Raw genomic sequence first — 55,306 nt, 5'->3', positions numbered from 1 at the left:
CCAGGCCGCCTCGATCCGCCCCCTACCCTCGTTCCATCTCGTCCGGTTGGCGCGCTGTCTGTGGCGCGCTCGCATATAGTCGCGATCATCGATGCCCATTGGACAGCCGCCTCCTGCCGAATGTCCGGGCCGCCGACGTCCGGATCAAAACCAACCGCCCTTGCGGCCTTCGCCCGCGTCACGAAGGTTTCGGCCGTCGATGGCGGAGCGGCGGATCTCCAGCTCGACCTCATCACCCTTGCGCCGGGTGCGGAAGTCCGCATTGCTGAGGCCGTTGCGCCGGGCATAGTCCTCGGCGGCCTTCTCGCTGCCGAACTTGCCGCCTTCGTCAAAATCCCATGCCATCGTCACTCTCCTTGCTTTCAGCCGGCACCGCGCCGACCGTTCGTCATCAAAGATCAAGGCCCAGGCTGCGCTCGGGCAGCGGCGGCAGCAGGTCTGCCTTTTCGGGCTTGAGATCCGGGGGCGCCTTGAGGCCGTCGCCCTTGATCGGTGCTGCGGGCTCAAGCGGCCCGTCCGGAATGGGGGGAAGATCGGCGAGGATGTCCGGCTGATCCGCGAGGTTGATCCCGTCGATCGGGCCGGGATCGAACTTCACCGGCTTGGCGCCGCCCTTCTTGCCGTCGATATCGAGGCGGCCGACCGTCTCTAGGGCCGAGGTCTTGTTGCCGGCATTGTGGTCGAGCTGGCGTTCGAGCTTTTCCTTATCGTCCACGATCATGGTGAGTTCGTCGCGCACCCGCGTCACGCCCACATTGAACAGGCGCTGGTTCGACAGGTTGCGCTCATGGCTGTCCATGACCGTGATCGCCTTGTCGGTGGTGATGCCCTGCGCCATGTGCATGTTGAGCGCGTAGGCGAGGTCCAAACGCGAGAGCATCGGATCGCCCGGCGCCAATGTCAGGGTCTGATTGCCCGCCGTCTCGACGGTGATGCCCGAGGCATCGGCCGAGATGATCCGGGCGAGCGCCGCGTTGTGCAGGTCGCGCGGCTTGTCGTTCGCGGTCCAGCGGATGCGATCCCCCTCGCGGACATGCAGATCCTTCTTCTCGGTGAGTTCGAGCCGGTCCCGCTTTTCGGTGGGCGAGAGGCGCTGCGGGTCGAAGCGAATCTTGCGGCGCCCATCGACCAGTTCGACCTTGCCCGAGGGCAGCACCCTGGAGACGTCATAGCGTCCCTGCGCGAGCCCGACGTCCTGCGCGCCGCCGCGGCCGACATCGAGGGTGAGGCCGGGCCGATAGCTGGCGGCGTAGCGAAGCTCCTCGCGGGTCAGGTTCACGCGGTCATAGACGATGAGATGGATGCCCTCGCCCCGCACGGTGCCCTCGGCGGCAAGGCCGTCCTGGATGCGCTGGTTGATGATGGCGCGGGACTCCCGGCCAGACGCAAACACCTGGGTCGCGGCACGGTCGTCCGCCCCCAGCGCGAGCCACCTGTCGGCGGCCTCTTCGGGCGGGTTCGCGCTTTCGTGGACGTTATCGCCCAGCACCTTCATCGCCTCGCCCGCCTTACCGACATTGGCGAGCGCGGCGACGGTGCGCAGCGTGTCGGTCCGCTGACGGATATTCTCGTCCATTCGGGCCATCGTGCCGCCGGCGGCCTGGATCATCGCGAAGGACTTGCCGGCGTCGATCGAGGAGAGCTGCTGGCGATCGCCAACCAGCACGAGCTTGTCGATGCCGAGCGCCTCGACGATGCTGTGAAGCTTCAGCATGTCGGCGCTGGAGACCATCGAGGTCTCGTCCACGACCAGCATCGCGCCGCCGAGCCGCTCGCGCGCCTCCTCGTAGCGCGGCGTATCGCGCTCGGTCAGGTAGCGCTCGTTGGCGAGCACGAACGAGGCGATCGTCTGGCTCTTGATCCCGGCCCCTTCGGCGAGGTCGGCGACCATCTTGTTCTGGAAGGCCAGGCCCAGCACATCCTTGCCTTCGCCTTCCGCGATCCGGGCAACCGCCTGCAGCATGGTCGACTTCCCGGCGCCGGCGACGCCCTGGACAGTCACGGTCCGATCTTCGGAGGAGAGGATCAGGGTCGCGGCTGCGAGCTGCCCCGCATTGAGCGGGCGATCGGCGACCTCCTGCAGGCGGGCGGGCCCATCCTGCGCGGGGAGTATCGGCACCGCCTTGCCCACGCCCGCATCGACCGCCTTGAGAACGGCTTCCTCGGTGCGCAGCGCCTCCTGGGTGGTCACCATCCGGACGCCCTTGTCGCCGGCGCGGGCGACACCGGGGATTAGCTGGCGGTTGTCGTAGAGCTGCTCGATCCGGTGCTCGACCGTCTCGATGGTGACGCCCTTCAGGCCGAGGTCCAGCGCGGTCTTGGAGAGCTTGTTGACGTCGAACGCCGCCTCGCGTTCGGCGAGGATGCGGACGGCCGAGGCTACCGCCAATTGCGTCCGGGCGACGGCCGGCGATTTGGTGGCGCGGGCAAGGCCGCTGTCGATCAGCGGATCGGGCGAGCGAAGGAAGCCGCCGATGAGATCGCGCGCGCCGGCGATCGCGTCGGTGACCGCCCGGAAGCCCCGCTCCAGCTTGTTGTCGGCGGCGCCCTGCCCTGCCCGGGCCAGCGCCGAGGCGAGCAGTCCTTTGCCGTCGAACCCGAGCTCCGCCGCCTTGTCGATCCATCCTTTGAGGAGCCCGTCGCGGTCCTCGACATTGAGCTTGGGATCGCGGGTGGTGGTGGTCACGCCGTCGCGCCCCTTGGCCGAGACGATGCCGAGCTCGGCCGCCTTCTCGAGGATCGCCTCGCGCCGTTGGCTGAAGGCATCGATGATCGCCTTGGGCACGCCCATGATCTCGAACGTGCCGTGCTTGCCCTTGAGCTCGACCTGGTAGCCGAGCTTCTCCAGCCCGGCGCGCAGGTAGGCGTGGTAGATCGCCCCGACGACCGCGTTATTCGACCAGATCTTGTCGGCGTGCAGCGCCTGCCATTTGCCGTCGGGCATCTGGGTCAGATTGGCGATGACGGAGTGGACATGGGCCTGCGGATCGAGCGCGCGACTGGTGTCGTGCTGGAACAGCGCATAGACGAGCTTGCCGGTCGGCACCGGCACCTTGCGACCCTCGACGTCCTTGCGCCCTTCGGCGAGATTCTTCTCGACCCAGGCCATGGTTTTCTGGACCGCGACCATGTTGGCGGCGAGCACCCGCTTGTCGCCGGCGACATAGGCCATGACCGACACGGACTTGGGCGCGGAGAAGGTGAGGTCGACACCGTTGCGCCGGTTTTCGACCTGGGCGACGCCCTCTCCGCTCGGCAGGACGCCGCTCAGAATCTGCTCGAAGCTTTCGCGGCTGACTTCGCCTTCAAGCGCGAGGGCTTCGGCCCCTGCCCCGCCCCAGGCACTGACCTCGGAGGAGCCATCGGCCGTGTAGTAATTGTCCTTGAAGTCGTCCTTCGCGAAATAGTTCGCGGCGCCTGATGCGGAACGGACGGCGGCGACCGAGAGCATGGATCAGATCCCCATGTCGAGATCGTCCTGGTCACGGCCCGCGGCGAAGCCCTGACGCAGTTCGATGAGGGTCTGATCCTCGACTTGCGGCGCCTGCGGTGACGGTCCGCGCCGGTCGTCGGCGGGCCGCTGGCCGGTCTCCTGCTGGGCGTCCCTGCCGCGCGCGCCGTCCTCCTTGCCGCCGCCCGCTCCCTTCGCCTGCGGGGGCACCGGCCGGTCATCGCTACGCGGGGCGGTACGATGGGTTTCGGCGGCCTGGTCCTCGCTCGGCGACTGCAGGATCCGCGCCGCCATTTCCTTCGCAAGATTGGTTGGCTCGACCACCTCATCCACGATCTGGACGGCGCCGTCCCTGCCGCCGGCCTCACCGCCCTCCTCGTCGAAAATCTCCTCCCCGCGCTTGGACCGGACGGGCTGCATCACGGGACGCTTCAGGAAGCCCGGCGCCACGATGGGGTAGTTCTTCCATTCGAGAAGGATGCGCGCGGCCGGGAAACCGTCGGGGAATTTCACGAACCCGTGCATCGAGGGCAGGTTGGTGATGTCGTCGGGGATCACGAGGGGCTCGACCTGCTTGCGCGGAGTCAGGGTCGAGGCGTCGCGATTGTTGTTGTAGCCGTAGCTATAGGCCTCATCCATCTGCCGCACTTCGCGGTTGCCGATGTACTGCGAGCACTCCTCGGCGGTCTTGAACTCGCTGGTCGCGAGGATGAGCTTGGAGCGGGCGAGCGAGGCGAGATTTCGCGCGCCTTCCTCGCCATAGACCTCGACCAGCTTCTGGAAGCTGTGGAGCCCCAGGATCATTGCGCCGCCGAAGTTCCGCGCGGTCTGCAGGCCCTTCTCGATCGCAGGCAGGCGGTGCAGCGCGCCGACCTCATCGAACATGAACCAGGTCCGCAAGCTGCGCGTGCGCGGCAGCGTCATGAGGCTGGTGATGGCGATGTTCATCCAGAGCGTCAGCAGCGGCCGGTTCATCTCCAGATCGTCGTAGTCGGAGGTGACGAACAGGATCGATCCGGGCGCGCGCTCGGTGGTCATCCAGTGCCGGATCGAGAACGGCTCTCCTTCGTCGGGCAGGAAACGCAGGACCTGCGCATTGGTGTTGAAGACGGCGCGGATCGATTCCGCCATGCGGGCCGCTTCCGGGGCGGTCAGCGGGTCGGCGATGGTGTTCGCGAGGAAGCGATGCACCCGCTTCAAATCGGCGGTCATCAGGTTCTCGGCGAGCGCCAGGTTGGTGGTCTGGCCGCGCTCCTGAAGCCGGACGCACATCTCGATGAACAGGGTGCGGGCCGCGAGCGCCCAGAAGGGCTCGGACGAGCCGCCATCGGAGGGAATGAGCGCCGCGGCGGCCGACGTGAAATGGCTGTAGGTCGAGCAGTCGTTGAAGATCGACCAGGCCGGGCAGCGCTGGTCCATCGGGTCCAGGATCGTGTCGCGCATGGGATCGTAGAAGGCTTCGACATAGGCGCCGGTGAGATCGAAGATCACGGCGCTGTCCTGGCGCTGGCGCATCTGGCTGACCAGACTCCTGAGCTCGGTGGTCTTGCCCGCGCCGGTGGTGCCGATCAGCATGGAATGGGACTGCTCGAGGCGGTGCGGATAGGGGATGCCGGCGAGCGTATAGGGATGGTGGATGCCGCCCGCCTTCCGTGTCGCGAACGGCAATTTGAGCACGGCGGCGGACGAGCGGCCGGGGAAGAACTCGCGCGCGTCCTCCGCGAATTTTTCCGCATTGTGCTGCGCGATTTCGGAGACCAGCACGGCGCGATCGACCAGCATGGCGCCGCGCTCATGGCGTTCCTGAAGGATCGAACGCCCACGCCTGCGCGAGATGTCGACGAACCAGATGGTGAGTGGCGCGACCACGAAAACCGAGACGAGGATCGAGCCGATCAGCGCCCGGATGGTGGTCTCCCAGGCCTGCTGCACGGCCGGGATATAGGGCACCACGGGCATGACCGTTTTGTAGATCTCGCCATTGGGCAGGGTGACGTTGACGCGCTTGTTGGGATTGAGGTCGACCCAGTTCCAGAGCGCCGAATAGATCTTCATGCAGACGAGCTGGAATCCGTGCTCGTCGAGGCGGATCGAGAGGATGACGAACCAGGCCGCGAGGAAGGCGAAGAACCAGACCATGATGGGCAGCCGCGCGCCCGAAAACCACATCAGCATCTCGTGGGTGAGAAGCTGTGAGCCGCGGGTGAAATTGCCCGAGTTTCGCTGCACGCGGCCGCGCGCAGAGTGGTGGGTCAGCGGGATGTTTTTCCCGTTCGAGCGGATGTCCTCACGCGCCATGATATTGCACCAGGCGCTTGTCGGTTTCGGCAACGAGGCGGTCGCGAAGCTCAGGATATTGCTCGCGCAGAATGACGTCGAGCACGAGCTGCTGGAACTCGCTGATCCGGGCCAGGCGGCGCTGGCTCGCGGTCAGCACGTCGGAGGATGAAAGGAAGACATTGAGGGCCGACCGGATGACGTCGGCGACGCTCAATTTCTGTTCGGCGGCGATCACGCTGAGGCGGTCCCATTGGGCGCGCTCCAGGCGGACGTTGTAATGCCGGTAACTGGTAGCCAAGACCAACCTCCTAGCAGGGAGGCTGGTGGGGACTGAAGAATGGCTCTATTTATAGCCGAGCGGCCCGGTTCCGGCAAGTTGATCGTCATGGACCAGCAGGCCGTAGTCTCACAGACTACGCGCGAATGGCTGATTTCCGCCGTTTTTGCCCGCCCACCAGCTCGTACTACAACGTAGTCTCCTTTCCTTCCGCGCTAACCCGTTGTGAAACAACGGAACTCATGCACCTTCAGGTGCGTAGGGTGTGCTAATCCCAAGAGCCCGATCCCCTGTCCCTGGGCCTGTTACGATGTCGTCGGAGAGGAGCCGGTTGCCGGGACCGGCGAGGTACGCGCCGCCGTGAGGCGGAACGCGCGAGGCCGGTGTCACCGATCCGATCAGGGCGCGAAAAGCCCCGATGCGCAGCATCAACGTCGGCCAAAGGGCCGCGTTGGAAAGGCGAGGATCGTGACCCGAAGGGCGGAGACAAGGCGCATGCCTTGGCTCCGTGAGGTTGGGCTCTCGTTGCCTGAAGGGCATCGGGAGCCCTAGCGAATAGAGCCGTCGTCGGGCGCAGGCCCGATGCGCCCAGCCCCATGAATCTTCTTCTTCCTGCCCTCACCAACCAGCGCTATGTTCAGCCAGTTCATAGCCCGATTAGCCTTCACAAGAGGCACCTATGGCAAAGACACTGGAACAGGAGAGACAGGCTCTCGAAGAGGATCAGCGCCGGCTGGAAGAGCGGCGCAGGAAGCTCGAAGAGAAAGAGCGCGAGCAGGCGATCGCGACGATCGAGAAATCCGGACTGCTGAAGCTTGAACCTAAGCGGCTCGCCGATCTGACGGCCCGCATCAAGACACTGGGTTTCGAGGAAGTCGAAAAGCGGCTCAAGGCCTGAATCATCCCCCGCCGCGGCAACGCCGCGGCACGGTCATGGGGGGCTCGATGCCCCCCGTGACCGTTCCTCTCCCAGCAAAAAAAGGGGAGAGGCCGCAGCCCCTCCCCTATCGTTCAGAATTCGTCGATGATGCCGCCCGGCGCGGTGTAGACGATCCGGTCGATCATCGCCTGTCCGAGCGCGCCGTAGTCGCCCTCGTCAATGGCGAGGAACCCCAGCTCATCGTCCTCGACCACATGCTGGTCGAAGTAGCTGTGCATCGCGCGGCGCTCGGCATTGGCGACGGCGGCGAAGTAGGCGGCGTGCTGATCGGCGGCGGCGATGTTCGTGATCGTCTGCATGTTCGTCTCCTGTCGTCTTGAATGACAGGGGAATGGCGTCGGGCGGGCGGGACCGTGTCAGGCCTCGCCGGCTTGCCGGCGACCGCAAAGCGGCGGTGGGGGTCACGATTTTCTTCGGCGGCCACCGTCGTTCGAGATTGATGCGCAGCGCCCGATCCGCCGAAGAAAATGGTGGGGCCCCGCCGGGCTTGAGACGGTCTCGTCCGCCCGACAGAATGGGAAGACTGTGAGAGATTTTTCCTCTCGGGGAAGCGCCTCCGGCAAGGCGTAGCGGCGCGCGGACCGACGGGTCCGTGCGGCACGCGAGCGAGCCGGTGTCGTCACGATGAAACGCCGCCCCATCATGGCTTTTGCGAATTATGAGAACGGCGTGCACGGACCCTTCACCGATCTCGGCCAGCGGGCGGAGCGGATGGACAATCCACTGATCCGGGAGGGTGCTGGACAGGGCCGAAACGACTTCGCCTTGGTGTCACAGGAGGTCTGTGTTAGGCGCCGGATTGCGCTGCGAAGGCTGCGGCGCCGGGACTGGTAATCCCGTCGAGAAAGGCAGCTCGGTGTGATCTCACGCCGGGGTGCCTGCGCACATGTCCAGGTGCCTTGGCACTAAAAGCGTAGGCGCATGTCTCGACGTGTTACCAGCCCCGGCTCCCGCGCACGGCGCGGGAGCTCTCCGGGGAGGAGCGACGGCCCGGAAGCTCGCGAGGATGGACCGCGCTCGAGGTAGCGATATGGACCTCTCGGAGACGGACCCGACGGTGACACGGGCGCTTGCGCTGGCATTGATGCGGCAGGCCAAAGAGTATCTGGCGGCGACAAACGATGTCGATGCCGCCGACCAATTGCAGCGCGCGATCGATACCCTGCTGACACCGCGAACGCCGGTCGCGGCATAGGCTCGCAGCGGCATTGCGGGGCGCGCCGCGCGCGGCGACGCGCCCCTTCGCGACGTCTGGTCCGGGCGGAGGCTATGCCCATTCCAGACGGGAACTGTCGTCAAGATCTCCGGTCGCGATCAGGCGGTCGAGCCGGGACAGGTATGGGGCTGCACCCTGCGCTTCGACGCTGCGCCGGATCGCGGGATCAGCGAGGCGGGCACGGACATTGTCGACCGGGATTTCGCCGACGCTCTCCGGTCGCAGTCCAAGCCCTTCGAGCAGCGGGAACGCATTCTGATAGGCCAGATCGAGTTCGAGGCCGAGATCGGAGGTCAGCCCGACCGACAGGGTGATCGGGCCAGTGTCGCCCTCGCGATAGACGCTGACCCGGCGGCCGCGAAACTGGGCCTCATCCAGCACCGTGATGACATCGGTCTGATAGTCGAAGATGCGTGCGATGCTGGCGAGCGCCAGCGGGCAGACACGCGCCTCGAACCGATAGGAGAGATAGTCGTCCTCCGCGAAATCTGGATCCAGCAGGGTCATGTCGAGACGCTCGCCTTGGCCGCGCAGAAATTCCCGGAAGGCGGCGAGCTGGCGGGCGTTGATGACGGCGGTCTGGCGTTCCTGATGGTCGGCCGATGTGGTGATGCGAAACACAATGGACATCTCGTCCTCCCTTGCTGAACGCAGCACCCGTCCCTTCTCCCCTCTGGCCGCCTGGCGGGGCGAAGTCAGTGCGAATGGTGGCCATTGCGCGAGCGCGCCAGCGCTCAGTCCCCCGCGGCGCGAAGGGGCTCGATGCCCCTGAGCGCCGCATGTCCACGCAGAAAAAGATGGAGAGGCCCCGGCCGAAGCCGGAGCCCCTCCAAGCGAGCACTCACGCGCTGCGCTGGGTGCGCTGGTGCGCGAGGCGGACGATGTGCAGCGGCACCCCCGCCTGCCGCAGCTTCTGGGCGAGGTTCTGCTGGATGCCCGAGCCTTCGCAGATGACGGCTTCCACCGGCTTGAGACCGAGAATGCGGTCATTGCGGACGAAGGCGGCGCGGTTGCCCTGACTGCGATCGAGGCGGAACTGGATGACCTTGACGCCGCGCGATGCCGCCCATGCGTGCGCCACGGCATCGCAGCCCTTCGCTTGCGCGGTGGTCGCGAGGATCATCTCCGGGATGCGTGCCTTGATGCTGTCGAGACCGTTCCAGAGCAGGTCCACGTCCTCCCACACCTGACCACCGGAGAACGCCACGACCGGGCCTTCGGGGGCGAACTGCTCGCGGCGCTCCCGGGCTTTCGAGGCAAGATAGTCGCGGGCCTCGATCATCGATGCGGTAAGCGCGCTGGAAACCCGGCTTCCCCGCACCGGCGAGAAGGGCTTGCCGGTTTCGACCCGATAGACCTCGGCGGCATGGTCGCGCATGCATTCCATCGCCTCGCGGCAACCCTGGAGGGTCTGGCAGAGGAGCTGGGTGTCTTCGAGTTCGGTCGCGTAGATCTCGGACGGATCATAGCTGCGTGCGAGATCGCCGAGCTTCTTGGCGGCGTCATCCTCGCGGCCCTCGATACGCTTCGCCACGACATGGAAGCTGTTGGCGAAACCCCACGCCAGATCGGCCGCAAACGGCTCCATGCGGGTGTCGCGCAGCACGTCGAACATGGTCTGCATCATCATCTCGGTGGCGGCCCGCACCTGCTCGGGATCGGGCATGTCAAGTGCTTCGGGCGCTTCGACGATGCTGAGCTTGGCCATCTCGCTATGTTCGATGAACGCGCCCTCGTAGGTCTGGGTCAGTCCGTCATTTTCACGCGACGCGGCGACGAAGCTGGCAAGGTCGGCGAAATTGTTGAAAGAAGTCATAAAAGCCTCCGAACAAGTCGATCTCTCATCCGGGATTGGATGAAAGATGAAATCTCATCGGATGGGCCGACGGGGCTTTGTCAGGGACGCGGGGACAAGTCCCCGCGCCGCCTCGGCGGGGCGTGGGGGAACCGATTTTCTTGGGGCCAGAGCGCAGCGACGGTCCCGGGAAAATTGGGGGGACCGCGCATCCTTGAGAAAGCCCCCCAAGGCACATCACACTACGGCGATGAAGCTTGTCTGATACCGAGATGTTAGAGAGAGAATTGGATTTGCCCCGGCCGCGCGGCGGCCGGGTTAACAGCAAATCGCTCCATACTGTCCCAGGAGAAACCCCCTCCCCATCACCCCCGCAAGGTGATCGTAACCCGGCAGGGCGGAGACGCGGCAAGGCCGTGGCTCCGGGAGCCGCAGGCGAGTAGAGCGCCGGTCCCGGCCTGAGCCTGTCGAAGGGCCGGGATGCGCCAAATGATCGAGCACCGACGCCGCAGGCAATGTTGAAGGAATGAAGAGTGAAGGCCCAGATTCAGGCGAACTATGAGGAGCGTCTATCGCGATATGCTGCACTGTTGCATGGCAATGAGCCACCGGGGCTGGTGGCGAAACTCGCCGTCTATCAGCAGCTCCTGCGGCAACGTGATATTCATGGCGACCGCCTGTGGCAGATCGAGCCGATCCTCTATCCGCTGGCGGAGCAGGACGTGATCGCGCTGGTGAACAGCGTGATCAAGGTCGTCACCGATCAGGAGTGGAAGCTCCGGGATGGGGCGAGCTTCCATGTCGGCGAGTTCTACGCGATCGGCGTCGAGAACATGGTCCACAACCTCGAGACGGGGCGACGCGCGAACTTCCCGGGCCAGTTGAGCTGAAGGGCGGCGCCCGCAGGCGCCGCTCTACCGGGTCAGAAGAAGTCGATCTTGTCGGCGATGATCTCGCAGCCGTACCGGGTGACTCCGTCGCGATCCTCCCAACTCGAATAGTGCAGCCGGCCGGTGATGGCGACGACATCGCCCTTCTTGCGCGAGGCGCCGGCCTTGCCGAGGCCGTTGAAGCAGGTGACCTTGTGGAACTCTGTCTCTTTGGCGGTGTAGCCGGTGGCGTCGTCGACATAGGTCTTGCCGTCCCTGAGCTTCACGCGATCGGTCGCGACAATGAGGGTGGTGACGGCGCCGCGGGTCTCGGGGTCCTTGGCGACGCGGCCGGCGAGATTGACGTTGTTCATTGTAGTGCTCCTCGTTGGGTCCAGCGGCCTTCCCGCCGGTGACACCGAAGAGCGGCGTGCGGAGAGGGTCCGCACCGTAGCGTCAGCGGAGGGGAACCCCTGGAGGGAGTTGGCGCGGGCAGCCGCGAAGCGGCAACACGGGCGACCGGATGGGGTTGCGGGACGTCTTCGTCTCGCCGCAGGTGTCAGGAACAGGCGAAGGAAGGCTGCTGGCCGCGGCGGGGCTCTACCCGATGGACGATCGCGCGGCGCGCTGCTCTTGACCCCGGCGCCGGCGGCGGAGCGCCCTCAGGAGTTCGTGCTCAGCAATCGGTGACGGGCAAGCCCGTTCGGCGAGGCCCGCTAGACGCAGCGATCGGGATTGAGGGCAGAGCCTCGTATTGCTCGGCCTCGGCGGCCTCAGGCGCGAAATGGCAGACGGAGTTTCGCGCGGCGGGACCTTTCGCGCGCGGTATCATGCTCATCAGCCCATCGGTCGGCGGCGATCTCTTCGTCCGTAGGTCGCGCGCCCGCGAGATCGGCCCGCTGCTTGTCGCTCAAGGTCTCGGCCGTGCTCACCGCCCGATTGCCGTGCCGCTGGTTCGTTCCCATGTGTTCTCACTCCGAAGTCGCGATGATCCGCGCCGCGTGGCAAATGCGGGCGCGGCCGATACTGGTCAGGAGGTACGCTTGACCTGCGTGACCTTGCCGGCGTCGTAGGCGGCGAGCCAGCGGGTGCGGATGGTTTCGTAGAAGGCGGTTGGAAGCTGACCGTATGCAACCTCGCCCAATGGATCGCCGGGCACCGTCCGAAGATCGGGCCCGGGCCATTGAAAATAGTTGAGCTCCGTGAGGACGACCCACGAGCGATCATCATCGAGCCCGAGACGAACCTTCGTCGCGTGCGGAATTTCAACGGCAAGGCTCGTGTCGGACGGCGGCGTATGGGTCACTGGCAGGATGGTGACCATCTTGGCGCCTGCCTTATTTGTCGTCGCGAGCAGCACGGCGCAGGGACGGTCTTTGCTGCCTTCTTCGTGACCTGCCTTTGCTTCATGGCTCCAGAGATACGAGTAGCGAATTACGAGGCCGGGAACTGGATCGGGAATTTGCACTCGTCAGGACTCGACCTCGTGATCGAAGGCAGCGGCTTCTGCCGGCGCTCGCGCCGCTCGAACCCCCTCCACGATTTCCTCCGGCACGTCAGTCAACGTGAAGACCTCGCGATCGCGCCGCTTGAGCCGCTGATATTCGGCGGCCGACATCAACACGAGGCTATCGTGGCCATGATGCGTGATGGTAAGGGGCGCAACCAGCGCCTGGCGGCTGATGCGGCCGAAGGCCTTTGACGCCTCAACGGAACTGACAGTCTGGGGCATGGTGATTCTCCTGTCCGGAAAGTACGGAGTTTCCGGATAAATTTCAAGTCCTCTCTGTCGCGCGCGCGAGGACGATAGCTGAGGACACGGTCACAGGGAAACGAAGGCAGGGCCCGCTTGCCGTGAGGCAAACGAGCCCTGCGGGGTTGCCGCGCGCCGGAGGGACGCGCGCGGCAGGGAGAGAGGATCGTCAGTCGGCCATCTCGGGCGTGCGGCGACGGCGGCCATTGCCCTGCGCGGGCTCGCCGCCGAACGCGCCCTCGGCCGAGGATTCACCCAGGCCATCCGTACCGGCGAGGCCGTTCGGCTTGGCCGGCTCGTCCGCACCGGGCAGCGGCGGCAGGCTGTCGTCGGCCGGGGCGGTGTCGGTCGGCGCATCGCGGCGGCGGTTGGGACGCGACCAGACGATGTTGTACGAGCCGTCGTCCTGACGGAACGCCGAGATGTAGAGCGGCTTGTCGAGGCTGGGATCCTCGATCTTGCCGTTGAGGAACATTTCGCCGGTCGCATTGGACGCCAGCTCGAACAGTGAGCCGACCTGGACCCACTGGCGTGCCGCCGAGAGCGCGAGGATCTCGAACTTGGGCGCACGCGGATTGGCGGAATGGACGGTGCGAAGGGCGATGACGATCGCGACCGTGAGCGTCGAGATTTTGCCGGTGTAGGTGCCGCTGGCGTTCTGGGTGATGGTGCCGATGTTCATGGGAAGTCTCCTGAGAAAGTGCGCTCGAACCCCTTGTCCGAACACCTTCTCTCACCCGCTCCTCTCCTCGGCCGTTCGGCCGAGTAAGGCGCGCCAGCGCCGCTCCGACGCGCCACTTCGGCGCCGTCGGGTACTTCAGGGCCTCGCAATCACGCGATGCGTGTCAAGTCTGGGGAGCGCTTGCCGATGGCCGCCACAGGGCAATGACATCCTGCATCTCTTCGGCGAAACCGAGACCGTCGATATAGACGGCGCCGCGGTCGTTCTGGCCGAGAAAGCCGATCACGCTCGTGATGTCGTTTGCCACGTCGATGTCGAGGCCGAACATGTCGGCGATCTCGAAATGACCAAGCTCCGGGCCATTCCACCAGGCCATCAGAAAGTTCGCGACGCGGCGCGCCTGCCCGGTGTCGCCCATGGCGAGCGGGATAAGCCGTGTCAGCGCCGCACGGGCGGAATCATAATCTGTCGGTACGGACGTCATCGGTTTTCTCCGCGCGCAGAGGGTATCGAGGCGACACCCGGGCGCAAGCGTTTCTGCCTCGAACGGCCCGATCCTAATGAATCGAGCCGAACAGCCGCCGCTTGACCTCGGCCTGGTGCCGGCCATCCTTCTCGCCGATCGTCGCGGTCATGTCGGCGAGGAGCTGTTCGGCAAGCCTCGGCGGGATTTCCGCATAGGGCGTGATAACGGCGATCGCGGCCTCGGGCGTGGGAAGCTCGCCCGGTTCCGTGCCCCGCCAGATCAGCGCTTCCCCTTCATCGGGCTCATCATCGGTGCGAAAGCACACCTGAGCATAATAGGTCTGGAGCGGTCGGTCCCAGCCTACCGCCGCGCAGATGACGTCGGGATGGCCGGCCTTGGGCGGGAGAATGTGCCTGCTCATGCGTGTGTCCTCCGCATTCTGTGCGCGACGTGCCGCGCGGCGCCTTCGGCGCTGTTGATGGCCTGACCTGCTGCCGATGCCGCGCGGCGCGCGCCCGCCCTGCGCAGCAGGTTACGGGCTTCGCGCAGGCGTTCAACGGCAATCGCAATGGCTTGTCCGTCCTCGGACGTCGCGGGTGTGATGCGGCGCAAGATTACCTCCATTTTGGTTGGAAATTGGCGAGGCGACTGATCGGCTCAATCGTCGCAGGGGAGCATGATCGTCAGGACACGGACGGTCACCGCGGCGTCGGCAGGATCTTCCGAGCCCCATTCGAGCGAGGGATCGTAATAATCGATGCGAAAGCAGACGATGTGACCCTCGAGCTCGAACTGCCCGTAGTTGCGTTCCGGGCCGTCATCAGGCTTGAATTCGTAGCGCCGGACGGCCGCGAGTACCGCGGCCTGGGCGACGGCTTCGCTGACGATGCGGTCGCCGCCTGCCAATGTGGCGAGACAGGTCGCCGTCATCACGATCCGCGCGTTTCGATCGAGGCCGAGCCGCACGCGGTCATTGAGCTCGGCGATCCGGGATATGGTGCTGGTCATGCTGCCTCCATCAAGCCGGCGTTGAAACTCGCGATCCATTCTTCCATCGTCGGCCGCTCGGCGATCGGCACGATGCTGGCGGCGTCCTGGAAACGGATGAGATCGGTCGGCGCATCGCGACGGATCGCGTCGATCTCGGCCTCGGGGAGCAGCCGCTCGGCGCGGATGAAATCGGTGATCCTGCCGGGCCGGGTCCTGGTCGATCGGCGCCACAATCCCTCGACGGTGCGCAGGCGCGGTTCGGCGCGGGCCTCAATCAGGACAATCAAGCGAAGGCACCACGCCGGCAGGGCGCGTACTTCATCGGGCCGGATGGCGCCGCAGAAGAAGCAGCTCGACTTGGGCGGCACCGGGAGACCGGCGGCCTCGATCCGGGCGATGCAGCGATCGCGCGTCCAGTTCCATTCGCGCAGCGGATAGCGGCACTGGAACAGCGGATCGTCCAGCCCGGCAGCATGGGCATGACGCCGGGAATCGGAGGGCGACGTGTCGTAGCCGATCAGCCGCTCGACCTTCTGCCCATTCGCCCATGCGGCGCGAGCCGGTGCCCATTGCTTCAGGAAAGCGTCTTGCGGCGCCACCTTCCATTTGAGGCTGCAACTATGCCGTCCCAGGCTGATGCTCGGCAAAGTCGCATTGGTCAGGACATTGGCGAGGATCGAATAATAGGGCGGCCAGTGCTTGAAGCGCCTGGGCACGTAGCGGACGATCTCATAGGGAATCCCGCGCGCGTGCATCCACGCGGCGATCATCCGCTGATATTCGTAGGTCTCGGGCTTCTCCGCGCCCGGATCGGCGCTCAGCACCAGGTCTGGCGCCTCGCCGCGCGCCTCGAGTTCGATCAGCAGCGCCGTGGAATCGACACCGATCCCATAGGCCAGGACCACGGGCGGCGGGGCGGCGACCAGAATGGTATCGACCGCTCGTCTGTTGCTTGGGATGTGCATGGAGTTCTCGGCCTCGATCGCGGCCCATCGCCGCAACCCTCAAGATCCCCCTCCCCTCATTCTCGGCCGGCTGTGCGGTTCTCGGCCTCGATGCGAAGATCGAACTGAAAGGTGGGGTGCGCCAACGGCAGGGCCTTTGGATAGGGAAGTCGCGGCAGTGCGCGGCCGTGCCGGCGGGCTTCGCGGGTGAGCTCGAAGCAATAGGCGTAGAGACCCGGCTGCTGATGGCGCACGAGATGGCGTTCGCGTTGCACCCGCCAAAGCCATGTCGCAGGCATCTCCCCGAACTCCGGCCTGGGCAGGCCAAGCGAAACGAACTGATCGATGGCGCCGGCATGGCCTCGCTCGCCAAGGCGGATCTTCGAGAGCGTGCGCCCCGCGATCGTTGTGTCGCCGGCGCGCAGGACGGTTCGCGGCCTCGTAATGGCGCGGTGCGCCGCCGAGAGCGCGCAATAGACGCGGCCTATATGTCCGGCGCTTGGGTCGCTGTACGAAACCACGGCCTCGATTCCGGGCTTCTCGCGGCGCAGATGGCGAAAGGCCCGCGCGACGAAGAAGCTCTCCCCGTTCTGGGGCACGGCGTCTGTCAGGATCAGGCGGGCGAGCACGCAGCCGCGTAGCGGATCGGCAAAGCCGGTGTGCCGCGTGATTACGGCTCCGGTGGCCGGAACGGCGAAGACGGCGACGCCTTCCAGGACTGCCCCGGCGCCATAGAGCCCGACCGCGAGCTGCGCCGCAGGATAGGTCGGCAGATAATGATGGCGGGCAATGAAAGCGCGCGCGGCATCGTGTCCGATGATCTCGACGGAATAGGATTTGGGATCGATGACCGTGAGATCGCGGGCCCAGAGCGCCCGGCGCTCGCGCCAGCGCTGGCTGCGGCTCGTTTCCATGTTTTGGATCCTCGAATGTTAGCGGGCGGCAAATCTCGTCGCCCCGCCGAACAGGCGGAGCGCGCGTGCCATCTCGTCGCGCAACCGGGCCTTGCTGCCGACGATGAGCGTCGGCGCGAGGGGTTTCCCGCCGGGGTCGATGAAGCCGTGCGCGAGGGTGCCGTCCTGTTCGATCGAGACGAGATGCCCCTTGCCGGGCGCCGGCCCCTGATAGCGCGCCGTCAGCTCGCCTAGCTTCGCAGTCAGGCCCTTGGTCGCCTTGGACCAACGGATGTGGCCAGCGCCGACATTGCTCCCGGCCTCGCGGCCTCGATCCATCCAGAGTTTCGCGTGCGCCTTGACCTGCAGCGGCGTGTTGCGCGTGCGTTCGCGATTCCGACAGGTTGGCAATGCGGCCGAATGGGTATCGAGAACCCGCAGATATTCGCCGTGCAGCGCGACAAGGATATCCTCGATGTCGATGCCGGCGAGGAGCGCGCGAAGCCGGTCCTCCTGCTCGGGACTGGCAATGAGCTCGTCGGCCCGCTCCGCCGTCAGTTCCTCGGCCTCGGGCTGCGCGGTCACACCGGATATGAAGCCCTTGGTGGCGGTGAGAATGATGGCGTGACCGCCGCAGCGGCCGCCTGTCTTACGATAGCGCTCCAAAATATCGCCTCGGCCGAGCGCCGCCGCCGGATGATCGCCCAGGATGATAACCCGCCGCGACCATGGTGTCGGTCGGGGCCGGTCGCTGGGTTTCGGCCAGTCCGAGGGTAGCGATCGCACCGCACCCCGCGACTGCATCGAGATGGGCGCTCGTTCGGCAGCGCGATTGGCCCGGCGCGCCGCGTCGAAGAGATCGTCAACGTCGCCGCCGCCGTCGGCGAACCCGCAGTCATAGGCCGGGCGTTCTGCGGCCTTGGACGGCGAACAATGGTTCCAACCTACATGGGCCGCGTACCAGCCATCGGCATAGCGGATCGCGAGATTCCAGTCATAACCATAACGATCGCGTCCACGCAGGATCGCCGCATCGCGCTCATCACCGCGTCCTGAGACGGCGCGCTCCTCGGTGAAGCTGAAATTGCGCGCCTGGCGCTCGGCCTCGCTATGCGCGGCAATCGCGTCGTTGACGGGCTTCATCGCCTGGACGCGCGCGCGGGTGCGCGCCATGCGATCTTCAGGTGAAGCCGTCGGCGCCAGGTCCGGAAAGTCGCGCCAGGCTTTCGCGATCGCTTCGGCATGTTCCGGTGCGCGGCCCCGGGCCAGCCAGGTGGCAGTCGAACAGGGGTCGAACTGCGGGATTTTTTCGACATGGATCATGTGGTCGGCCTCGGTCGAGATCAGGCGAAGAGGCGCATCGGCTGTTCGACCGGCGGCGTGAGACGAAGGTCGCGCCGCAGACGGTCGGCGAAACGGTCGGGCGCCATGAGATCATTGACCGATGCCCAGTGATTGCGCGCGCCGCAGTGATCATCGCGGCCACGAACCCGGCGATAGAGGACTTCCCGGCCCGGGCCCGAACAGCCAAGCGAGAGCTGCACCCATGCTTCCTCGCCATGGAGCGTGATTTCGCCGGAAACCGCAGGGCCGCCCTTGCTGGAGCGGATGTCATAGGTTCCGTCGCATAGGCCCAGCGCGTCGGCGAGGCGCCGCATTGCGGTGCGGCCCTCCGAATGGAAGAGCCGCTTGGCGGCCTCGTCATGGCTCACGCCCCGATAGGCGAGGTTGCGCAGGACCGGCGTTCGGCGGATTTCGGCGATCTGGTCCATGCAGGTGCGCCGAAGCTCGAGATTGGACGGACGATCTTCGCACACTGCGCTGAGGTGGCGAACGAGCAGGATCACGGCGGGATCGGTTTCGGCGTCTTTGCCGGCGTTGCGGCAATCCTTGATCGCGGCTCCGATCGCGTGGAGGGTGGTGCCGACGGTGATCAGCGCGCTGGGGTCGAGCGCCTGCTGGTGGCGCATGGCGACGTCGTAAGTCATGGGATGGCCCTCCGGTCTTGAGCGAAAATCCGCTCAAACGGCCCTCTCCCCCTCCCCTTTCTCCCGTGGCCGGCCTCGGGCTCGACCGAAGATTCAAGCAGCGATCGGTAGCGGGATCGGCACGGCCTGCCCGGTGGCGATATTGATGAACGCGCCCGCGTGGCCGATCGATCCGCGGCCAACGAGATCGAAGAGAAGGGCCAGCGCGTGGCTCGCCACCACCCGGTTCACGAAAAGCGACTGGCGCTCGAGGGCTTCGGCCATCGAGCACGACGGCGCGTCGTCGTCAGGCAGGCTCTCGTTCGCGACCTCGGGGAAATATTCGAGGACTGTCGGGAGGATCTGGTGCCCGGCCTCGGGCTCAGCGTTCGGGCAACCGATGATATATTGCCCGTCGCCAGCGCGGTTGCCGAGATCCAGCCAATAGGCCGGCGCATTCCTGGCCGAGGCGATGGCCGCACCGACGCTCCGGCGCGCCGATGCGGTATCGACACAAGTGATGACGATGTCGGTGCCGTCGAGCTTCGCGGCCTCGGGTGCCCGGCCATGCACCGCCGTCCAGGCCAGACCGTGGGCGAGATTGATCCGCTCGGTTAACGTCCGGGCCTTCGAGTTGCCGATGTCGCACCTGAAGAAGGGCTGCCGGCCAAGATTGGCCTCGCTGACGATATCGTCGTCGACGACGGTTACATCGAGCGAACGCGACGAAATCGCCCGCAGCGCCGTATCCAGCGAGGCGAGCCCCATCAGCATCTGCGCGCCGTTGCCGCCGCATCCCACAAGCACGATTTTGATCGCGCGGTTGCCGAGCGCCGCAGGCAGATAGTGGCGAAGGGGCGTCTCAGAGGTCATGATCGTCTCCTGAAAAAAGGGCTTCGCGGCAGCGGGAGGAACATCCCTGCGGCGCACAGTCGCGAGGCAAATGCGGGGCCGTCCGTATGACCCAGACGTCCGACAACCAGGGCGATCTTGGTCGCGTGCGCGTCGTCCGCGTCGTCGGTTGCGCTGAAGAAGGCCGCGCCGTGCCCATGGCTGTGAATGTCGCAGATGAGGTGATGGTGCGGCGGCAGCGCAGGCGGACGATAAGTGAGGTGTGACGGCGTCGCGCGGTCGATCTGGGGGAAGTCGACCCAGAATCGCCGATTAGCCTCATCCCAGAGGATGAAGGCGGCGGCCTCGTTGGGCAGCGCGGCGCGAAAGTGCTCGAGGACTTGCCGCAGCAGCTCCGCCGGTATCAAGCCGCAACGCAGGTCCGCGCGGCGAACTCCAATGCTCCCGTAGGGCAGGTAGGCCGGGATCGGCGGTGTCACGGGCAGATCCAGAGCCAGCCAGGCCCGGCGCAAGATCAGGCAGACACCATCGCGGCCGATTGCGAGGCAGCTGCCTGCTCGGGCTTCGCGAACGGCCTCGATCGCGGGTGATCGCCCATCCGGCGGCACGGGATAGCAAGGCGCCTCCGCCAGTACCGCGGCGGCGGTCGGGTCTTCGGCGAGGGCAGTCATCGGCCGGACCTTCCGTAGATGAGGTCGCCGAGCGTCACTGGGTCGGCCTTGGCGGCGCCTCGCGGGGCGGTCTGGCGACGATCTCCGAGGAACGGCCTCAAGCGTTTGACCGGGAAGCGGGTCGCGCGGGTCGCTGCGAGGGTGTCCCAGAGACGCACGAGACCGCCCTTCCCCGTGATCGTCAGCTCCTGACCCGGATTCGGATGGGTCGACCAGGAGTCGAAAAGCGCGCGCTCGAACTCGGGAATGGCGGACACATCCAGCGATGTCGGCTTCGGAATGTTACCCCAGCAGAGGGAACCGTTGAGGAAGACGTTGAGGATCGGCGAATGAAGCAAGGCGGTTTCGGCCGCGGGCCGCTCGTTCCGCTCAAGCGCAAAGACTCCAAGCCGGCGCCGTGTGGCGACAAGGACGTGTGCCGGATAGGCAACCGGGACGATCGCGCGGCCGCCAAGCGCACGCAGTCCAGCCAGTTTCGCCGAGAGGTCGAAATAGGCCGTCCTCACCTGTGCGGGCACCCACCAGACCAGCAGGTCGGGATGGGCGACAAGCACCGTTTCGGGGAGAATTTGCGGCGGGGCGACGCGGCCGAGCGCCTGCGACCAATGCCGCAGATGCGCCCGGGTCAAAGGCGTTCCAGCGGCGATGGTCGGCGCGCCGATAGCGTCGTGCTCGATCTGATGGATGCTGGCGAATGCCTCGGCATCTTCGCCAGGGGTAAGATGCGAGCCGAGGCCGCGAGCCCCGTCGCTTCTGTAGAGCAGGATGGCGTTGGTCAGCATCATGCCGCCTGCGGTTCGCTCGAACTGCACGCAATGGTCAGTCATGTCGGCCTCGTTATTCGGGAGGATAGAGTTCGATGAGATGTTTGGCGGCCCGCAGCAGCCGCGCGCCGGCGGCGAGTGACGCATGCCAGACATCGATCGCGGTGGAGTGCGTCATTGGGCAAAGGCCCGTCACGTCCATGAAACCATATTCCATGCCGTGACGCCCGACGTCGTCGACCTCGACCGCGAACTGTTCGACGGGAACGAGTGTCAGCGGCGGAAGCGGCGAACATTCCTCGATACCGGGGACATATTCGTAGAGAACATCCATCTCGAGGCGCCAGGCGTGATGTTCGTCAGGCAAATTGGTGAGCGCCGCGTGGGCATCCCGCAATTCGCGCAGAGCCCGACGAAGGGCAGTCGGTAACTTCGACGTGGGCGCTGCCCTCGCGGCGAGCATCCATTCTGGCCGCCTGGCGTTCATTTCGGACGGCATGGTCTGGGCCGCGATCTCGCTGTCGTCAGCCCCATGGAGCGCAACGAGGGCCTCGCGCGCAGCGGCGTCCTCGGTCTCGCCGTCCCAATAGTACATCGAGATGTTGTCGAAGAGGTCATCGTAGCAGAAGATCGGGAGAGCACTTCCGAGCGTGCGCTCGAGCACCCGATACGCAGCCGCGCGCCACGGGATCGGCCGCTTGCTGTCCTCGATCCATCCGAGATCGAGCTGCCCGACACTGTCGCAGACGATCGCGACCGCCGGCGCCCCGCAGGATTCGCCGTTGAGCACGACGACGCGCAGGTCCGCGATCGTGCAGCTCCGCAAGCTTTCGAGGACCTCGGTCTGGAAGACCCGTTCGATATGTCGGCGCGCCTCAGGGCGCGTGCGGTGCACTGTCTCCTGCTCTTTCGAGGCGACCCAACTGCCGACGAGCTTATGGTGGGCCGCCAAAGGTCGATCGAACATCACCGGAATATCAGGGGAGATATGGACGGTCCGTCCTGCCAGATCAGCCGAGCGGAGGAAGGGAGAGTCCTGTGGGTGGCGGGATAGGATCGGCAGGACCATCCTCGCGCGTGCCCGCGTCGAGGATGATCTTCGCATGGAGGGCCTGGGCTTGTTTGCTGCAGGCAGGCCGGGAGAGTTCGGAAGTGTTGCCATGGTCGTTCTCGATCCAATGGAGCAGCGTGCAGCGCGGTGCGGCGGGGATGGCCGCCATTTGAACGCGCGCCATGTCAGCCCTTGGTGCCGACAGCTCGGCGATATTCGGTGACGTGGACACCGCCAGTAACCCCGGCATCGACCAGGTCGGCATTGAGGATCGCCGGGTAGAGGGTGGCGTGGTAGGCGCGCAGCCCCTGCGGGTCATTGGCAAGGTGCGGCGGCTGCGGGAGGTCGATACCGTCATAGCGGTAGACGCGGGCAAGATGGTCGATCTGCATCGGAATGTCCTTGTTGGAATTGCAAAGGGTGTCGGTTGCTTCCGATCACCAGAGGCTGGCGGGCTCCTCCGATTTTGCATCGGCCGGCAGGGCGCCCGCCGCTGGCGCGGCCGGCGTGCTCGCTGCGACTACCGGCTTGGCGGGTGCCGATGCCGCCTTTGCCTTCGCCGCCTCCGCAGACGCCGCGCGCGCGGCCTCGGCCGCGTCCCGCTGGGTCGCGATCTGATCGGCAAGCGCCATGCGTGTGGCAATCAGCCCACCGAGCGCCCCCTCGGCGCCCTTCGCAAGCTCTGCATCGATCTCGGCGGCCGTCGCTGTGATCGAGATCGGACGCAGCTCGCCGGCCTCGGCCTTGTGCGTTTTGCCTTCGGCGACGCGGGGAATGATGATGAGGGTAACGACACCGTCATCGCCGGCGACAAGATCGAAGGCGAGCGAATAGTTGCCCAGCATGGGCAGAAGATTGGTGATCAGCATTGTGGGATTCCTTGATTGGAAAGTTGGGCGAGGTCAGGCGGCCAGTTCGGTGACAACCTCGTCGGCCTTGGCGGGCGGAAGCGAATTGGGCGGCGCATAGCGGCCATCGAGGGCCATCGCGCTTGGCACCCGGCCAGCCCAATCGAACCCGACAGCATTCAACATGCCGGAGATCAGGTCGCCCTTCTTGGCGCCGAGCAACTTTGCGAATGCCTTCTCGCCCATGTGCGCGACCAGGCCGCTCTCGGCGGCAATGAACTTGAGCTCGTCCTTCGTGTATCGTTCGAGAAAAGCGCGATCGACCTGCCAGACTGTCCGGATGTCGATGCCGAAGGCGCCGGCGAGATCGGCGACGTGCGCGAACGACTGGACGTCCCGGGCATATGCTGCCCCGATCGCAGCCAGCACCGTGGTGGCCTGAACCTCCGATAGCTCGCGGATCTCTGCGATCTTTTCCTTGAAACCGCGATCGGGGAACGCGGCGTCGACCAGCAGTGCAGCGCGCGAGGTCAAAGTGCCTGACTTGATGTGCGAAAGCGTGCCGGTCAGCGCTGCCACGAGGATCGCCGCCTGGGCGTTCAAAGGATCGTCGGCCAGCCCGCGGGCGAGCGCCGTGCGCCATGTCGCCTCCCGCAGGTCGGTCGTGCGGCCTGCGATGGACTTTGCGGTAACACTGGGCCCGGTGCTGGTGGAAACCTTGCGCACGACGGTTCCGCGACCGACCAGAGGTGCTGAAGGCGCTGCGTCATCGGTCAGACCGCCGATCTCACCGCCGTCCTCGTTTTCGTCGCCATCGTCGGCGAGAGCGTCATCGTGTTCGATCGCTGCGGCGGCGTCCTCGGCCTCGGCGGCCGCCTCCGCATCACGGCGTGCAGCTTCGACCGCCTCGGTCTTTAGCTGGAAGCAGGTAGCGTTGGTGCAGTGGCCATCGTCGACATGGGTGTCGAACAGGGCGCGCTGCGTCCCTGAATTGAACGGACAGGTGGTGCATTCCGTTTTGTCGAACAGGGCATCGGCGAGGCGCTGCGTGACCTTCATGAGAAGATCGCGGGTCTTTGCGATGTCAAGGCCGGCCGCGATGATCGTCTCGAGCGCCTTGTCCTGCTTGTCGGCGGGAACGGCGGCGAGCAATTCGGCGTGTCCGACCTTGATCCGGCGCTCGTCGAGCGCGGTTTTGACGGTCTCGGAAAGGTCGGCGAGCGCGAGCCGGCGGTCCAGCTTTGCGCGGGACCAGCCAAGCCGCCGTGCAGCTTCAGCCCGGTCGCCTTGGCACGCCGCGAGATAGCGAACGGCCGCGTCCGCCTGCTCGGTCTCGGAAGGATCATCGCGATCGTCGTTTTCGGCAATCGCCGCGTCGAGCGCCTCCTGGTCGGTCATCTCCCGGATCAGGACCGGCACCTCGGCGTTTTCGCCGAAGGCTTCCATTGCGGCCCGGTAGCGGCGACCGCCCGCGACGATCGTGAAATGCTCCGGCAGGTCGGCAGCGGGCCGAACCAGCATCGGCTGCAGCATGCCTCGCAAACGCAGGGAGGCGACGAGTTCGTCATGCTTCTTCCGGTCGAAATAGCGGCGCGGATTATAGCCCACGGCAATCCGGGCGAGCGGGACCATGGCGGTCCCGACAGGGTGCGATGCGGTCAAGGCGGTTCTCCTAGTGAGAATGGCGGTGCACGCGCTTGCTCGCGACGCGCACCCTTTCGGTGAGCCTGATGCTCACCCTTCCACTCCCCCTCCCCTTTCACCGCTCCGCCGTCTGGTCATGGAAGATGTCGGCCGCCCATTGCTCTAGCCACGGCTCGAACATCTCATCATGATCAAGATCGCCGGACTCGATGAGATCGCGGATTTCGGTACGGGCCTGCGCGATTGCGGCCTCCCAGGGATCGATCGGCGGAGGATCTGCGTCAGTAGGCCGTTGCTGCGGAAGGCGGCGCGGCCGCTCGGTTAGTCGGTGGTACTGACCGGCGAGCCATTGCTCCATGTAATCGGCCACGACGCGATCGGTCTTGGAGATCCCCGCCTTCAGGGCTGCCCGACGCGCACCGACGCCATAGGCCTGGCTGTCGATCGACGCGACCCGGTGTGCGAAAGGCAGAAGGAAGGGCAGTGCCGTGCCCTTGACGCCGAATGCGTGGAGCAGAACACCGGCCGGAAGAATCTGATCGAGATGGTCGATGACCGCGATCAGGCCTTCCGGTCCGTGAATATCGCGCCGGCACATGCTTCCGACACCGATCAATGCGCCGGGGCGGAGCGAACCCCAGAGCGCATCGACACAGCGCTCATAGTCGGATGGTCGCCGGCCCTGGATCACAGGCATCAGTCTGTCGGCTATTCCGGCATCCTCGCCCAGGATGCGGCAGTCGCGATTGGCGCGGATGGTGCGCGACAGGCGGTCGAAGACTTCGTCGCGATCTCGCGCGATCTCAGCCTCGACGCAGTAATCGGCACTTGCCCACCATTGGAATGGATAGGCCGCCGCGAGCGATACATAGTCCGACAGGGACCACGGGAAGCCACCATAGCGCGCAGTCGCGACGAAGCCTGCGGAGTCCAGGCAGAGGCCGGACAAACCCCGTGCATTCTGGAGTTGCCCCAGGCGCCATCCGGTCCATTCCCGCCAGCCGCGCTTTTCGGACCAACGTGAAAGCGCGTTCGCCGAGATGAGCGCGGTCCGGCCAAGCGCGCGTGCCCGCTGAAGGATCGGCCCATCGTTCAGGTGCGGAAGGCCGACGATGACGTTGATGGGCATGATGCGCGCTCCGCTCGCAACGGAAGCACGCGGACAATTGACGGTCGCGCATGTTCACGTTACGTTCTAATGAGTAGGAGATTTGCCATGACGACGCCCAGCATCCGACACCTGTTCGATCTCGACATAACGCTGCGGGATGCGGCGCTGGATATGGAGAACCGGCCGACCCGTCGGATGATCGCCAATGCGGCGATCGGCATTCATGTCGAGGACGCCTACTATTCGGTGCGGGAGCTGCGCGAGGCGGTAAGCTGGGTGCATGAAGGGGTTTCGGCGGGCAAGCTGAAGCTGGCGGAGATCCTGGGCAATGATGGTGCCGACGATTTTCAGCGCTGCATCTATTTCTGCCTCGCCGGCCGCGGCGTGGTGTCGATGCTCGACGATCTTGAATGGCTGGAGGATCTGCTGGAGCGGCGCGGGCGCATCGCAGGCGAACAGAAGCGCCTGAAGGAGACGGTGATGCCGCTCGTGAACCCCTATGTGGCCGACGCGCCCGATGGGCCGTTGGTCAGGATGGACGGAAATTTCGAGCAGGGACCATCTTGGTGGGCCGACCCGACTTTGTCGGCCTGACCATCAGCGCTCGCAGCTCAGGCGGTTCCCGTGCCGCCAGCGCGACGGTTCGATCCAGTCTCCGGCAAAGGCCCCTGCCCTTTGCCTCCTGGCCGAAGCGAAGGCCGCATTATATGCGCGCAGGCGAGCGGGATCGTCTCTGAGATAACTCGCCTGCGGGGTCGCGAGACCCGCGCGGATAAGACGCTCTCCCAAATCCGCGCCGTCGACTGTAACGACCGCAACGGGGCGGCCATAAGAAGACGAAGACACGAGCCGGATCGTCGCGGCCTTGGAGCGCAGGGCGTTCGCGGCGAAATCCTGTGCGGCCTTCCCACACTGCCAACATCCCGAGGCGCGCCGACAGAGCTGCCCGCGCTCGAATGCGTCGACCCCAAGCAACCGGAAATCGACGGCCACGGTATCGCCATCGAGCGCCCGCGCCTTCGCGTCGAAACTCTGAGACCATGAGGGCGATGTGAGAGCGGCTCCGCCCGCGAGGATGATGGCCGCCGCGATCCGGATCAAAATGTCATCTCCACCTCGACATGATCATCGGCCGCCGGCGTCGTGCAGACCCGGAATGGTTGCAGCGGATCGCCAGTGCGGACGATCGACAGCCTACCCGGCCGCTCGTCGAATAGGCGACCTGCGACGCGATTGGCGTTCTCGCGGCTGCAAAGCTGCAGACGCTTGGGCGACAATTCAAGACACGCGGCAAACATGATGGCTTCTCCCTGCTGCGGGAATGATACTGGCTGACGCACTCATGCAAAGATCGTCTTGTGAACCTTAGTGACCGGCAGGATCGTCCAGTCGCGCTCCATGAACCGGCTGATCGCATAGCCGCAGCGAGTCGCGGGATCGCGGAAACTCAGGCGGCGGCCGCGCTTCACGACGATAAATTCGTCACCCACATGACCATCGGAGAAGGTCAGCGCCTGGGCCAGTTTGATCCGGTCGCCGTCCTCGATCTTGCGCGATCGGCGGGCCAGGTTGGCACGGCACCGCGCGCGCCAGTCGAGGGCGTGCTCCCGGTCGGTCGGGGTCAGAAGGTCGAGAATGTGGCGGGGACAGCTATCCTCATAGGGGCCGACAGATTCGTCCAGTCGGGTAGGATTGGTGCTGCTCATGGAGTCAGCCCTGATCCCCCCGCCGAACCGCACGTGCAGCTTTCACCGCATGCGGCTCTCCACTGTGACGAACCATCACTTTGCCGTAGATCGGGCAGGCGGCCTCTGTGAGTATCCCAGTGGCATTGCTCGCACAGGACCACCGTCCTGCGGGCGCGTGCCACCTTCATTCTCACGACAAAACCGCGGTGCGAAACATCGGCCATCCCCCGGATATGGTGCACGTGACACGGAACATCGGATCGACCGCAAGCCTCGCATTGCTTGGCATTCTGACGATCAACCCAGTCCGTACGTGAGTGGGTGAACACCTGCGTCCAAGGCTGGATATCAATCCTGGACGAGGTGGCCGGATCACGTTTCAGATGAGCCAGTTTCCAGACTTTGACCGATCGGGGCTGGCCATCGACGTCGTAGCCGATGGTGAATTCCTGCCCCGTCCTCATGCGGGCCACGACCGCTCGCACATTGGTTTTGTGCTTGCTGGCCAAGGTCTTGAACAAGCTCCACCGCTGGAGAAACTCAAGCCTGTTCAGCTTGAAGCTCACATCCTTGGCGAGAGCATAGTAGTTCGCAAAACCCCGCAATTCGGCGTTGTAAGCTAGGACGATCTCAACGTCGCTGCAGCTGAGCAGCAGGCTACGATGACGCGGCTTCAACACCGACAGATCACCATAACCTTTTGCAGAAGCGAACGCGTGGACCTTCTCCCAAGGGACATGCAGCTGCATCACTTCCGACGGCGGCCTACGAAGGAAGCTGACGGAACCTTGTCGGCTCCGGACAACCCGTTGGCGTGTCGTATATGTGCGGACCTCATATCCAAGGAAGGCGGCTCCATCGCTCGCCTTGCGGATACCGCTTTTCTCCTCGGACACCGTGAGCGCCAGCGCCTCGGTCAGGAATGCCCTGACTTCGGCGAACACGCTTCGTGCATCCTCCTTGCTACCGATAACCCCAATCATGAAGTCGTCCGCGTAGCGACAGTAACGAAGTCGGCGATAACCGGGGTCCATCGCGTCTCTCGACGGGATGGACCGCTTTTGCGGCAGTAAGGTTTGGATTTTGGCCAAGGAGGCCGCAACCTTCACCTCGTCGACATTGTCTTTGGCCCGCAGCATGGTGACGCGCTTCCGTTGTTTCTGGATGCGCCCAGCCAGTCGCCCATATTCCGGGTTCGTGGCACGGACCTTCCCCCTCTCGAAAGCCGCGATCCGTTCCGCCATGAACATATCGAGTTCATGGAGGTAGATGTTGGCCAAGATTGGAGAGACGATACCGCCCTGCGGAGTGCCGCTGTAGGTCCGGGTGTGAACCCGGTCTTCCATAACACCCGCCTTAAGCATGCTGCCGATCAAGCCGATGAATTTCTCGTCATCGATCCTTTTCCGCAACAGCCGCAGGAGGATGTCGTGGTCGATGTTCTCGAAGAACCCCGCGACATCCACATCTACGAGCCATTTCACCCCCGTCCATACGGCTTTGACGTGTTCAAGCGCCGTATGACACGACCGGCCCGGCCGGAATCCATGGGAGGCGTTCGAGAACACCGGTTCATAGATCCGTTCGAGCAGTTGCCGCGCCACTTCCTGAACGAGGCGGTCGTCGCGCGTGGGAATGCCCAGCGGACGCCGTTTGCCCTTGCCTTTCGGGATAAACACCCGACGCACTGGTTTGGGATCATAGGTCCCTGCCGTCACGCTGGCGATAATCGGGTCGAGGTCTTCCGGTCCGAAGTCCGCGAAGGTCTCGCCGTCAATACCCGGCGTCATCGCACCCTTGTTGGATCCGATCTTCTGGAGCCCCTCCTCCCAAAGGAGGCGAGACCCCATCAGACGATAGAGTCCATTCACCCTTTTGCCCGACGCAACGAGCGCCGGAATGGCCTCCAACCGGCCTTTCACAGTTTCTGGCAGCATCAGCACACCCCATGATCGGTGGTTGAAGAATCACAGCTGCCGCCCTTCCCCCGGTCTTCCCCGCTTTCGGCCCGATCGCTCGAGACCTTATACAGTTGCACCGCCGCCTCCGAAGAGGTCGATGTCCCGGGCATTACCCCGGGCATTTGAGTAATATGGCGGCTCCGTACCCATGCAGGCCGGCAGAAGCCGCCTGTTTAGGGCATCCCGTAGTTACGCTGAATGGAGATGCGGCGCGGTTAGGTGTCCCGTTCGTCCACTAAACCCCTCGACGAGAGGCGCACCGGATGGGCTGAGAAACAGGCGGCCAAGACATGAGACCGCTGTCATCATCCGGACCTGGCGTGACAGTCGCTTTCGCCAGTATCGCTATATAGATTGCTGCAGACTGGGATTTAAGCAGTGTAGCCTTCACCATACGCACCTTGCCCTGACCGTCATCGCCTCCATTTGCGACTAAGACGCATCTGGCCTTTTCCGAACATGCTATTGTTCCCCGTCCCTTTCGGGATTTCAGACCTTGTGAGGCCCGAGGTTAGTCCGGCGAGCAGAGGCATTCTCAACTTACCTCATCATCACTGATACTCCATTTCAGCGCCGCAACGGCGCACTATCCTTGTAGCCGAAATGCTCGCCGGACTTGCTTTTGGGATTCCACATCACCTTGCAGACGATCGCGAAAACCTCCTTGCCGACGCCGTCGATCATCACCTGAGCCGCAGCATAATAGGTGCGATTCTGGGGGCAGGATGAGGCGAGCACCTTCAGTCCCTTGATCGTCCCGTCCGCCTCGCGGCTATAGGTGAATTGCGCGTCCAGATAATCCTTGGCGGTCTTGTGTCCGCCCATGTGGAAACGGGACATGGTGAGCCAGCCCATCGGTATCTCCTGTGATGTCGGGGAAAATTCGGATTAGCGGCGGTCAGGCCGCCTCGAGGATCTGCCTGACCCCCTCGGCCGATGACGCCGTGTCGTCGCTGTCGCCAAACGCCAGAAGGTAGTTGAAGGCCTGCTCAGCTTTCGAGGCGGCGTGAATGATTGCGGTCTTGTCCGCGCGCAAAATGCCGAGCCAGTGGGCGACGTAGCTCGCATGATTGTCGTGCAGTTCGTTCGGCAGATCCAAATGCGCGCAAATCAGGCCGCTTCCGATCTCGGCTCGATATCCTGACAGTCCAGCGAAAAATGGCGGTTGGAAGGTGAAAACCATCGGTGCCTCCAGCACTGCCCAAAACCCATGGCTCCCCCGAAGCGGGGGTGGGCGGCGAGAACGACCGGAGAGGCCCGCTGTAGCGGCGGGCCGCACCCGGAGGGGCGAAATGAAATGGAGCAGCTCGGCGAAGCCGGGCTTGCGGCGCGCCGTGGCGGGCCTAGCAGGGAGCGCCGACCAGACCCGCATCGAGGGAGGCCCAATAATCAGCGCCGCCGCGCCAGCGGCGTCCGCTGGTGAGCGGGCGAAGCCCGCGCATCGCTGCGCGCGACGAAGCGGCCGAGCCCGCTGGGGATCGGCCGCTCAGCCTTGGTCGCCGCTGGATCATGGCTGCTGGGCGTGCATCCAGTCGGCTGCCGCCTGCGCCTTGCTCGCCGCGGTGAAGATCGCCCGAGGCTCGTCCTTGAGCAGTTGCAGCCAGGAGGCAATGTAGGCCGCGTGATCGGGTCGCGGTTCGTGCGCGATCCCGAGATCGGCGAGCAGGAACGATGCGGTCAGTTCGGCGGTCGCTTCCTCCATGGCGAGCGCGTGCCTGGTCCACTTGGCGCTGAAATCCCGGTCGAGCCGATGGGCTGCGCCGCTGGCATGAGCTGCCTCGTGAATATGGGTGGCATAGAATCCGTGGGCGTCGTGGAAGGCGCTGAAATCCGGCATGTGGATGCGGTCTTCGGCGATGTGATAATAGGCGCTGGCCGAGCCGTAGACGGTATCGATGCCGAGTGCGGCGATGAAGGCTTCGGCGGCGGCGAGGCGTTCGCTCTCGGGCAGGACCGGCCCCTGTTCGAGCGCATAACCATCGACCTGATCGGCGTTGAACAGGCTGAACGCCTTGGCGAAAAGCCGTCGGTGGTCGCCATCATCGTCGCTGGCTTCGCCGCCCTTTGCGCGAAACTCCTTCCAGAGGACGCCGAGGCTGGCATGTTCGCCCTTGCGGACCTGCGCGCCGAGCGCCTGCCACTGGCGATAGGTGCCCCAGACCCCGCTCGTATAGCCGCTGCCATAGGCGGCCGCCCAGAGCGAGACCGTATTTATGCCGCGATAGGGCTTGCCGCTGGCGACGTTGGTCGGGCGGGTGACGTCGGCGCCGGAATGATGCCACGGCATGCGCCAGGTGCCGGTGCCGGCTTCGATGACGGCGACGATCGCGTCGGTGACGCGAGCGTAGACGTCGACACGTGGTGAGGCTGGCATGATCTGTTCTCCGTTCTCGCGCCGGGGACCATCCCCGGCGGCGGAGGCCCGTTCGCGCCGGGCACAGGGGGGCTCGCGCACCCGCCAGGGCCGCAGCGAAGCGGAGGACGGCGAAGCCGTTGCGCGGGCGCGCCGACCGGCGCAGGAATCCGCCAACAGCCGGGGCGGTCTACGGCGCGGGAGGATCGATCCCGGCAATCACTGCGGTCAGGCGATCGAGCTCGCGCTGGAGCGCCTGACGCTGGAGATCGGAGATGCGCCGCTCGCGCAAATGCGCCTTGGCATCAGCGGCTGCACGCTCCCACGCCGGCCTATGGCGGGCGGTAATGCAGGCGTTGGGGCAGCGGGTCGGCTCGCACAGGGCGGTGAGCGGCTGTGCGGGATCGGGGGTCGTCACGCGCTTGAGGCAGAGCGCGGTCGCGGGATCGAAGAAGCAATCCGCGAGCGGGCCGACATGGAAGGTGCGCGCGACGCTGGCGAGCATGACGCGCAGGCGGGCGCGATCGGCGATCATGGCGGGCAAAGGCCCTTGTCTGACGGCGGCATCGTCGAGCGTCCGCGCGATGCGCGGTCCCGCCGGACCGCCGAGCGATGCGCCGCCCTGCCGCTGGTCGAAATAGTCCAGCAGATCGTCAGTCTGACCGAGCCGGCGCTGTGCCTCGACCTCGGCACGAAACCCCGATGCGCTGGTGCCGGCATAGCCCTCGAAAGCGGCGACCGAGGCGTGCTTATACTGGATCATGCCGGCGACGGTGCCGAACGGACGGTTGGCGATGTGCCACGCGATCGTGCGCCGGAACTGCCGCGTCGTGATGCGCCATGGCTTGCCATCGGGACCGGATGGGATGATCGGCGCATCGGGGCTGCCGAAGGCGGTGTTGAGGTGGTCGCGGAAGGCGTTGAGCTGGCGGACCACCTCGCTCGACAGATGCGTCTTGGTGACGGCGCTCGGACGCAGCACCGGCCAGAGTGTATCGCTGCCGCTGGCACGCGCCGGTCCTGCCGACAGGCGTTCGAGCACCGCGATCGCGTCTGCGACCGGCTCGATCGTCACCCAGCTCGCCGCCTCGCCCACGGCCCGTCGGCGCTTATAGATGGTCGATCGGATACGATGCCGCTCGATCAGGCCGTCCTCGCTGCGCGCGATCGTGAGGCAACCGCGGCGCATCGCCTGCACCTCGCAGTCGCGCATGCCGGTCAGATAGGCGCACACTATGTAGGCTGCGGCCTGGAGCATCCGTTCCTCATGTGCGAGAGTCTTCGCGTCGAAGCGTTCGCGCCATGGCCGACCGCTCTCGGGGTCGATCGAGATCGGCGTGTCCATGCCGCCGACCTCCACCCCCAGCTCGGTCGCCACTGCGTCGATCAGCCTCGCTTCACCGCCGGTCAGCATGAGATGCGCGCCTGGCTCGGTCTGCACGTCGATCCCGGCATGGAGATGCAGGAGATGGGCGTTGATCGGTGGGGTCACGGTGCCGGTGTTGGGATCGACGCGCAGCTTGCCGTTATGAGCGGTGCCCCAGATCGGTGCGCCGCGCCCTTCGCGGCGTCGGCGATCGAAATAGGCCTTCAGGCGGGTGCGGCGACGTTGCCGGCGATCAGCATCCGGGAGGCCGGCGTCGGCGGTGACAAGGCGATCCCGGCGCGCTTCGAGCCGATCAAGCTCACGGCGGGCCGCGAGAATATCGCCGGCGAAGGCGGTGACGTAGCGCAACGACCAGGCGAGCAGCGCGGCGATGACCTCTTCCGGAAACCGCGGGGTCCGGTTCTCGCGGACGTGCCGGTAGCCTGCAACGCGGGCGGGCGACTGTCCGCCCCAAGGCTCAAATGCGAGGCCTCCGCCAGCGAGGTGGTCACGATAGTGATAGAGATCGGAGACCACTTCGAGGAGGTGGCCGACTATGACGGGTCGCCGCGCGGGATCGTCGCGAAGATGGCGGGCGTAAGCATCGACCAGCGCGTGATCGATGCGGCCAAGGTCGAGCCGTCCGAGCGTCAAGCGCGCGAAGGCGAAGAACCGTCGTGCGCGGTTGAATGCCTGCCGGATGCTCGCCGGCGGCAGCTTGGGACGGTAGCCGGGAAGATCGACGTTGAGGCGGGCGTAGAGATAGGCGCGCATCGCCGCCTGCACGTCGGGATGTTCGAGCACGTCGAAATGCACGGTGACGTGGCAGCGCCGGGCGTTCTCACGGAATACGGCGGGACCGAGATCCCAGCTCGGGTCGCCGACGCGCGACAGCTCCTCGCGGGCATGGCCTGCCTTGAGCGGCGCGCTCGCCAGCACGGGCCGATCGTCGAACGCGGGTGCGCGGGCATGGGCGGGCGTGGTCATACGCGTGCCTCCGGCGGCAGATAGAGCCGCTCGCTCGCCATCTGCCGACGCGCATCGGCGATAACGGCATCGGAGAAGGCCGGCAGAACCTGGGCGGTGATGCGGGCATGGACGCGGCCGAACTTGGCCGCCCAGTCGCTCGCCGGCAGGCTCCGACGCTGCTCTTCGACGAACGCGAGGAAGGCGAGGATCGCGGGGAGCTTGCGCGCGGTGATGACGGCGTTGGGGCAATCGAGGCACCCCCAGAAGGGCTGCGCGCAGGGCGAACCGGGCTCGGCGAAGGGACTGCTATGGAAGCCTGCGCAGGCGGCGAGCCAGACATCCTGTTCGCCGTCGAGCAACGGACCCACCGTATCCGGCTGCATCAGCGGCGCGGCCTGTTCGGGCGCTGCGCGCAGCGCCTGCTCGGCGGTGGGCGGGAGCACGGTCGGCATCGCGGCGGCGACCGCTTCCCGAAAGGCATCGGCAATGGCAGCCTCGTGCAAGGGCCGGAGCGACGGCAGATCGGCATAGTGGCGCGCCGCGACCTCGCGGGAGTGGCCCACCGCGAAACGGGCCATATGCCCCTCGGTCTTGGTGTACCACAGCGCCTTGTGGGTCTTGCGCAGCCGGGAGAGCAGCAGGTGGAGCGGCTTGCCGTCATCGTCGACAATAGCATGCTGCGCCACCCAGGCAGCGATACGTTCCGTGGGGTGAGCGACGCCTGTCCGGAGGCCGCCTGCGTTATGGTAAGCCCAGAGGCAGTCGTCGGTCAGATACCTGCGGGCGGTCGCCGTGACGTCGATCAGGCGACGAATAAGGCCACCAGGCGTGCCGCCACCGCCGTCACGGACGCGCATGCTCTTGTGCTCGGCACCGCGGGCGCGGCGCTTCAGATAGCGCAGCTCCACCGTGCCGGCATGGGGGTTGGTGAGACAATCCACGGTCAGCGCCTTCAGGCACTCGGGCTCGAGACCGGTATCGAGCGTGAGCAACACGAGCAGCGCCGGCAGATCACGCGCGAGCAGATGATACCGGCCATGAAGATCGTCGATGAGCGTGCTGAACGGCAGGCCGCGCCGCAGGCGCATGAAATAGAGGCGGCGCACCTCGACGCGGTCGGTTAGAATAGCTCCATGGCGTGCGATGATCGCTTCGACATCGGCGCGTGCCCTGGCGATTACAGGGTCGCCTCCATCGGTCCGGTCGTCGGCGCCGAGACGACGAAACATCGCTTCGACATCGGCCCGCGCGGCGTCGCGCAGCGCGCGGGCGACGAAAGGACTGTAAGCATCGCGCGGGGTCGAGCGGCCCGCCGAAGTAGCCAGTGTATAGCGCAGCCGCTCATGCAGGTCGGGCGCGATCCGATCGGGCCGGTCGGCCTCGATCGCGCGCAATGTGTTGATGATCTTGCCGACCGTTATGTGCCGGTGGATCGCGCCCATCCCGCGCTGCTCGAGCACGGAGGCGAACCCATCGATATGGACTGCGCGCAGGTCGCCGACGCTAGCCACGTTCAGCGCTTCATCGCCAAGCCAGGCGAAGAACAGGCGGTAAGCATTTACATACTGCTTGATGACGCTGGCCGCACCGATGGGGCCGCCGAGCGCTGCTGACCGACGCAGCGCGCCGGCGAAGGCGATGGCGAGTGGGCGAGGATCGAGCCCCGTCATATCGATCAGGACCGTCCCGCCATGCCGCGCCTCGATGGTGAACTTGAGGCCGAGCACCGGATCGGGCTGCGGTCGCTCCGGCGCGATCGGTGCGAAGGCGACGGGCCGACCCTTGCGGGGACGCCCGCTCATGCGCCCTGCGGTCCCGGCAGCAGCGCGAGCAGCTCCTCGACGGCTGCGTCCACCGTATCGGCGCGGGTCGCGATATGGTCGAGGTAGATATAGGTGGTGGTGAGGCTCGCGTGACCGAGCAGGCGTTGCACCTGTTGCAGCGGGTCGCCCAGGATCAGCCGGTAACTCTCCACCGGCCCCGCCGGCAATGCCGCTTCGCGCAGCCGCTGCTGGATCAGCAAGGCGAGCATATGGACTGCGAAGGTGTGACGAAGCTGGTGCGGACTGATCGACAGCGGGAAGCCGTTCTCCTCGCACCGCTTGCAGGCGCGGGTGAAGATCACCTCCCACGAGTTGGGGCGAACAGGCTGCCCGACTTCGGTCAGCCATAGCGCCGCCGGCTCGTGGGGCGTTCCATCCTCGTTGCACAGGATCAGGCGGCATCGTTCCTCCGGGGTGCAGACATCGCGCATGTGGTCGAGACCGGCGCGGGTGACAGGGATCGGTCGCTCGAAGCTGGCCGCGCCGCCGCGTGCGGCGAACTTGGCCACACCCGCGGCGCGCTCGACGGCGACATAGGCGGCAATCTGACGAAGCAGCCGGCGCGGGACCAGAACGCTGCGTCCCCGGTCGCCCTTGGTGAGCGGTGGTGGGAGAGGCAGCCAAAGCTGTTGGGCGTCGCCGTCGCCGCGGTCGATCGCTGCGAGCTCGGCGGCGAGCAGGCCCGACGCCTCTTCAAGGCGCAGGCCGGTGGTAACGAGAAGGTCGGCGAACAGCGCGTTGCGCAGCCCGTTCCGATCGCGAGCGCCGGGGCGCTCGGTGCCGTCAGGGGTGAGGCCGCGCAGGCCGACCTCGCGGAAGATGCGGTAGTCGTCCATCGTGACGAACCGCACATCCGACCGCTTGGCGACACGTTCATAGGCGTCGTTGCGCGCCGCGATCATGCCACGACGGCCACCCTGCGCCGGTCGCCACACGGCGCGACGGCTGAACGGTGCCTCGGCAATCAGCCCTTGCTGCTCGCCCCAGCGGTAGAGGCGATCGAGGCTGGCGACGGCCCGGTTCCAGCTTGCCGCCGTGATCCGGTGATCGGCTTCGTCGCGGCGTCGCTCACGATGATAGGCGCCCACATCGTCGCGGGTCGCAGTCCACACGGTCTTGCCGCAGGCATCGAGAAAGCGAAGCCAGACCGCGACATCATAGGCATAGGCGCGAAGCGAATGCCGCGAGCGGACCCCCGACAGCGGCAGGTCGAGAAAGAAGCGATCCAGATCGGGATCATAGAGCGCGTCACCGCGCAGGATCAGCGGCACATGCGCATCGAGACCCTTGGCCTCGCGGCGCTCGCAGACAATGATCGACACCGGCGCGAAACCCTCCCCCCGGACCCCCCACCCGGAAGCTGACCTCGCACCGTTGCGCCCTATGGCCCGGCAGCTATCAGGCTGGCCTCCGCCAGCTCTTGGGTCAGCGCTACGGCCAGCCTGATAACTGCCTACCGTGGGCGTCCATCGCCGACCTTACTGCAATGTTGCGGACGGCGCAGACTGTCCAGATAAGGCCACGAGTTCGTCCCTCGCGTAGTCGGCGCGGCTCGTTGAAATCAAGGTTTTCCGGTTGAGGCGGCTTTCATGCCCTGCATGATGCACGGCCTCGTGCGCAAGCGTGGCATAGTAGTCGTCGGCGGAATGGAACGCTTCAAAAGCGGGCATTTGGATATAGTCGTCGCGGGTGTGATAATAGGCTTGCGATCCGCCAATGCGAACGGTTGCGTCGATGCGAGAGAACATCACTTCAAGTTCAACATCGCGGGTTTCGGGATTGGTGATGATCGGGGCGGGCGCGGGATATTTGCCGTCCAGTCCCTCGACCTGATCGGGTAGGGTAGGCCGGCAAAGTCTCAGAGAGAACATTGCTCGGCCCCCCTCCGAACCGGACGTGCACCTTTCAGCGCATCCGGCTCTCCACGACTGCGTGCTATCCGCCGTTGGCGGTCGGTTGGTTGACCGGCGTGGATGCTATTGTGGCAAGCGACGCAGAGGACCGCACGCTTGCTCTGCCGTGCCGACCGCATGTAGCGGGACAGCCCGGCATATTGCATCTCCGCGACCCGGCGGACGTGATGGACCTCACAGGGAAGGTCATCCCGACCACAACGCTCGCACTGGCGGGCGTTGAGTCGTTCGACCAGCTCCGTTCTGCTGAACACGAACTGGGCGGAGCGGGGATTATCGATCCCGCCCCACGATCGGACATGTCGTCGCAGGTCCTTCAACTGCCATAGCTTGATCGCGCGGGGTTCATCTCCCACCTCGAAGCGGATGAAGAAGTCCATCCCACGCCGCAGTCTGGCGAAGACGCTGCGAGCTGATGTCCTATGCTTGGCGGCGATGGTTTTGACGCAGGAGAACAAGGCGAAGTAACCGGCCTTATTCAACTTGCGCTTCACGTCGTCAGCTAGAGCATAATAGTTCGCAAAGCCGCGCCATTCGGCATTGTAGGCAAGGACGATCTCCACGTCGCTTGCGAAGCGCAGCGCGGGCCGATGACGCGGGCGGAAGGCTTCATAGTCGCCCCAGCCCTTATCATTGACGAACCGGACCACCCGGTCCCTTGGCACTCGGAGCCGCAGCCGGTCAGCCAAGCCGCGCCGCAAGGTGGATCGACCATAGAAGATCGCCTTGTGCGGATTGCGGTTGGTGCTGGTGCAGACCTCGTATCCTAAGAACCGCGCCCCGTCCGTGGCTTTTCGGATTCCACTTTTCTCGGCAGACATTTCCAGCTTCAGGGTGTCGGTCAGGAAGACCCTGACCTCGTCCATCAACTGGCGTGCATCCGCCTTGCTGCCGGTCACGCCGATGAGGAAGTCATCAGCATAGCGGCAGTACCGTAGTCTCCTATAGTGGGGATCAAGGGCATCGTTGGCCGGAACGGTTGCCCGTTCTGCCTTGAGCCGACCGATCTCCTCCAGCACGGAGGCGATCTTTTGGGAGTCTGCGGACCCTGCGGCCCGCATCGCATCCACTTTCTTCCGAAGGTAGCAGACCTTTAGACCCAAGCGCCTCGCATCTTTCGATGGTGCGCGCTTGTTGCCTCTGGTGAAGCTGGCGATCCTATCCTGCATGAACATGTCAAGTTCGTGCAGATAGATGTTCGCCAACATCGGGGAAACGACCCCGCCTTGCGGTGTACCGCTGTAGGTCCGATGATAGACCCAGTCCTCAATATAACCTGCCTTGAGCAGGCCTTGGATCAGACGCACAAAGCGACGATCCGCGATCCGCTTCTCCAACAGACCGATCAGGACATCATGATCGATATTGTCGAAGAACCCGACAACATCAACGTCGATCAGCCACTTCACCCCCGTCCATTTGGCGCGGATAGATTCCAACGCCGTATGGCACGATCGCTCTTTCCTAAATCCATGCGAGTGCTGCGAGAACAGCGGCTCATAGATTTGCTCAAGGAGCGTCCGCACCACTTCCTGGACGAGCTTGTCCTCCGTGGTCGGCACGCCAAGCGGCCGTTTCTTGCCGTTGGCTTTCGGGATATACACCCGACGTACCGGCTTGGGCCGATAGCTTCCGTCCGCCAACCGGTCGATGATCGACCTGACCATCTCGGGCGAAAAGCCGTCGAGTGTCTTGCCGTCAACGCCGGGCGTCATCGCACCCTTGTTGGGCGCGATCTGCTGATAGGCATGCTCCCAAAGGAGCGGGCTTTTCATGAGGCGGAAGAGTCCATTGACCCGCCGACCCGACCTGATGATGGTCGGGAGTGATCTGACGGCCCTCTCGATGGTAACTGGCAGCATTAGCACACCTCCTCGTGAGATTGTCTGATCGCAGTCGCTGCCGCCCTTCCCCCGAGCGGTGAGGCTTTTCACACGGGTTGCCCCGCACTTATGGCCGCGCTCGTTCCCCATCAGAGTGGAGACTGTCCCGACCATTACGTCGGGCATTTGAGTACTATGGCGGCTCCGTCGCCATGCAGGTCCGGCAAGCCGTCCTGTTTAGGCGATCCCGTAATTACGGAAGTCGGAGTTCCGACGTGGTTAGGTGCCCCGTTCGTTCACTTGCCCCTCCCTACAGAGGGTGCGCCGGAGAAGCTGGCAGGCTCGCGGCATCACCGCTTGCTCGGGAGGAACTCAACGCCCTTTCCTCCATTTCTCCGATGTGCCGCGTCAACCATTCTGCGACACCGCTCCGTTATTAGCCGCTGCAAACTGGGGTTCAGGCAGTATAGCTTTCACCATACACGTCTTGCCCTGATCCATGACGCCGCAAATGGTTCTGGCGCTTCCGGACCTTTTCTGAACATGCTACTTTCCCCTGTCCCTTTCGGGATTTCAGCTATTTCTAGCCAAGGTTGGTCCAGTGGGCATGATCTATAGCCAGCAAGATCATCTACTCATGGTAGAGCTCCTTTTTACTTCCGCCTTTACGGCGCACCATTGAAAACCGTGTATCGTTTCAGGAACGGAATGGCGCGCTCGTCGTCCGTTTCGGAGTCTTTAACGACAAGCTTGTTGGCATAGACAACGGTGGTCCCCTTGCTGCCCTTCCTGACATTGCCGCCAAGCTCCAATGCCTGTTTGAAGGTCAGCCAATAGGGCGAGGCGAAGCCCTGACGCATGGCACTGGCCCAAAGGCTGAGGACATTGATCCCACGATAGGCAACCCCATTGTGCCGGAGCGGAATGGTCGGCCCACCGCTCCACGGCTTCACCCAAGGCTTTGTCCCCGCTTCCAACATCGCAAGAATGTCGTCGGTGACGGCCTGATAAATGTCGATCCGGTTCGTTTCCTTGGCCATTTTCCTCACTCCTTTAGGCGAAGCCGCTGCCTGCGGCCTGCGGCTCTGACCCGCTGGCGAAGCGCGGGATGGGGAGGGGGAAGCAAAATCGATGGGAGTGGTGCGGGCGGCACGACTAGGGAGGCCCCGGCGCGCGCGAGCGCGCCGGAACTGGCCGAACTTGTCGGGCAACCCGGTCCTGTCGATTATGCTTCGGGAACGAAAGGGCGGGTGCCCTTGGCGTTCCCCCCGGTGGCAGCTGCCACCACCGGCAAGGCGCGGCCCTGGGCCGCTCGATCCTATGTGGCAGCTGACAGACTACTAAGCGCGCGGCCCTGGCCGCTCATTATGGCGGCGGGTTGCATGATTTTGTGTGGAATCTAAACCAGTTGCCAGATGAAACAGCAGGTGAATCAGAAATGGAGTTCGTTCGCAGAATATTTGGGGCTGTAGAGCCACGCTACCTCATCCGGGCCTATATTTTTGGCGCTCTGTTCTTCGCCTTCATGATGGCGCTAGGCCCGAAAACCCCGTTCCTGATTATCTATTTTCTGATCTGCACGGCGCTATTCCCATTTGCCAAGATGGTTTGGGACACGGCAATGGATACGATGCGCGGCAACACGATATTCGTCATGCCAGCGCTGATCCTGATCGTGCTCAAGCTGTTCATCAACATGATGCTGTGGTGCTTTGCGCTGTTCGTCGCACCCATCGGAATTTTCTTCCTCAACAGGCGCATTCGCTGATCGCAAAGGCGGGGCGGTGGCAGCTGCCACCGCCCCGAAGTTTGCGGGGAGCGCGGGAGTGAAGCGCGCTCCCCGTGCCGTCATGCCGCTTGGCTTTCGCTATCGGCGGCATCGGGCAAGGCAGAGGGTCGAAGGGCGGGGGGCAGAATGCGCCGCCCCGCAAGACGCTCGTTGACCGTCACAGCAAGGTCAGAGCGCTTCATGGTCTGGCAATTCTCTACAGCGTCGTTGCCGCAACCTTCGGCCAGCAGCTTCAAGAGCGTGGCCTTGCTAAGCTGGTCATAGAATACCTGATTAGGTTCCCACTTGTCGGCCATGTCGATCTGCGCGACCCCGACGATCTGCGCCAGCTGGCGGTCGCGGTCGCTGTGGAACGAAAGGCTCGTGATCTGCGAGGCCACGCAGTAGGCCAGCAGCCGCAATTTCGCTTCGCTGTCCATCTGGCGCATGTCGTCCAGCGTGGGTGCTTCGGCCAAGCGGTCAAGATCGGCCCTCGCGATCTCGTCAATGTCGGCAATCGTGGAATGGCCCATGACCGCATCGTCAACATGGAAGCGGTTCTTCTCGGCGGTGATTTCGGCGGCTTGTTGCCACGAATAGGCGTTGCCGCGAACCTGTCCCAAGAGGCCCGTCAAGAGCACGTCCAGCGCCAGTTCCGGGTCGCTGGCAAGGGCTTCTCGAACCGCCATCGTGCGGATGCCGCCCAGCTGATCCATGACTTTCTGCGAGTAGTCGGGCCGGGGAGGCTTGGGGCCATCGGCGGCGGTCCCCTTGGCGCTGCGGGTGAACGCGACCTGTTCGATACCGTCATGGCCGATAAAGACGATAAGGGAGTGCTCGGCCTTCTGCTCGGCAGTGAAAACGCGGCAAGCCGATACGATGGCGTCCTGCTTGCGGGTCAGGGCGCGCAACTCGTCGTCATAGTCGTGCTCGTCCTCGTCCACCTCGCTTTCCCGCTTGGCGATTGCCGCCTCGATCTCGACCAGCTGCGCGGTTTCTTCCTCGGTCGGGTCGCGCTCGCCTGCGGGTTCCAGATGGCCGCGCATCCAGTAGGAATCGGGCCGGTAGAGCTGCCCTTCTGCATCGCGCCAGCCATCTTCGCGCGCCGCCTTGGCGATGGCGTCGAGCCGATCTTGCACAAGGTCCATGACAAGGCCCGCATCATCACAATAGCGACGTTCTCCGAAAAGATCGGTGGTGAAGGTGCCGCCTGCGGCGCAATAGGCTTCCTCGCCCACAATGCGGAAATGCTTGTCGGTATCGGCAACCTTCTCCTGGGTGAGCATGGCCCGGATTTGATGGGCGTTGTCGCCGGTGCGCTTGAAAACCTCAAGCTGGCGGTCCTGATCGTCGGTCAGCGCGAAAGCCTGCGCCGCGCCCATGCCGATTTCGTCTTTCTGGAAGGCTTTGAGAATGGTCGGGTGCAGCGCCGCCAGCTTCAACACGCGGCGGACATAGGCGGGGGAGACGCCGAACGATGCTGCAACATCGTCAACGTCCTTGCCGCTGTCGATGATCGCCCGATAGGCTGCGATGGCATCGGCGGGGTGCATGTCCTCGCGCTGCGCGTTCTCGGCAAGCGAGATTTCCAGCGCCTCGTCCTTGCTGCGGATTTCAACGGGAACCTCGAAAGTGCCGGGGATGGCCTTTGCCTTCTGCAACAGCTTCAAGGCCCGGTAGCGCCGCCCTCCGGCGCAAATCCTGATTTTGCCGTCTTCGTCATAGCCGATCAGGTTTTGCAGCACGCCCCGCGCCTGAATGTCGGCCGCGAGGGCTTCGATTTCCTTGGGCTTCACCTTCCGCACGTTGAGGTCGGAAAGCGCCAGCTTGTTCAGTTGGATGGTCTGGATGGTCATTTCTCACTCCTTTAGGCGAAGCCGCTGCCTGCGGCCTGCGGCTCTGACCCGCTGGCGAAGCGCGGGATGGGGAGGGGGAAGCAAAATCGATGGGAGTGGTGCGGGCGGCACGACTAGGGAGGCCCCGGCGCGCGCGAGCGCGCCGGAACTGGCCGAACTTGTCGGGCAACCCGGTCCTGTCGATTATGCTTCGGGAACGAAAGGGCGGGTGCCCTTGGCGTTCCCCCCGGTGGCAGCTGCCACCACCGGCAAGGCGCGGCCCTGGGCCGCTCATTTTTAGCGGCTAGAGAATGGCGAGCGCGAGAACCGCAACGATAGAAGCACACAAGGCGGACATGAGCATGAGGCGTATCGTCGCGGCATTGATCGTGATCGCAGCGCCGACACAGGCCCATAGCAGGGCAATTGTGGGTCCAGCGCGGTAAATCAGGAAGCCGAAATAGCTGTTCGGCAGGAATTGCGGATAATCGAGGATCAGGCGTGCGACGATCCCGCCGCCTGCGAGAATGAGCGCGGCGATCAGCCATGCCGCGAAAGCCTCGACGCGCGGCGAAACGCTGTGCCTGGGCGCGGCCTGCGTCGTCGTTCGCGTCGCGTCATTCATGCTGAACTTCCCTTCTAGCCCTGACCGTCACCCGAATGGGCGGAGACGGCTTTGCTGGCTCCGTGGAGCCGCGCGGCGCAGCCGTGTGGTGGAGTAGGGCAGGTTCCCGGCTCCGGTCATTTGCACTTGTTCGGCAGCTGGCCCCTCTCGATCGCCAGATTCCTCATTGCCTCGTAATCGACACCCCAAAGGCCTCGTCGCTCATCGGCCGCGTCTTTCATGAAACGAGCATACGCCAGCCCTGAATGTTGCCTGTAATCAACGGCATATCCATGGCGCACCATCGTTGCCGAAACAGATGCCCCATTCGACCGAAACCGGCACGACAGGTTAGACCGGCCCCAGCTTGTCCGCCGCGTGTTGCATATCGGCTCGATCGTCAGCTTTTCGTCCTGAAAATCGCTCGTGCAGTCCATGCCGCCATTTTGCTTCACCAGCTCTTCCAAATAGAGCTGCGCTGCGATCTTGGGCACATTACCCTTGCCGTCCTCATCCGGCGCATCAATTCCCGACAATCGCACCCGCTTTTTGTCGAGCGTTTCGAGCGTATCGCCGTCGATAATGCGCGGGTTCTCGACGTGGATCGAAACCGGCTCGCTATTCCTCGCCTGCATCTGATTGAACAGCGCGCCGAAAGCGAAAACAGAGAGAATGGGCAACGCGATTTGCTGATTTCGCGGCCATTTTTTGGGCTCTGTTGCAAAAATCGTGAAGCTTGAGCATGCTTGGCGGAGATTGAACGGATGGAGCGATGACGGATTTCAAGTGGCGCCATTTCCAGGGTGATGTGATCCTGTGGGCGGTGCGCTGGTATTGTCGCTATCCGATCAGCTATCGCGACCTTGAGGAAATGCTGGCGGAACGCGGCATTTCGGTCGACCATACGACGATCTATCGCTGGGTCCAGCGCTACGCCCCGGAGATGGAGAAGCGGCTGCGCTGGTTCTGGCGGCGTGGCTTTGATCCGAGCTGGCGCCTGGATGAAACCTACGTCAAGGTGCGGGGCAAGTGGACCTACCTGTACCGGGCAGTCGACAAGCGGGGCGACACGATCGATTTCTACCTGTCGCCGACCCGCAGCGCCAAGGCAGCGAAGCGGTTCCTGGGCAAGGCCCTGCGAGGCCTGAAGCACTGGGAAAAGCCGGCCACGCTCAATACTGACAAAGCGCCGAGCTATGGTGCAGCGATCACCGAATTGAAGCGCGAAGGAAAGCTGGACCAGGAGACGGCCCACCGGCAGGTGAAGTATCTCAATAACGTGATCGAGGCCGATCACGGAAAGCTCAAGATGCTGATCAAGCCGGTGCGCGGTTTCAAATCGATCCCCACGGCCTATGCCACGATCAAGGGATTCGAAGTCATGCGAGCCCTGCGCAAAGGACAGGCTCGTCCCTGGTGCCTGCAGCCCGGCATCAGGGGAGAGGTGCGCCTTGTGGAGAGAGCTTTCGGCATTGGGCCCTCGGCACTGACGGAGGCCATGGACATGCTCAACCACCATTTCGCAGCAGCCGCCTGATCGGCGCAGAGCGACAGCCTACCTGTGACTGCCGCCAATCTTTGCAACAGAGCCTCATCATAGAGGCCGATGTCGACGGCATCGTCTGCGCTGGCCGGCATGAGCGTTCCGGGGACCTGCCGACCTAAGGTTTGTGGGGATTTAGGATTCCCATTTTGCTGGAGTTGTGATTCACACTCCGGACGGAACGCTTTGTCCTGACGGAAGCGCAATGGGCGCAGATAAAACCACACTGCCTAGGGAAGATCAGCGATCCCGGACGCAGTGGCAGGAACAACCGGCTATTCATGGAGGCGGTGCTGTGGATTGTCCGAACGGCCAGTCCATGGCGCGACCTGCCGGCGATGTTCGGCAACTGGAGCACGGCGTTCCGGCGGTTTCGTGATTGGCGAGAAACCGATGTTTTCAAGCGGATTTTCGATGCCCTGTCGGACGAACCGGACATGGAATACGCAATGATTGACGCTACCATCGTCAAGGTTCACCGGCACGGCCAGGGCGCAAACGTATGGCCCGCCCCGTCGGCAAGAGGGTTACGATCGATGGTCTGATCAGTCTGCGAAAACGTATCCGGCCTTTGGGCACCGACCCTCGGCCAAGATGGAGATCCGCGCGTCCTGGTCCTCATAAAGGAGCCGGCATCGAGTGCCATTTTGCGCCATAGGGTTCCGGGACACCGGTTGACTGTCAGGCCATCTATCGCTCGCCCCCCGCAGACATCTGGGACCAGCATTTATCGCCGATCGATCTTCTTAGGCCGACAGTGCCGGCATGTGGTAGGTACGCTCGTGGCGCAGCAGAGCCCAAACGATCCGAGCGAGTTTGGCGGCAAGCGCGACCACAGCGGTATTGGGATGCGCGCGGGCGAGCAGGCCGCGCAACCAGGCGCCGAGCCGGGTATCAGTCTTGCGCAGCGTCGGCATGGCTGATCTGGCGCCCTGGATCAGGAGCTTACGCAGGTAGCGGCTGCCGCGCTTGGTGATGCCGAGAAGCTTGGGCTTGCCGCCCGTCGTCGCCTGGCGTGGCACGAGGCCGAGCCAGGCGGCGAGATCACGACCACGCGCGAATGTGCCGGCATCGCCGACCGCGGCCACCAGCGCGGTTGCGTTGAGTGCGCCGATCCCGGGAATGGTCAGCAGTCGGCGCGCCTGCCCGTCCTGTTCCGCGGCTTGGGCAAACTCGCGGTCGAAGGTGGCGATCCTCTCATCCAGCGATCGCCAACGGTCACGCATATCGCCGACCAGCATCGCCATGCGCGTGCTCAGCCTCGGCTCCAGGCCGTCCAGCAGGTCGACCAGCGCTGCCGCCAGTCGAGCGCGTCCCTGGGGGACAACATGACCGCGCTCGAGCAACAGGCTTCGGATCTGGTTCATCAGCGAGGTGCGTTCGGCGACGAGCCGGTCACGCACGCGGTGCAACGTCTGCATGTCGAGTTGCTCCTCACTCTTGAGCGTTACAAACCGCATCGTCGGCCGTGTTGCCGCCTCCGCAATCGCCTCTGCATCGCGGTCGTCGTTCTTCTGCGCCTTCACGTAGGGCCGGACATATTCCGGCGACATCAGTCGGACCTCGTGTCCCTGGCCTGCCAGGATGCGCCCCATATGATGCGCCCCACAACAGGCCTCCATGGCGACCACGCAGGTCGGCAACTTGCCGGCGAACGCGATCACCGTCTCGCGCCGCATCCGGCGGCGAAGCACTACCTTGCCAGCCTCATCCAGCCCGACCAGGCTGCAGCTGTTCTTCCCCAAATCCACACCGAGCATCGCAATACGCATCATCCGTCCCTCCAAGTCAGCCAGATCGCAGCGTACTGCACCTAGCTTCGGTAAGGGGCGGGCCATCCATAACGGGGGACTCAGAGCCAGGCCATTGGTCGTTCCAAAGGGGGCATGACGACCAAGATCCTGGCCCTTACCGATGCGCTGGGCAATCTTGTCCGCTTCCGCCTGATGCCCGGCCATCGCTTCGACACGGTTGGCGTTGCTCCACTCATCAAAGGTGTCGAGTTCGGCGCACTGCTGGCTGACAAGGCTTTCGCCAGCAACGTTATCGTCGCCGATCTCAACAAGCGGGGCGCAAAAGTCGTCATCTCACAGCACCCGCGACGCGCCAAACCCATTCCGCTCGACGCAGAAATGTACAAATGGCGCCACCTCATCGAGAACTTCTTCTGCAAGCTCAAGGAATTCAAACGCTTCGCCATGCGCGCCTGCAAAACAGACCGCAGCTTCGAGGCCATGATCTACCTCGCCGCAGCCATCATCAATTCCCGATGAATTCCCACAAACCTTAGCGCAATGGCTATCGCGACCGCAGCCTCGACACCCGGCTCGGCAGGCTCAATCTGAAGATCCCAAAGCTGCGGACCGGCGCCTGCGATCTCCATGCGGATCACTCCAACTTACTTGACAGGCGACCCACTGCCCCCGCCTCAGCGGCGAGATTGCGATTGTAGCTCAACGGCATCCGCGGACTTTTCCAGCGGAGCGCATCCATGATCCCCGCCAGATCCTCCCCAACCACGAAGAGATCCTGGTTGAGCCCCACCCGCGTCGAATGCGCGCTCACGCCCTTGAGCAACTGCGCCAGATCATCGGCGGTGAGGTCGCTCAGCGCGCCCTTGTCGAAGGCGCGCCGGATCATTGCCCGCCAGATCGGCCCGATCGAACCCGGGTGCAACGCCCCCTCTCCCACATCATATTCGGTGCGCGCCGGCACCGCCGACTTCGGCAACGTCTTGCGCAGATCCCAGCTTTCGCGGCCAGAAATCGTCTCGATCCGCCGCCCCTTGACCGCGGCCCGCGCCTTGTAGCGGCGCACCTGCACCCGGCGAAACAACACTCCTTCCTCTATGCCGGCGGCCTCCATCCAGGCTGCGACCGCCCGAACCGACCGCGGCGACAGAAAGGCCGTAGCTCCCTCACCTTTCTGGTCGCTTTTGCTTCGCGGAATCGCCAGCAAGCGCGCTTCAGGATCAAGCGCACCCTGAATTTGCCCGACCTCAATCGCCACCAGCTCCGAGGCCCGCAGCCCGCTGTCATAGGCGACCGACAACAGCGCTCGGTCCCGCAACCCCGGCAAGTCATCCGAGCAAGCCTCCAGGAGTGCCTTGACGTTGATCCCACGGGGTTTATCGTGCTCGACGTCCTTCACCGGCCCCTTGAACCGCAGCGGCCGCGCCTGGGCTTGCGTGCTGCCCTTCTCCCGGCGGATCGCGCGCAGCCGCAGCTTGACCAGCTCGGCCTGCGTGGGGTCCTTCAGGTCGAGCAGCTGGTGGATCTTAGCGATCGATGCCTTGTAGCGGCCGAGAGAAGCAGGCTTGGCCCCCTGCTCTGATCGTGCATCGAGGTAGCCGGCGACGATCTCCGGCGTTGCTGGTAACGCGATCCGCTTCGTGCGTCGGCACCACAGGTCGAAGGCCTCAAGATCGGATTTCAGCGCGCGGATCGAATGCGGCGAGCTGGCGGCCTGGTAAGCGGCGATCAGTTCCGCATTGACGACGATGTGGGTCTCCGTCCGCATCTGTGTTGCTGTCCAGGCAAGCTCGGGCATGGTCGCCGGTGGCAAGGTCGCCGTCACCGCGGCAGCGGCGTTGAAATCGCCGTTTTCAAGGCTTTTTTGCCCGGCTGATGCACTGGCTTCCATGCCGCCGCTGTACTCCACCATACAATGAGGCGTCAAATCCGCTTATATGATAACTGCAATTATCACATGTTCATTTACGGACCCTCCGAGCAGTTGTGCAGTGTTTTGGCATTCACTACACATTCGGCATGGAGCGCTTCCATCCCCTTGCCGCCGACACCGACGCTCCGCCCGAGGCGCTTGGCCAGGCGCAGGCGGAATGCGCGCTCGCGCTCGGCCGCCTCGACGGGCTCCTCACCGGCCTCACCGATACCGAAAAGCGGCTGTTCTGCGTAGGGCTGCTGCGCGAGGTGCTCCTCTCGGCCTTGGCGCAGGCGGGATTTGCTGACGCCGAACACCGGTTCAACGCCTGGTTCGCCGGGCTCGATCGCGGCCCCCAAGAGACGCCCCTCACCGCCTGCTCCGCCTATGCCGTGGTCCGCGCCCTGCTGGGCGAACTCAGCCATCATCCGTGGGAACCGCTTGCCGACGCCGCGCAGACCATCGCTCTGGCCGCTCGCTTCGGGGCCGACCGCCCGATGCAAGCCGAAGATGCGCTGGCGGAGGAGGCGATCGGCAGAGCGATCACGCTGGTGAAACAGGCCGGCGCGGATGACGAGATTCCCCTGCCCTTCGCGGGTCTGGCGCGCCTTCACGCGCTGCTGCACGCCGATCCGCTGTTCGCGCCGCTGGAGCGCGCGGTGCAAATCCGTTCGCTTGGGAACCGCGCGGTGGCGATCGAGCAGGCCGCCCCGCGCACACCGCTCTGGGCGGTCGATGCCTCGCTGGGGCGGCTGCTGGCCGCGTGCGGCGCGTGGCAGCTTGCCCTCCCCTGCCCCGGCGCGGTGACCGCCGAAACGCTTCAGCCGCAGCTCTGGCCTGGCGAACGCGCCATTGTCTCAGCGCGAACTCTCCACGCCAGCGCTACCCGGCTTGCAGAGCTGGTCGCGAAAGCGCGACGGCGCGCGGCGCTGATGCGCGAGCAGCTGGGGCACCTGCGCTCGAGCGCGCGGGCACCGCAGGTGTGGATCCTGCTCGCTGGTTTTGCGCCGCTCGGGCTCGATCAGATGACCTCGGCGTTCGGGATCAGCCGGCGCGGCACCTATGCGATCGGCGACGCGCTAGTCACAGCGGGCCTCGCGCGGCGCGCGAGCATCAAGGGCAAGGTTCTGCTGGTCGCCGAAGCGCCGCGAAGGGATCGGTTGTCGGCACCCCTGGACCACGCTCTCGCGCTCCCCCATCCGGCGCTCACCGAGTTCGACGCGGCGATGGGCGAGATCGACCGGCTGCTCGCCGGCAGTTCTGGCCATCCCTGACGCGGCCTCGCGCGCATTAGGCGTGTATGAAAACTGATCTCCTCTTGACGTTATGTACAGATATCATACATAGACAGAGAAAGAAGGAGATGGCCAATGGCCACAGCTGCCCATTCCGGCGTCCCCGCCAAAGCGCCTAGCCGCAAGGACCTGAGCGGTCCGGCGCTGCGCACCTTTTTCCGCATTGCCGACGCCTGGGGCCTTAAGGAAGCCGAGCAGATGAAGCTTCTCGGGCTCGACAGCCGCTCGACCTTCCAGACCTGGAAGCGCGGCGCCGTCGCGGCGATTCCCAAGGATGCGCTGGAGCGCATCTCCTATGTCATGGGGATCTACAAGGGGCTGAAGATGCTCCTGCCCCGTACCGCCAACGAATGGGTACGCAAACCCAATGAGGCGCCGCTGTTCGCCGGACGCCCGGCGATCGAGCGGATGGCCTCGGGCAATGTCGCCGATCTCTACGTGGTGCGCCAATATATCGACGCGCAGCGCGGCTGATGGATGCTATTGCGACGACGCAAGTGCGGTGGCAACCGTGCTATCGGATCGTCGCAAGCCGGTTCCCGCCCATATCGCTGTTTGAAGACGTCGCGGATCCGGCCGATTTAGAAGCGGTCTATGCGATCGAGGCGATGACCAACGACCGGCTTCGCGACGAGGTCGGGGACCTTGCGCTCGTCCCATCGGAGGACCGCGTATCGGGACCCGGGACATCGGCAATCATGGCAGCGTTCACCCACCTCAATCCAGATGGCAGCCGATTCTGTGACGGCAGTTTCGGGTTGTTCTATGCTTCCAACACCATCGAGACTGCGGTTGCCGAGACGAGCCATCACCGAACCCGCTTCATGGCGTACACCCACGAACCGGCGCAGGAACTCGACATGCGCGTCTACGCGGTCGACTTGGACGCCATGCTCCACGATATTCGCGGCCTGCGCGATGAACGCCCTGCCCTCTACGCCCCGGACAGTTATGCCGCCGGCCAGGCGCTTGGCCGACACCTGCGTGAGCAAGGTTCGGATGGCATCGTATACCAAAGCGTGCGCGACACCGACGGCGAGTGCGCCGCGGTGTTCCGCCCTCGCCTACTCGCAAACTGCCGACAGGAGCGGCACCTGTGCTACGTTTGGGATGGCCGGGCGATTGTCACCGTCTACGAGAAGAAGACATTCACCTAAAGGTCCTGCGGACAAGCTAGCCTTTCGGCATCGAGTGACGCCTGTCAGGAATAGACCCCGGCAGCCATACGATCGAGATCTTCCATGACGATATCGATATCGCCATTCGCAACCAATTCCGCAGCCGTTTTCCCAACTCCAGAAAGGGGTTGATGCTTGAACCAGATAACCGCCTTGCCTTCTTCGCCTGCGAGCTCTGCCGCTCGCGTTATAACTCGGGCTATTTCCTCCAGTTTAATCTGCACGGTCGGGGCGGAGGGATACAGAGTCATGGCCTTACGATCCAGGCGAGCAACGCGAGCCAAATGCGCCATGGAGAAGCGCAGGCGCTCCGCCAGACGACGGGGCGCGATGATCTCATTCTCGCGAATGTCATCCTGGAAGGCTGCAGTCATTGGGCAGTCCATATTCAACATGTGAAGACAAAACTCTCACATCTCAGAACCGCTGAAGATTGTCCTAGCTCCAATGCTGATCGAGCAGGGCTTTCAACGCGGCCTCCGCTTCAGCCCGCGTACCACCGGCATGCGGAAGCAGGGTGAGCTTGAGACCCTTACGATCCACCGCCTCCACTTTCAGCAATGGTTTCCCCCCTTCGGACACGATCGTTTCTGGCTTTCCTGACTTCTTGGGGGATCCTGACCTCTTGGGGGGATCGGCGGCCAGAGCGAGAGCGCGTATGATATCGGGAACCGGCATCGGTGCTGCGCGGTCGGACTGCACCTGAGCGAGACGCCCCGCCTCGGCGAACACACGCTGCCGCCGGTCCTCCGGTTTCAAGAGAGGCTTGATCGCGGTGACATGCTTGATCCTGAGATCCTGTGGGATGGCAAAGGCCGCCATCAGTTCTGCCGGCAGTCGGGCAAGGTCGAGATAGCGGCTGAGCCAGCTTTCCGTGACGTTGATCCGCTCGGCCATGACCTTCTGGCGCCCTTCATAATAGGCGTCGAGCGCGCGCAAATAATCGCGCGCGCGCTCCAGATCGGTAAGGTCGTCGCGCGCCCGGTTTTCCAGGTCCGCAAGCCGGAAAGCCTCTTCGTCGGTAAGGCTGCGGATATCGACGAGAAAGCGGAAATCCGGATAGTTGTGGGCGCGCAGCCAACTGATCGTCCAATGCCGGCGCGCGCCGCAAATCACCTCGAAATCGAAGGCAGGGTCGTCCTTCACACGGCGGACGATGGCGGGCATTTCCTGTTTGCCCTGCGCCTTGATGCTCTCGATGAGATCGGCGCACCGCTCCTCGTTAAGCAGCGCATATTCGCGGTTATGGCCGACCCACATCCGGCAGCGTGCAGGATCAACGAGTTCATGGGTGCGTGAGACGACACTGCCCGTCGCCAATTCGGCAAGCCGGCTTTCTCGACCCGCCAGGACGCTCGCACCGATGCCGGGGCGCCGGGCCGCTGGAGCTTGCGCCCCCGGGTCGATTCCGGCGACCAGATCAGCCGCGAAGTTGGCGTTTTTCTTGCTCATCATCCACCCCTTCTACCCGGAATTGCACCGGTGCAATTTTGCTCGCATCAGGCGAGGCCCTCCTTGCGCAAGCGCGCCAGATGGCTGGGCCACATCGACCGGATGTCGACCTCGATTTCACTGTTCACGCCGTCGAGATAGGCGAGGCAGCGGTTGCGCACCGCCGAACTGGTGACAGGTCCGTCAAGCTCATAGACCGTCATCAGCCGCGCCGTCGCATTGTCGATTTCCGCCGAATCCTTGAGCGGTGTGCGCACGATCGCGTGGCCGAAAAGGGTCCGCATCAGGTTCAGCAATTCCTTCTGCATCGACTTGTTCTCGTCGACCTTGGAGGCCACGAAGCGCAGAAACTGCAGCGACGGGGCCAAGCCGCGATCAGCCAGAGTCTCGATGGTCTCGTCGAGCATGGCGAGGAAGGCTGCAGTCGACGAGAAGTCCATTACCGTCGGCGGCACCGGCACGACCAGCGCATTGGCCGCACGCAGCACCGAAAGCGAGATCGCACCGAGCGCCGGCGGCGGGTCGAGAACAACGACATCAAACCGATCGGCTATGCTCGCAATGCCTTGTGCCATGCGATCGATCAGGTTCCCCTGCCCGCGCGCCATACGCGCCGCGATTTCATATTCCGACTGGAACAACCGGAGATTGGCCGGGACAAGCTCGAGGCCGTCGAAGTGAGTCTTGCGCAGGGCGTAATCGAGCGCCTCCATGTCGTCATGCCGCAAGAACGGATAGAGCGTGTCCTCCTCGGTTAGGTCGAGGTCGGGAACATAGCCGAACAGGGTCGTTGCCGACGCCTGGCTGTCGCAATCAATGAGGGCCACCCGGTAGCCCTTGATCGCGAGATATTGGGCCAGATGCACCGACAGGGTCGATTTCCCGACCCCGCCCTTGAAGTTCTGCACCGCGATGACGCAGCAGGGGTCGGTGGCAGCCCGCCAGGGCCGGGTGCCGAACAATCCCCGCATGTCGTTGAGCTGCGCCAGGGTATAACCGACGCGCCGATTATTTTCGGTTCGCGGAGGCGGCGGCAAGCGGCCGTCCTTCTCGGCCTCGCGAATGGCCGCCGCGGTCCGGCCGACCAGTTCGGCCGCTTTACCGATCGGGAAGGTGGGCTCGCGCCGTTCGTCCGCCCGGGCGCTACGCGCAGAGTCGCGGAGCCGCTCGAGAACAGAGCTGGTCCGTTGTGCAAGCGTTGAGACGGACAGCAGATCCTGCGTGCCCTCAATATCGAGTGATGCAGCCAAGAGAGGCCCCCTTGCGAAACTGTAGGGGGCATAGCTCAATTTGCACTTTTATGTCAATGAAAGGCTTATTTTCGCAAGTGAGTAGGCCCGGTCGGCCCAATTGCCTCGAATTGCGCCGCCAGCCTTTCGTGCACGCCTACAACCTGACCTCTTGGGGGCTAGCCACCCTGAAATTGCACCGGTGCAATTTCGGCTCAAGGGCGCCCGCGCCGCGCCAGGAAGCTCTCGCAAAAGCCGGTCCAAGACGCGATCAGTTTGGCGCCCTTCAGCTTCGCTAGCCTCTCACCCATCTGCGCGCGATAGGCGTCGGCAATCAGATCGATGTCCCAACCACCGCCGGCCGAACGGCCAATGGCCGCGAGCGTGTCCGACCCAAATCGGATCGTGCCGTTCGGGAAGGTGACCTCCCCTGCCCCAGTCTTATCCTTTGATACCAAGGCCGCCACCGCCGCCTGCGTGACGGCCTCGACGGCCACAGTCTCGACCTCGTCTTCGCGCCTCGCCTTCCTCCCCGCAGAGTGCCGAGCAATTTCATCCACGGTTGCTATCTGCTCAGGCGCATCCTTTGGCTCAAAACGAAATTCGATCTCGGTGACGGTTCGACCCTGACGGATTTCCCGCCACTCCACACGGAAATGAGCGAGCTGGTCGATTTCGGCCTTCGCCTTTTCGAGAACCTTGCGGCGCAGCTGCGCAAAGTCCTTGTAAACGTCTGGCGCGATGCCGAGCAGCGCACGCAGTGCCGTCATGTCGCCCTTCCATAGCGACTGGCGTCGATGCAGCCGCAATGCCCCGATCTCGTATAGCTTTAGCGCGTAGGTCGACCGAAAGCCGAGCACCGCCTGCCGGTTCAGGACCGCATAGGTCTCCGATTCCTGAATCAGTTTCCGAGCCTCGGGCGTGAACTCCCACTCGATCCACCCTGCCTCCGCGCCCTCCTCGTCCTCAACTTCTTCGCGCGATGATGAGATCAGAGAAAAGCGCAGCGTCGCCTTCTTGCCGCGCCAGGACTTATCATCGACCGCGAAAAGCGTGCGATGCAGTTCCTCGAGCATATCCGAGATGCGCTCATTGCCCTTGTGGCCGCGGCGAATATCCGCCTTTCGCATCTTGTGCGGGCGGTCCTCCCAGGCATCACCGCCCGCAGTCAAAATCATCAGCGCAAGCAAACGCGAAGCGGTCAGGCTCAGCGACTGGCCTTTGACGAACTTGACCTCGACGATGCTGCCGGGCTTGGCGAACTCGTCGCCGCCCTTGGCCTGCAGGGCGGCAGCCACCCGCATCGCCCGCCCCGGAGAAGCATCATCACCGGCGGGGGAGGGCGTTACAGCGTGGTCTAGGGCTTGTTCGTCATCCAT

The 55,306-nt window shown here is 64.4% G+C and carries 57 protein-coding genes and 7 pseudogenes (1 of these 64 cut by a window edge); 12 read left to right on the top strand and 52 right to left on the bottom strand.

The features are described from left to right. The 5 genes in view from LDB29_RS27440 to LDB29_RS27420 are tightly spaced (at most 46 nt apart) and all read right to left on the bottom strand, a layout consistent with a single transcriptional unit that may run on beyond the window. A protein-coding gene (locus tag LDB29_RS27440; protein WP_070936293.1) for a hypothetical protein crosses the window boundary here: on the bottom strand, positions 1-99 show its 5' portion. The gene continues 540 nt to the left of window position 1, outside the view; 99 of the gene's 639 nt are visible here — the first part of the coding sequence; its start codon is at positions 97-99; the stop codon falls past the left edge of the window. 45 nt (positions 100-144) lie between these two features. Continuing rightward, the gene (locus LDB29_RS27435; protein WP_066703418.1) at positions 145-345 is read right to left on the bottom strand and encodes a hypothetical protein; all 201 of its coding nucleotides are present in this window, start codon (positions 343-345) and stop codon (positions 145-147) included. A 46-nt stretch (positions 346-391) separates the two neighbouring features. After that, a complete protein-coding gene (mobF, locus tag LDB29_RS27430; protein ID WP_030090599.1) occupies positions 392-3,451 on the bottom strand; it encodes a MobF family relaxase in 3,060 nt (1,019 codons plus the stop codon). A 3-nt stretch (positions 3,452-3,454) separates the two neighbouring features. Further along, positions 3,455-5,749, bottom strand: coding sequence for a type IV secretion system DNA-binding domain-containing protein (locus LDB29_RS27425; RefSeq protein ID WP_176593288.1), 2,295 nt, complete (start codon positions 5,747-5,749; stop codon positions 3,455-3,457). Then, a complete protein-coding gene (locus LDB29_RS27420; protein ID WP_030090597.1) occupies positions 5,739-6,029 on the bottom strand; it encodes a hypothetical protein in 291 nt (96 codons plus the stop codon). Before LDB29_RS27420 ends, LDB29_RS27425 begins: the two co-directional genes overlap by 11 nt. A 658-nt stretch (positions 6,030-6,687) precedes the next feature. On the opposite strand from LDB29_RS27420, the gene LDB29_RS27415 reads away from it, so the two are divergent. Continuing rightward, a complete protein-coding gene (locus LDB29_RS27415) occupies positions 6,688-6,906 on the top strand; it encodes a hypothetical protein (protein ID WP_030090596.1) in 219 nt (72 codons plus the stop codon). Between the two features lie 113 nt (positions 6,907-7,019). Here the strand turns inward: LDB29_RS27415 and LDB29_RS27410 are convergent, their stop codons facing one another. Next, entirely contained in the window at positions 7,020-7,247 is a 228-nt protein-coding gene (locus LDB29_RS27410) for a hypothetical protein (protein WP_062787863.1), read from the bottom strand. Positions 7,248-7,978: 731 nt separating this feature from the next. Here LDB29_RS27410 and LDB29_RS27405 point away from each other — a divergent pair. Further along, positions 7,979-8,143: a hypothetical protein gene (locus tag LDB29_RS27405; protein ID WP_157077779.1), complete on the top strand. Its 165-nt coding sequence runs from the start codon at positions 7,979-7,981 to the stop codon at positions 8,141-8,143. A 72-nt stretch (positions 8,144-8,215) separates the two neighbouring features. Here the strand turns inward: LDB29_RS27405 and LDB29_RS27400 are convergent, their stop codons facing one another. Both LDB29_RS27400 and LDB29_RS27395 read right to left on the bottom strand, forming a co-directional pair. Next, a complete protein-coding gene (locus LDB29_RS27400) occupies positions 8,216-8,794 on the bottom strand; it encodes a hypothetical protein (protein WP_176593287.1) in 579 nt (192 codons plus the stop codon). Between the two features lie 211 nt (positions 8,795-9,005). Beyond that, on the bottom strand, positions 9,006-9,980 hold the full coding sequence (locus LDB29_RS27395) for a DUF2493 domain-containing protein (RefSeq protein WP_030090592.1): 975 nt from the start codon (positions 9,978-9,980) through the stop codon (positions 9,006-9,008). 512 nt (positions 9,981-10,492) lie between these two features. Between LDB29_RS27395 and LDB29_RS27390 the strand changes: the two genes are divergently transcribed. Then, positions 10,493-10,849: a hypothetical protein gene (locus LDB29_RS27390; protein WP_066703409.1), complete on the top strand. Its 357-nt coding sequence runs from the start codon at positions 10,493-10,495 to the stop codon at positions 10,847-10,849. A 32-nt stretch (positions 10,850-10,881) separates the two neighbouring features. Here LDB29_RS27390 and LDB29_RS27385 read toward each other — a convergent pair whose 3' ends face one another. From LDB29_RS27385 to LDB29_RS27280, 22 genes are all read right to left on the bottom strand, one after another. Further along, positions 10,882-11,202, bottom strand: coding sequence for a single-stranded DNA-binding protein (locus LDB29_RS27385; RefSeq protein ID WP_062787869.1), 321 nt, complete (start codon positions 11,200-11,202; stop codon positions 10,882-10,884). A gap of 399 nt (positions 11,203-11,601) precedes the next feature. Then, entirely contained in the window at positions 11,602-11,793 is a 192-nt protein-coding gene (locus LDB29_RS27380) for a hypothetical protein (protein WP_062787870.1), read from the bottom strand. Positions 11,794-11,858: 65 nt separating this feature from the next. After that, positions 11,859-12,296 (bottom strand): hypothetical protein, encoded by a 438-nt coding sequence (locus LDB29_RS27375; RefSeq protein ID WP_030090590.1) that lies wholly within the window; start codon positions 12,294-12,296, stop codon positions 11,859-11,861. 3 nt (positions 12,297-12,299) lie between these two features. Then, positions 12,300-12,560, bottom strand: coding sequence for a type II toxin-antitoxin system Phd/YefM family antitoxin (locus LDB29_RS27370; protein WP_037505398.1), 261 nt, complete (start codon positions 12,558-12,560; stop codon positions 12,300-12,302). Positions 12,561-12,750: 190 nt separating this feature from the next. Next, positions 12,751-13,263, bottom strand: coding sequence for a DUF736 domain-containing protein (locus tag LDB29_RS27365; RefSeq protein WP_062787872.1), 513 nt, complete (start codon positions 13,261-13,263; stop codon positions 12,751-12,753). A 163-nt stretch (positions 13,264-13,426) separates the two neighbouring features. Then, a complete protein-coding gene (locus tag LDB29_RS27360) occupies positions 13,427-13,747 on the bottom strand; it encodes a hypothetical protein (protein ID WP_030090587.1) in 321 nt (106 codons plus the stop codon). 73 nt (positions 13,748-13,820) lie between these two features. Continuing rightward, entirely contained in the window at positions 13,821-14,150 is a 330-nt protein-coding gene (locus LDB29_RS27355) for a hypothetical protein (RefSeq protein WP_062787874.1), read from the bottom strand. Continuing rightward, a complete protein-coding gene (locus LDB29_RS27350; RefSeq protein WP_083216155.1) occupies positions 14,147-14,341 on the bottom strand; it encodes a hypothetical protein in 195 nt (64 codons plus the stop codon). Before LDB29_RS27350 ends, LDB29_RS27355 begins: the two co-directional genes overlap by 4 nt. Positions 14,342-14,386: 45 nt before the next feature. Continuing rightward, positions 14,387-14,737, bottom strand: a complete 351-nt coding sequence (locus LDB29_RS27345; RefSeq protein WP_030090586.1) for a DUF3768 domain-containing protein — start codon at positions 14,735-14,737, stop codon at positions 14,387-14,389. Beyond that, positions 14,734-15,684, bottom strand: coding sequence for a hypothetical protein (locus tag LDB29_RS27340; protein ID WP_062787876.1), 951 nt, complete (start codon positions 15,682-15,684; stop codon positions 14,734-14,736). The genes LDB29_RS27345 and LDB29_RS27340 overlap by 4 nt, the downstream gene beginning before the upstream one ends. 56 nt (positions 15,685-15,740) lie before the next feature. After that, positions 15,741-16,577: a hypothetical protein gene (locus tag LDB29_RS27335; protein ID WP_255326416.1), complete on the bottom strand. Its 837-nt coding sequence runs from the start codon at positions 16,575-16,577 to the stop codon at positions 15,741-15,743. A gap of 18 nt (positions 16,578-16,595) precedes the next feature. After that, entirely contained in the window at positions 16,596-17,879 is a 1,284-nt protein-coding gene (locus tag LDB29_RS27330; RefSeq protein ID WP_030090572.1) for a hypothetical protein, read from the bottom strand. 20 nt (positions 17,880-17,899) lie between these two features. Then, a complete protein-coding gene (locus LDB29_RS27325) occupies positions 17,900-18,544 on the bottom strand; it encodes a hypothetical protein (protein WP_030090571.1) in 645 nt (214 codons plus the stop codon). Positions 18,545-18,637: 93 nt separating this feature from the next. Continuing rightward, on the bottom strand, positions 18,638-19,396 hold the full coding sequence (locus LDB29_RS27320) for a PRTRC system ThiF family protein (RefSeq protein WP_030090570.1): 759 nt from the start codon (positions 19,394-19,396) through the stop codon (positions 18,638-18,640). Beyond that, a complete protein-coding gene (locus LDB29_RS27315; protein ID WP_150289889.1) occupies positions 19,393-20,046 on the bottom strand; it encodes a PRTRC system protein A in 654 nt (217 codons plus the stop codon). Before LDB29_RS27315 ends, LDB29_RS27320 begins: the two co-directional genes overlap by 4 nt. Next, positions 20,043-20,873: a PRTRC system protein B gene (locus LDB29_RS27310; RefSeq protein WP_030090568.1), complete on the bottom strand. Its 831-nt coding sequence runs from the start codon at positions 20,871-20,873 to the stop codon at positions 20,043-20,045. The genes LDB29_RS27315 and LDB29_RS27310 overlap by 4 nt, the downstream gene beginning before the upstream one ends. Before the next feature lie 10 nt (positions 20,874-20,883). After that, on the bottom strand, positions 20,884-21,777 hold the full coding sequence (locus tag LDB29_RS27305; protein ID WP_233423707.1) for a hypothetical protein: 894 nt from the start codon (positions 21,775-21,777) through the stop codon (positions 20,884-20,886). 43 nt (positions 21,778-21,820) lie between these two features. Continuing rightward, positions 21,821-22,030, bottom strand: coding sequence for a hypothetical protein (locus LDB29_RS27300; RefSeq protein WP_257558698.1), 210 nt, complete (start codon positions 22,028-22,030; stop codon positions 21,821-21,823). Between the two features lie 16 nt (positions 22,031-22,046). Then, entirely contained in the window at positions 22,047-22,253 is a 207-nt protein-coding gene (locus LDB29_RS27295; RefSeq protein ID WP_030090566.1) for a PRTRC system protein C, read from the bottom strand. A gap of 45 nt (positions 22,254-22,298) precedes the next feature. Then, the gene (locus LDB29_RS27290) at positions 22,299-22,730 is read right to left on the bottom strand and encodes a PRTRC system protein E (protein WP_062787879.1); all 432 of its coding nucleotides are present in this window, start codon (positions 22,728-22,730) and stop codon (positions 22,299-22,301) included. Between the two features lie 33 nt (positions 22,731-22,763). After that, a complete protein-coding gene (locus tag LDB29_RS27285; protein WP_369805556.1) occupies positions 22,764-24,371 on the bottom strand; it encodes a PRTRC system ParB family protein in 1,608 nt (535 codons plus the stop codon). A 97-nt stretch (positions 24,372-24,468) separates the two neighbouring features. Further along, positions 24,469-25,482, bottom strand: coding sequence for a hypothetical protein (locus LDB29_RS27280; protein WP_257558696.1), 1,014 nt, complete (start codon positions 25,480-25,482; stop codon positions 24,469-24,471). A gap of 87 nt (positions 25,483-25,569) precedes the next feature. On the opposite strand from LDB29_RS27280, the gene LDB29_RS27275 reads away from it, so the two are divergent. Further along, positions 25,570-26,058 carry a hypothetical protein gene (locus LDB29_RS27275; protein WP_030090562.1) on the top strand — a complete coding sequence of 163 codons (489 nt, stop codon included), beginning with the start codon at positions 25,570-25,572 and terminating at the stop codon, positions 26,056-26,058. Positions 26,059-26,061: 3 nt separating this feature from the next. Here the strand turns inward: LDB29_RS27275 and LDB29_RS27270 are convergent, their stop codons facing one another. From LDB29_RS27270 to LDB29_RS27210, 13 genes and pseudogenes are all read right to left on the bottom strand, one after another. Next, entirely contained in the window at positions 26,062-26,562 is a 501-nt protein-coding gene (locus LDB29_RS27270; protein ID WP_369805560.1) for a thermonuclease family protein, read from the bottom strand. Continuing rightward, positions 26,562-26,762: a hypothetical protein gene (locus tag LDB29_RS27265; protein WP_030090560.1), complete on the bottom strand. Its 201-nt coding sequence runs from the start codon at positions 26,760-26,762 to the stop codon at positions 26,562-26,564. Before LDB29_RS27265 ends, LDB29_RS27270 begins: the two co-directional genes overlap by 1 nt. A 42-nt stretch (positions 26,763-26,804) precedes the next feature. Next, positions 26,805-27,146: pseudogene (locus LDB29_RS27260) on the bottom strand (hypothetical protein); the annotation flags it as partial. A 20-nt stretch (positions 27,147-27,166) separates the two neighbouring features. Continuing rightward, positions 27,167-29,089, bottom strand: coding sequence for a reverse transcriptase domain-containing protein (locus tag LDB29_RS27255; RefSeq protein ID WP_076709853.1), 1,923 nt, complete (start codon positions 29,087-29,089; stop codon positions 27,167-27,169). A 612-nt stretch (positions 29,090-29,701) separates the two neighbouring features. Then, positions 29,702-29,968 (bottom strand): annotated as a pseudogene (locus LDB29_RS27250) (hypothetical protein); the annotation flags it as partial. Positions 29,969-30,011: 43 nt separating this feature from the next. Continuing rightward, positions 30,012-30,245: pseudogene (locus LDB29_RS27245) on the bottom strand (zincin-like metallopeptidase domain-containing protein); the annotation flags it as partial. Positions 30,246-30,620: 375 nt separating this feature from the next. Then, positions 30,621-31,487 carry an ArdC family protein gene (locus LDB29_RS27240; RefSeq protein ID WP_257558350.1) on the bottom strand — a complete coding sequence of 289 codons (867 nt, stop codon included), beginning with the start codon at positions 31,485-31,487 and terminating at the stop codon, positions 30,621-30,623. A gap of 169 nt (positions 31,488-31,656) precedes the next feature. Next, positions 31,657-33,819 carry an integrase gene (locus LDB29_RS27235; RefSeq protein WP_257558349.1) on the bottom strand — a complete coding sequence of 721 codons (2,163 nt, stop codon included), beginning with the start codon at positions 33,817-33,819 and terminating at the stop codon, positions 31,657-31,659. After that, entirely contained in the window at positions 33,816-35,603 is a 1,788-nt protein-coding gene (locus LDB29_RS27230) for a hypothetical protein (protein WP_257558348.1), read from the bottom strand. The genes LDB29_RS27235 and LDB29_RS27230 overlap by 4 nt, the downstream gene beginning before the upstream one ends. Next, complete coding sequence (locus LDB29_RS27225) at positions 35,600-36,946, bottom strand: site-specific integrase (protein WP_257558347.1); 1,347 nt, start codon at positions 36,944-36,946, stop codon at positions 35,600-35,602. Before LDB29_RS27225 ends, LDB29_RS27230 begins: the two co-directional genes overlap by 4 nt. A 156-nt stretch (positions 36,947-37,102) precedes the next feature. Further along, positions 37,103-37,495 carry a zincin-like metallopeptidase domain-containing protein gene (locus tag LDB29_RS27220; protein ID WP_257558687.1) on the bottom strand — a complete coding sequence of 131 codons (393 nt, stop codon included), beginning with the start codon at positions 37,493-37,495 and terminating at the stop codon, positions 37,103-37,105. Beyond that, positions 37,483-39,534, bottom strand: a complete 2,052-nt coding sequence (locus tag LDB29_RS27215; protein ID WP_257558685.1) for a reverse transcriptase/maturase family protein — start codon at positions 39,532-39,534, stop codon at positions 37,483-37,485. The genes LDB29_RS27220 and LDB29_RS27215 overlap by 13 nt, the downstream gene beginning before the upstream one ends. Positions 39,535-40,037: 503 nt before the next feature. Continuing rightward, a pseudogene (locus LDB29_RS27210) lies at positions 40,038-40,400 on the bottom strand (ArdC-like ssDNA-binding domain-containing protein); the annotation flags it as partial. 338 nt (positions 40,401-40,738) lie between these two features. Here LDB29_RS27210 and LDB29_RS27205 point away from each other — a divergent pair. Then, on the top strand, positions 40,739-41,128 hold the full coding sequence (locus tag LDB29_RS27205) for a hypothetical protein (protein WP_139181870.1): 390 nt from the start codon (positions 40,739-40,741) through the stop codon (positions 41,126-41,128). Positions 41,129-41,208: 80 nt separating this feature from the next. Here the strand turns inward: LDB29_RS27205 and LDB29_RS27200 are convergent, their stop codons facing one another. From LDB29_RS27200 to LDB29_RS27190, 3 genes are all read right to left on the bottom strand, one after another. Beyond that, positions 41,209-42,984: a ParB/RepB/Spo0J family partition protein gene (locus LDB29_RS27200; RefSeq protein ID WP_056379709.1), complete on the bottom strand. Its 1,776-nt coding sequence runs from the start codon at positions 42,982-42,984 to the stop codon at positions 41,209-41,211. A gap of 283 nt (positions 42,985-43,267) precedes the next feature. Further along, positions 43,268-43,588 (bottom strand): hypothetical protein, encoded by a 321-nt coding sequence (locus tag LDB29_RS27195; RefSeq protein ID WP_056379711.1) that lies wholly within the window; start codon positions 43,586-43,588, stop codon positions 43,268-43,270. Positions 43,589-43,704: 116 nt separating this feature from the next. Continuing rightward, positions 43,705-44,247: a thermonuclease family protein gene (locus tag LDB29_RS27190; RefSeq protein ID WP_032073064.1), complete on the bottom strand. Its 543-nt coding sequence runs from the start codon at positions 44,245-44,247 to the stop codon at positions 43,705-43,707. Positions 44,248-44,339: 92 nt separating this feature from the next. Here LDB29_RS27190 and LDB29_RS27185 point away from each other — a divergent pair, with 92 nt between their 5' ends. Then, complete coding sequence (locus LDB29_RS27185; RefSeq protein WP_013054031.1) at positions 44,340-45,104, top strand: IS6-like element IS6100 family transposase; 765 nt, start codon at positions 44,340-44,342, stop codon at positions 45,102-45,104. Between the two features lie 197 nt (positions 45,105-45,301). Continuing rightward, positions 45,302-45,607, top strand: a pseudogene (locus LDB29_RS27180) (transposase); the annotation flags it as partial. Positions 45,608-45,856: 249 nt separating this feature from the next. Here LDB29_RS27180 and LDB29_RS27175 read toward each other — a convergent pair. Continuing rightward, positions 45,857-46,882, bottom strand: coding sequence for an IS110 family transposase (locus tag LDB29_RS27175; protein WP_025552281.1), 1,026 nt, complete (start codon positions 46,880-46,882; stop codon positions 45,857-45,859). 75 nt (positions 46,883-46,957) lie between these two features. Between LDB29_RS27175 and LDB29_RS27170 the strand changes: the two are divergent. Together LDB29_RS27170 and LDB29_RS27165 are read left to right on the top strand one after the other, a co-directional pair. Next, positions 46,958-47,383: pseudogene (locus LDB29_RS27170) on the top strand (IS5 family transposase); the annotation flags it as partial. Between the two features lie 17 nt (positions 47,384-47,400). After that, a pseudogene (locus tag LDB29_RS27165) lies at positions 47,401-47,481 on the top strand (transposase); the annotation flags it as partial. A 17-nt stretch (positions 47,482-47,498) separates the two neighbouring features. Here the strand turns inward: LDB29_RS27165 and LDB29_RS27160 are convergent. Further along, entirely contained in the window at positions 47,499-48,659 is a 1,161-nt protein-coding gene (locus tag LDB29_RS27160) for a tyrosine-type recombinase/integrase (RefSeq protein WP_257558777.1), read from the bottom strand. Positions 48,660-48,880: 221 nt separating this feature from the next. On the opposite strand from LDB29_RS27160, the gene LDB29_RS27155 reads away from it, so the two are divergent. The 3 genes from LDB29_RS27155 (at position 48,881) to LDB29_RS27145 (ending at position 51,225) form a co-directional block, all read left to right on the top strand. Continuing rightward, positions 48,881-50,047 carry a hypothetical protein gene (locus tag LDB29_RS27155; RefSeq protein WP_015449224.1) on the top strand — a complete coding sequence of 389 codons (1,167 nt, stop codon included), beginning with the start codon at positions 48,881-48,883 and terminating at the stop codon, positions 50,045-50,047. A gap of 96 nt (positions 50,048-50,143) precedes the next feature. Then, the gene (locus LDB29_RS27150) at positions 50,144-50,542 is read left to right on the top strand and encodes an antitoxin Xre-like helix-turn-helix domain-containing protein (RefSeq protein WP_015449223.1); all 399 of its coding nucleotides are present in this window, start codon (positions 50,144-50,146) and stop codon (positions 50,540-50,542) included. Further along, complete coding sequence (locus LDB29_RS27145) at positions 50,542-51,225, top strand: RES family NAD+ phosphorylase (protein ID WP_015449222.1); 684 nt, start codon at positions 50,542-50,544, stop codon at positions 51,223-51,225. Before LDB29_RS27150 ends, LDB29_RS27145 begins: the two co-directional genes overlap by 1 nt. Positions 51,226-51,269: 44 nt before the next feature. Here the strand turns inward: LDB29_RS27145 and LDB29_RS27140 are convergent, their stop codons facing one another. The 4 genes from LDB29_RS27140 to LDB29_RS27125 form a co-directional block, all read right to left on the bottom strand. Next, positions 51,270-51,620: a hypothetical protein gene (locus LDB29_RS27140; protein ID WP_017183653.1), complete on the bottom strand. Its 351-nt coding sequence runs from the start codon at positions 51,618-51,620 to the stop codon at positions 51,270-51,272. 64 nt (positions 51,621-51,684) lie between these two features. Further along, a complete protein-coding gene (locus LDB29_RS27135) occupies positions 51,685-52,698 on the bottom strand; it encodes a ParB/RepB/Spo0J family partition protein (protein WP_028056255.1) in 1,014 nt (337 codons plus the stop codon). Between the two features lie 47 nt (positions 52,699-52,745). Continuing rightward, positions 52,746-53,948: an AAA family ATPase gene (locus LDB29_RS27130; RefSeq protein WP_015449219.1), complete on the bottom strand. Its 1,203-nt coding sequence runs from the start codon at positions 53,946-53,948 to the stop codon at positions 52,746-52,748. Between the two features lie 194 nt (positions 53,949-54,142). Beyond that, positions 54,143-55,231: a replication initiation protein gene (locus tag LDB29_RS27125; protein ID WP_041865596.1), complete on the bottom strand. Its 1,089-nt coding sequence runs from the start codon at positions 55,229-55,231 to the stop codon at positions 54,143-54,145. Between the last annotated feature and the right edge of the window lie 75 nt (positions 55,232-55,306).

Origin of the sequence: Sphingobium sp. CFD-2 (genome assembly GCF_024611135.1) — a bacterium.
Classification (GTDB): Bacteria; Pseudomonadota; Alphaproteobacteria; order Sphingomonadales; family Sphingomonadaceae; genus Sphingobium; species Sphingobium fuliginis.
The sequence above is the reverse complement of the archived record's forward strand: the minus strand, read 5'-3'. Positions and strand labels throughout refer to the sequence as shown.

Excerpts from the sequence above, each read along its gene's own strand:
- LDB29_RS27125 (WP_041865596.1), bottom strand. The coding sequence starts at position 55,231 with ATGCGGGTGGCTGCCGCCCTGCAGGCCAAGGGCGGCGACGAGTTCGCC.
- LDB29_RS27255 (WP_076709853.1), bottom strand. The coding sequence starts at position 29,089 with ATGCTGCCAGAAACTGTGAAAGGCCGGTTGGAGGCCATTCCGGCGCTC.
- LDB29_RS27265 (WP_030090560.1), bottom strand. The coding sequence starts at position 26,762 with ATGTTTGCCGCGTGTCTTGAATTGTCGCCCAAGCGTCTGCAGCTTTGC.
- LDB29_RS27395 (WP_030090592.1), bottom strand. The coding sequence starts at position 9,980 with ATGACTTCTTTCAACAATTTCGCCGACCTTGCCAGCTTCGTCGCCGCG.
- LDB29_RS27295 (WP_030090566.1), bottom strand. The coding sequence starts at position 22,253 with ATGCAGATCGACCATCTTGCCCGCGTCTACCGCTATGACGGTATCGAC.
- LDB29_RS27345 (WP_030090586.1), bottom strand. The coding sequence starts at position 14,737 with ATGACCAGCACCATATCCCGGATCGCCGAGCTCAATGACCGCGTGCGG.
- LDB29_RS27140 (WP_017183653.1), bottom strand. The coding sequence starts at position 51,620 with ATGACTGCAGCCTTCCAGGATGACATTCGCGAGAATGAGATCATCGCG.
- mobF (WP_030090599.1), bottom strand. The coding sequence starts at position 3,451 with ATGCTCTCGGTCGCCGCCGTCCGTTCCGCATCAGGCGCCGCGAACTAT.
- LDB29_RS27300 (WP_257558698.1), bottom strand. The coding sequence starts at position 22,030 with ATGGCGGCCATCCCCGCCGCACCGCGCTGCACGCTGCTCCATTGGATC.
- LDB29_RS27235 (WP_257558349.1), bottom strand. The coding sequence starts at position 33,819 with ATGACCACGCCCGCCCATGCCCGCGCACCCGCGTTCGACGATCGGCCC.
- LDB29_RS27340 (WP_062787876.1), bottom strand. The coding sequence starts at position 15,684 with ATGCACATCCCAAGCAACAGACGAGCGGTCGATACCATTCTGGTCGCC.
- LDB29_RS27315 (WP_150289889.1), bottom strand. The coding sequence starts at position 20,046 with ATGACTGCCCTCGCCGAAGACCCGACCGCCGCCGCGGTACTGGCGGAG.
- LDB29_RS27160 (WP_257558777.1), bottom strand. The coding sequence starts at position 48,659 with ATGCCCGAGCTTGCCTGGACAGCAACACAGATGCGGACGGAGACCCAC.
- LDB29_RS27290 (WP_062787879.1), bottom strand. The coding sequence starts at position 22,730 with ATGCTGATCACCAATCTTCTGCCCATGCTGGGCAACTATTCGCTCGCC.
- LDB29_RS27365 (WP_062787872.1), bottom strand. The coding sequence starts at position 13,263 with ATGAACATCGGCACCATCACCCAGAACGCCAGCGGCACCTACACCGGC.
- LDB29_RS27195 (WP_056379711.1), bottom strand. The coding sequence starts at position 43,588 with ATGAATGACGCGACGCGAACGACGACGCAGGCCGCGCCCAGGCACAGC.
- LDB29_RS27405 (WP_157077779.1), top strand. The coding sequence starts at position 7,979 with ATGGACCTCTCGGAGACGGACCCGACGGTGACACGGGCGCTTGCGCTG.
- LDB29_RS27400 (WP_176593287.1), bottom strand. The coding sequence starts at position 8,794 with ATGTCCATTGTGTTTCGCATCACCACATCGGCCGACCATCAGGAACGC.
- LDB29_RS27380 (WP_062787870.1), bottom strand. The coding sequence starts at position 11,793 with ATGGGAACGAACCAGCGGCACGGCAATCGGGCGGTGAGCACGGCCGAG.
- LDB29_RS27240 (WP_257558350.1), bottom strand. The coding sequence starts at position 31,487 with ATGCCAGCCTCACCACGTGTCGACGTCTACGCTCGCGTCACCGACGCG.
- LDB29_RS27415 (WP_030090596.1), top strand. The coding sequence starts at position 6,688 with ATGGCAAAGACACTGGAACAGGAGAGACAGGCTCTCGAAGAGGATCAG.
- LDB29_RS27360 (WP_030090587.1), bottom strand. The coding sequence starts at position 13,747 with ATGACGTCCGTACCGACAGATTATGATTCCGCCCGTGCGGCGCTGACA.
- LDB29_RS27355 (WP_062787874.1), bottom strand. The coding sequence starts at position 14,150 with ATGAGCAGGCACATTCTCCCGCCCAAGGCCGGCCATCCCGACGTCATC.
- LDB29_RS27155 (WP_015449224.1), top strand. The coding sequence starts at position 48,881 with ATGGAGCGCTTCCATCCCCTTGCCGCCGACACCGACGCTCCGCCCGAG.
- LDB29_RS27215 (WP_257558685.1), bottom strand. The coding sequence starts at position 39,534 with ATGGTCGGGACAGTCTCCACTCTGATGGGGAACGAGCGCGGCCATAAG.
- LDB29_RS27320 (WP_030090570.1), bottom strand. The coding sequence starts at position 19,396 with ATGACCTCTGAGACGCCCCTTCGCCACTATCTGCCTGCGGCGCTCGGC.
- LDB29_RS27185 (WP_013054031.1), top strand. The coding sequence starts at position 44,340 with ATGACGGATTTCAAGTGGCGCCATTTCCAGGGTGATGTGATCCTGTGG.
- LDB29_RS27275 (WP_030090562.1), top strand. The coding sequence starts at position 25,570 with ATGACGACGCCCAGCATCCGACACCTGTTCGATCTCGACATAACGCTG.
- LDB29_RS27410 (WP_062787863.1), bottom strand. The coding sequence starts at position 7,247 with ATGCAGACGATCACGAACATCGCCGCCGCCGATCAGCACGCCGCCTAC.
- LDB29_RS27200 (WP_056379709.1), bottom strand. The coding sequence starts at position 42,984 with ATGACCATCCAGACCATCCAACTGAACAAGCTGGCGCTTTCCGACCTC.
- LDB29_RS27310 (WP_030090568.1), bottom strand. The coding sequence starts at position 20,873 with ATGACTGACCATTGCGTGCAGTTCGAGCGAACCGCAGGCGGCATGATG.
- LDB29_RS27175 (WP_025552281.1), bottom strand. The coding sequence starts at position 46,882 with ATGCGTATTGCGATGCTCGGTGTGGATTTGGGGAAGAACAGCTGCAGC.
- LDB29_RS27370 (WP_037505398.1), bottom strand. The coding sequence starts at position 12,560 with ATGCCCCAGACTGTCAGTTCCGTTGAGGCGTCAAAGGCCTTCGGCCGC.
- LDB29_RS27305 (WP_233423707.1), bottom strand. The coding sequence starts at position 21,777 with ATGTTCGATCGACCTTTGGCGGCCCACCATAAGCTCGTCGGCAGTTGG.
- LDB29_RS27135 (WP_028056255.1), bottom strand. The coding sequence starts at position 52,698 with ATGAGCAAGAAAAACGCCAACTTCGCGGCTGATCTGGTCGCCGGAATC.
- LDB29_RS27385 (WP_062787869.1), bottom strand. The coding sequence starts at position 11,202 with ATGAACAACGTCAATCTCGCCGGCCGCGTCGCCAAGGACCCCGAGACC.
- LDB29_RS27325 (WP_030090571.1), bottom strand. The coding sequence starts at position 18,544 with ATGACTTACGACGTCGCCATGCGCCACCAGCAGGCGCTCGACCCCAGC.
- LDB29_RS27330 (WP_030090572.1), bottom strand. The coding sequence starts at position 17,879 with ATGATCCATGTCGAAAAAATCCCGCAGTTCGACCCCTGTTCGACTGCC.
- LDB29_RS27335 (WP_255326416.1), bottom strand. The coding sequence starts at position 16,577 with ATGGAAACGAGCCGCAGCCAGCGCTGGCGCGAGCGCCGGGCGCTCTGG.
- LDB29_RS27220 (WP_257558687.1), bottom strand. The coding sequence starts at position 37,495 with ATGTTCTCTCTGAGACTTTGCCGGCCTACCCTACCCGATCAGGTCGAG.
- LDB29_RS27145 (WP_015449222.1), top strand. The coding sequence starts at position 50,542 with ATGGATGCTATTGCGACGACGCAAGTGCGGTGGCAACCGTGCTATCGG.
- LDB29_RS27425 (WP_176593288.1), bottom strand. The coding sequence starts at position 5,749 with ATGGCGCGTGAGGACATCCGCTCGAACGGGAAAAACATCCCGCTGACC.
- LDB29_RS27280 (WP_257558696.1), bottom strand. The coding sequence starts at position 25,482 with ATGCCCATCAACGTCATCGTCGGCCTTCCGCACCTGAACGATGGGCCG.
- LDB29_RS27230 (WP_257558348.1), bottom strand. The coding sequence starts at position 35,603 with ATGAGCGGGCGTCCCCGCAAGGGTCGGCCCGTCGCCTTCGCACCGATC.
- LDB29_RS27435 (WP_066703418.1), bottom strand. The coding sequence starts at position 345 with ATGGCATGGGATTTTGACGAAGGCGGCAAGTTCGGCAGCGAGAAGGCC.
- LDB29_RS27150 (WP_015449223.1), top strand. The coding sequence starts at position 50,144 with ATGGCCACAGCTGCCCATTCCGGCGTCCCCGCCAAAGCGCCTAGCCGC.